Genomic DNA, 57,671 nt, shown 5'->3' with positions numbered 1-57,671 from the left:
TCAACTTCCTGGAATCTGTATATCCGCTCAGCGACTTCATCAAAGCCGACATTTCGTTTCGGAGTGACTTTTACGTCAATCATCGCCGTGACGCCTTCCAAACCGTCGACTTTGCGCCAGTCGATCATCGCCGCATAATCAATGATGACTTTTTCCTTTTCAAGCTTTTCAATGATGCTTTTGACTTCTTCAGCGGGAATGTTTGCCATTTTCGCAATCGTTTCCGCATCAACGCGGCTGTTTTCGTCTAAAATTTCTAATATTTCTGTTTCTTTTTCGGTCAGCTTCATACGTTTCACACCTTTGCATTATCAAAAATCTTCATGACATTATATCACGATTTTCGACAAATGCTAAGAAAAACCCGAAAGAAACCGGAGCTAAAATCTGACAATTAAAAAAGCCTTTACATTACAACAAAGAAAGGAAGGCGAAGGCTCTCATGGAAGCTGTTTCACCGATTAAACGGGCCGCGATAGACGGAGTTGAGCTGTATTACGAGCATTATGAAAATCCCGGCAGACAGACACTCGTCTGCGTACACGGTTTTTTATCTTCGGCATTCAGCTTCAGAAAACTGATCCCGCTGCTCAGAAACCATTATGATATTATCGCCGTTGACCTGCCTCCTTTCGGGCAATCGGAAAAGTCACGGACTTTCGTATATACTTACGCAAACCTCGCCAAGCTTCTGATCGGACTTCTGGAAAAGCTCGGTATCAGCCGGGCCGCACTCATCGGCCATTCAATGGGCGGCCAGATTTCCTTATCCGCGTCTCTTCTCAGACCCGAGCTTTTTTCTAAAATCGTCCTGTTGTGCAGCTCGGGGTATTTAAAGCGCTCGCACCCGTCGATTATATTCGGGACGCATCTCCCTTGTTTTGACCTGTACCTTAAGTATTGGCTTTCAAAAGACGGCGTGCTGAACAACCTGTTAAATGTCGTTCACGACCGGACGCTTATCGATCAGGAAATGATTGACGGTTACGAAAAACCATTTACAGACCGCCAGATTTTCAAAGCGATGACAAGGTTTATCAGACACAGGGAGGGCGATTTAAAGCCCGAAGATTTGAAGAAAGTGCAAAACCCCGCTCTTTTAATCTGGGGAGAAGAAGACCGGGTCGTTCCGGTCTCAGTCGGAAAACGGCTTCATGACGACCTGCCGGATTCCATTCTGTATTCACTGAAGGATACGGGGCACCTCGTACCCGAAGAGCGCCCGGAGTTTGTTTCGGAGCGGATTTTTGAATTTATTCAATAAAAAAACCGGCGGAACCGCCGGTTTTTAAGGGGTGCAGGAGCTGCTTTCTTTTATGGACAGAAGCTGCTCGGCGGCCTTTTGGCAGCCTTCGATCGGAAGCTTTTGCTCAAATGAAGCTTCAAAGATATCCTGAATGGCTGCTGCCAGCTTGTCGGCACGGTCTTCACTGTAGACGGCCTGAACGATGTCGACGGCTTCTGTCTCATAAAAATCTTCTCCATATTTAAACGGGTCCCACTTGGCAATGATTTTCATCATTTCCATGACCGCTTGGCTTTCTTCCATTTTCATCACCGCTTATAATAAAGTTTGCAATTCTATTTTATCATAGATACGCTGTGCAAAATAATGATACTACAGGAGTGACATACATGAACTTTGATCTTCGAGAAAACCGTCTTGGCACACAATCGGTGAAATGGGACAAGGCGGAAGCGTTATTCGGCGTATCGGATGCGCTTCCGATGTGGGTTGCCGATATGGATTTCCGCGCTCCCGAAGCGGTCACTGACGCCTTAAAAGCCCGCCTTGACCACGGCATATTCGGTTATACGTCTCCTGACGAAAACACAAGAGAAGCCGTCGCTTCATGGCTTGAGACGCGGCACGGCTACCGGCCCGATCCCGCAAGCATCGCGTTCAGTCCCGGTGTTGTCACGGCAATCAGCATGGCCGTACAAGCCTTTACCGAACCGGGCGATCCGGTGTTGATTCAATCACCGGTGTATACGCCTTTTTATCAGATGATCAAGGAAAACAAACGGCAGGTTTTACATAACCCATTACGGGAAGAAAACGGCGTCTACTGTATGGATTTTGAGGATCTTGAGAAAAAGCTGAACGATTCTGAGGTCAAGCTGATGATTCTTTGTAACCCCCACAATCCGTCCGGCAGAGCGTGGAGCCGGGATGAGCTTATGAAGCTCGGATCGCTGTGCGCCGCCCATAACGTCACCGTCGTTTCTGACGAGATACATTCCGACTTGATGCTGTACGGAAAGCCGCATACGCCTTTCGCTTCTCTGTCTGAGGAGTTTGCGCGGATTTCCGTTACTTGTGTCGCGCCGAGCAAGACGTTTAATATTGCCGGCATTCAGGCATCCGCCATTATCATTCCCGATCGGTATAAGCGGGCGAAATTCTCCGCCGCATTGCATCAGAACGGGATTTCCAGCCTCAACACATTTGCGGTTGCAGCAATCGAAGCGGCTTATACAAAGGGAGGCCCTTGGCTTGACGCGCTGATTCCTTACATTGAAGGGAATATGAAATTGGCTGAGGACTTTTTAAGACAAGAATTGCCGAAAGTCCGTATGATGAAGCCTGACGCTTCCTATTTGATCTGGATGGATTTCAGCGAGTACGGATTTTCGGATGCCGAGCTCAAAGAAAGAATGCTCAAAAAAGGGAAAATCATATTAGAGCCGGGAACAAAATACGGACCGGGCGGCGAAGGATTTATGAGACTTAATGTCGGCTGTTCAGCCGCCGCCGTAAAAGAAGGGCTTGAGAGAATGAAAGCAGCGCTCGCTTAGCAGCGGAAAGAACGCCTTTATCAGATGAGATAAGGGCGTTCGCTTTAGAGAAATATATACTTTTTTTTCCGGTAAAGATGTTATAATAGATTCATATTTACATAGGAAAGGATTTCGCATAAATGGAGATTGTAAAGGATTACCTGCTTCACTTCTCTTTTATTTTATTCCCTATTTTTCTTTATCAAGTCTTCTGGCTCAGCAAGCCCGATTTGCTTGTGCCGAGAGCGAACCGCCTGCTGGTCGCCGTATTTGCAGCGTCATCTTCCTTATTATGTACGGCTTTTCCCATCCAGGAGCTTCATTCCGTCCGTTACGGTTTGCAGCTGATTCCCATTATCGTCTGCCTGCTTTATTCCGGTACCGGCGCAGGACTTGCCGCAGGGGCGGCATCCGTTTTTTTTCAGCTCATATGGTTTGAACCTTCCGCTCTTTTTTTCTTATCCTTAATTCCTTTTTTAATCATCATCCCTATCCAGCTCCAAACGAAATGGCCTTTTTTTTCAAAGCGGAAGAAACTGCTTTTCGCTCTTCTCATCGGCTGCACTGAAACCGCCTTATTAACCGCATCTGTCTTCATCTATTCCGCGACCAATATTTTCAATTTCCAAAATCTACCTTCCTTTTATTATGAGGCGGCAGTATCTGTTTTTTTTCAAGTCAGCGCCCTTTTGCTGTGCATTTATTTGATTGAGATCATTGATGAGAATGCGTCCATGCGGGCAAGGCTGATTCACTCAGAAAAAATGGCCGTCGTCAGCGAGCTTGCGGCAAGCGTCGCCCATGAAGTCCGCAATCCGCTTACGGTCGTCAGAGGTTTTGTGCAGCTGCTGTTCAGCGGCGAGCAGCTTCAGGACAAATCCCACTCCGGATATCAGAAACTTGTGCTGTCCGAACTCGACCGGGCTCAGACGATCATTACGAATTATCTCGATATGGCGAAGCAGGATGACTATGAAAAAGAAAAGTTTGATATTTCTCTGCTCGTAAAGGAAACAGGTTCCTTAATGGAGTCTTATGCCCATTTTAAATCGGTGACCGTTACGGTTCGAAGCGAGCCTGATTTATATGTGTTCGGCGATGTAAAAAAACTGAAACAGGCCTTCATTAATCTGATTAAAAACAGTATTGAAGCCGTGCCCTCTGAAAACGGCCGAATCGAGGTCTCCGTCCAAAAACAGGAAGAGATGATTCTCATTCAGATTACGGATAACGGAATCGGCATGTCCGATGAAGAACTGCAGAAACTCGGCAAGCCGTATTATACGCTGAAAACGAACGGCACCGGGCTCGGGCTTACCGTAACATTCTCGATTATTCAGCATCATGAAGGCTCCGTCTGTTTCACCAGCGGCGAGCACTCGGGCACAACGGCCTCAGTCAGGCTTCCGGCAGCTGTTCACTAGCCAACCGCGTTGATCTTTTATAGAATAACTAGAGAGAGGTGAACGCTATGAATACGTTTGAAATCGGCACAATCGTAAAAGGATTTTATAAAACAGGAGCATACATAGGGGAAGTGACAGACGTCAGGCCCAATCACTATTTAGTGAAAATTAAAGCCGTTCTGACGCATCCCGCTCAAGGAGATCTTCATCATCCGAAGCAGGCGGATGTTCCGTTTTTTCATGAAAGAAGAGCGCTTGCATTCGGGGAACAGACAAACATACCGCATCAGATGATCAAACCGTTTGATGGCGAGGTGCCTGATTATACGGCTTCCTTACAAGCGGCGTCTGCCCGGCTGAAAGATCAGCTTACAGCGGACGGCTCAGAATGGGCGGAACGTTCGCTCGCCAACTTGGCCGCGTTAGAGCGTGACTATTTTAAAAGAACTTGACCCAGTCGGCATGATTGGGTTTTTTTATGTGGCCCGGCGAAACAGTTCAGTCAGATCGACGCGATCACCGATCGTCGGAGGTTTCGGTTTTTCAAGATATTGTTTATCCCGCTCGACAAGCTTGAATAATTTGTATGTCGTCTGCGCATCATCCAGCGCTTTATGATGCGTGCCCGTCCCTTTATCGCCATACTCTTCTGCCGCTTTCCAAAGGCCGGTCAATGTTCTGTCGCCGAAGAAGTTTTTGTATTCAAGGGACAGATCCCGAAGTTCTCCTTTGAACGGAAAAGGGATGTGGTTAAACATGCAATTTTGCTTTAACACTTTCATATCCATATTGCCCCAGGTGACGATCGTGCAGTTTTTATCAGGATCAAGCTCATTTAATTTGCGGATGAATTCATTAAACGTGATTCCGCCGTCCACGTCTTTTTGGGTGATGTTCAGAAAGGTTTTGCATCGTTTCGTCAGCTTCGGAAATTTTTTCGGTTTGATATAACTCGAAAACGTTTCAGTCACTTCATCATTCACCGTCTTGACAATCCCCGCTTCAATAATCTCGGGAAAGAAATTTTGCGGGCTGTATTTTCCGTCAGGCATTGTAAATTCAAAATCAATAATGAGCAGACTGCGCTGATCCACTTTTTTTACACCTGCCTTTCCTCCGATCAAAAATGATATTTTATGATAGTATATCAGTTTCCCCTCTGAAACTTTCTTCATTTTCTAAAAATAATGAATTTTCCTATATCCGCATCGAAAATACAAATACCGGATTCATTCCTATATACTAATGATTAGATACACGAAAAGTAAAGAAGGTGATGTTATTTCTGTCCGTAAGAAGAACTTCGTCGTCATTTGGATTACAAATTTCTTTATTTCCGCCAGCATGACCATGATTGTTCCGTTTCTTTCGTTATATATCGAAACGATCAGCCCCCATTCGGGCGGGTATGTGCAGAGATGGAGCGGGTATGTGTTCGGCGTCACGTTTTTAATGGCATTTGTGATTTCCCCGTTTTGGGGAAGATTCGGCGATAAGCGCGGCTACAAAAAAATTCTCTTGATTACAGGAACCGGCATTGCCATCAGCATTTTATTGATGGGGTTTGTGACATCCGTTTATCAGCTGTTTGTCCTGCGGCTGCTTATGGGTCTAGTAACAGGCTTTGTTCCGACATCGCTTGCCATGATTTCGGCGCAGACGCCGAAAGAGACTGCCGGGAAGACGCTCGGCACGCTGCAGATGGGTCAGGTGTCAGGAACTTTATTCGGACCGATGCTGGGCGGGCTGCTCGCTGACAGCTTCGGGTTTACGTACACATTTTTTATTACGTCCTTTGTCATTTTCGCATCTGTGCTTCTCGTTTTATTTCAGGTCAATGAGCAGCCGCTCGGCGAGAAACAAAACAAGCGGAAAACCTATTCCAGAAAACAGGTGCTCTCCTATATTTTTCACCAGCCCGCGCTTTGGGCGATGATGGTGCTTACTATGATCGTGCAGACCGGCAATTTCAGCATCCAGCCGCTGCTCGCTTTATATGTCAATGAGCTGCACGGACCTGTTAATTTAGCCTTTTTCTCCGGAATGGCGTTTTCAGCGACCGGACTCGGAAGCTTATTGCTTGCCCGGAAATGGGGGGACTTCGGCGACCGCTTCGGCCACAGCCGGATCTTAATCGTGCTTTTGATTGCCTCAGCGGTGTTTTTCATTCCGCAGGCGCTCGCCTCCTCCCTCTCCATTCTGTTAGTCTTCAGATTTCTGTTCGGCATGGTCATGGGCGGCACGCTCCCCTGCATTACGGCCGCGATCCGCGTCAGGGCGCCGGGCAGCATCCAGGGAGAGGTGCTCGGCTATAACGTCAGCTTTCGTTTTCTCGGAAATGTGCTCGGCCCTCTGCTCGGAGGTGCGGTCTCGAGCGGTTTTTCCATTTCGGCTGCTTTCTACGTCACCGCCTTTCTCTTTTTAATAGGCGCGGGGCTTTTATGGATGGCGGGACATTTGCAAAAGGATACAGCGTCAAATGCGGGCTGACCGGCAGCGATCACGATTTCTTCTAAATTTAACCTTCTCGTATTCTTAAAAGAATGATACGATATGGCTAGAAATCAGGAGAAAAGAGAGTGACCATGGTACGTAAAATAATCGGATGGATTTTGCTGCTCGGCATTATCCCGTTGTTTGCATTTACAGTTATTGCTTCCGGCAAAGAGGTAAAACAAATCAAGCCTTTTGATCAGGTGCTCGATAAACATATTGATTTAAAAGCGATCAACCTGGTTCAAAACAGTTACATGTATGACAGGGACGGAAGCCTTGTTTCTGAGATTGTCAGCGATCATGAGAACCGCGTGATTGTGCCCTTTAATAAAATACCGAATGAGGTAAAACAGCTGTTTTTAACCTCTGAAGACCGTCATTTTTATGAGCATAAAGGGTTTGACTTTATGGGGATGGTCAGGGCGGCCGCCTCCAATTTCAAAGATCATAAAATTGATCAGGGCGCCAGCACCATCACCCAGCAGCTGGCAAGGAATGTGTATTTAAGCCATGAACGCACCTTCAGCCGAAAACTGACGGAGCTGGCCTATTCCTATCAGCTTGAGAAAAAATACAGCAAAGATGAGATTTTAGAAGGCTACTTAAATACGATTTATTTTAATAACGGCGTATACGGCGTCGGTTCGGCGGCACAATTTTATTTCAGCAAGCCGCTGAAATCTCTCACTTTGGGAGAGATGGCCTTTATCTGCGCTATCCCTAATAACCCTACATTATATGATCCTCTCAAGCATTTTGACTACACGAAAAAACGACAAGTCAGATTGCTCAATGGATTAAAAAAAGCAGGTGTTATATCCGGGAAACAGCTGAAAAAAGCCGAAAAGGAAAAAATCAAGCTTGATATAAACGAAAAAACAAATAAATATCCTGACTATGTTTCCTATGTAAATGATGAATTCACACAGCTTGTTTCCTCATCCGAAGGCTATGACAAACGTCTTGAAAAAGCTTCCGGAAAGGCGAAACAAAAAATACAGAGTGAGCTTTCCGACAGGGTCAGCACATTGTTAAAAGACGGCGTGAAGATTTATACGGCGCTGAATCCGTATATGCAAAACCAGGTCGTCGCCCAAGTGAATCAAAATCTGCCGTATGCAGGCGTTCAGGGCGGAGCGGCCGTGATTAATCATCAGACGCATCAGATTATCGCGCTTTCAGGCGGGAAAGATTATCATAAATATGATTTCAACCGCGCCTATCAAGCATACAGACAACCCGGTTCATCCATTAAGCCGCTGCTTGATTACGGACCTTACATTGAAAAGACCGGCGCAACGCCACACAGCAAGATTGACGCAAGCAAATTCTGCAGTGCGGATTACTGCCCGCAGAACTATAATAACCGCACGTACGGCACGGTCACGCTGGAAACGGCGTTTAAATACTCGTACAACACACCGGCCATCAGAATCATGGACCGCGTCGGCGTCAATAAGGCGTTCAGCTACCTTGAACCGTTTCATTTCGCGAAGCTGGTCAGCGCGGATTACCGTCTGCCTGCGGCGCTGGGCGGTTTTACAAACGGCATGACGCCGCTTGAAATGACCAATGCGTACACCACGTTCGGCAACAACGGCGTTTATACGCCGAGTCACGCGATTACAAAAGTGACTGATTTAAAAGGAAAAACGATATTAAAATGGAAAGATGAGCCGACGCAGGTATTCAGCGTGCGGACCAACATGCAGATCAAAGAAATGATGAAAGCCGTCGTCAAAAGCGGTACAGGAAAGAAAGCGAACTTTAAAGCTCCGTACGTCGGCGGAAAATCAGGAACGTCAAATGACTATCACGATATGTGGTTTGTCGGCCTGACGGACGCTTATACGATGGGGGTATGGGTCGGCAAGGATACACCGTCAAGCGTCGAATACCTTCATGACGCAAGCCCTCAGCTTTCGATCTGGAAAAACACGCTGCAGGCAGCTTACTAAAGATAACGGAGGGGATCCGCTTTGAAACCAGCTCAGCTTCCGGACCGCGTGCTTTTGTTTGACGGCGTCTGCAACTTATGCAGCGGCGCCGTTCAATTCATCATTAAACGCGATCCGGCCGGCAAAATCTCATTTGCTTCATTGCAATCAGATACCGCCCGGGAGCTTTTGGCATCAGAAGGACTTCCGACAGAACAATTTGACAGCATGATTTTTATCGAAAACGGGCGGATATACAAAAAATCCGCAGCCGTGTTAAAGGTTTCACGTCATCTCCGCGGAGCCTGGCGGCTGTCAGCGGTTTTTTTCGCAGTGCCCCGCCCCCTCAGGGACAGAGCCTATTCTTTCATCGCCCGGCGCCGTTACAAATGGTTCGGAAAAAGGGAAGCATGCATGCTCCCCTCCCCTGAGATCAAAAACAGATTTCTGTCTTAACAAAAATGGCTAGCTTACACAGGTAAGCTAGCCATTATGCTATTATAAAGCTTGATAAAGATGTACAAAATACCGATAACAAAAGTAAACCAAAACAGAATCTCAAGCAATATAAAACCGATCAGCGAAACGATAGAGAGTGTCGAATAGATTCTGTACACCATGAAAATCAAATAAACGAGCGTAACAACGGCAAATAACGCCGCAATCCAAAAACCATTCTGCACGAGCGCAAAGGAAAGAATTCCTCCGCCTACATAAATTAAAGAGCCTAATCTGATTTTTTTCAGATTGTCCCCCTCAGGGTCATTTGTGAAAAACAAAAGAGACAGCTCTGTCACTGTGTTTGCAATCAGCTTCAAAGCCGAAAAAAGCATAAAATACACAAGGGCGAACGCTGCAAAAAGCGCCAGTCTGATCCCTTTCTCAGAGAAATAATCCAGCATCCCCTGATACATGCCGAGCGTCTGAAGTATCTTCATGACATAAAGCGAGGTAGAAATGGATAATGACGAACTAAAAAGCAGAATCGCAACGAGCGGAAAATAACCCGTCCAATAAGTATTTTTCATATAAAAAGTCCCTTTCTGTAATCTACCTCACTTATTATGGAGGACTTAAAACACATTGACAAGATAAAAAATACCATTTTTCCTCACTTTTACGAAATAAGGGCCTGATCTTCACAAACCGGCTTTTTCGGAGTAAAGTAGAACGCGGGAATGATAAACGTAAGGAAGGCTGTTATGAAAAAAACATTAAAATTGCAAACCCGATTAACGATATTCGTCTGTATTGTCGTCCTTATCGCACTTTGTATCACCTTTTTCACGATCAGCGTCCAAACAGCAGACCGCGTGAAAGAAGAAGAACGGACAACCGCGCTGCGCACCGCAAAGCTGGTCGCGGAAACACCGAGTGTCACGCAGGCATTGCAAACAAGAAAAGGGCTGAAAGAGCTCCGGGATTATACATTAGACGTCCAGCATACGACAGGAACCGAATTTGTCGTGGTGATGGATATGAACAGCATCCGCCTCACCCACCCCGACGCAAATAAAATCGGGAAGAAATTCACCGGCGGAGACGAACAGCCGGCGATGCACGGCCATATCAAAACGAGCACATCAGCGGGAACCCTCGGGAAATCCATGAGAGCCTTCGTACCGATCTATGGAAAAGATAAAAAACAAGTGGGCGTCGTTTCGGTCGGAATTTCGCTTAACAAAATACAGGATGTCGTCAGCCACAGTTTGAGACCGCTTTATTTCATCATCTGCGTAAGTATTTTTGTCGGCGTCATCGGAGCCGTCATTGTCGCCCGCACCGTCAAAAACATTATGTACGGTCTTGAGCCTTATGAAATCGCCACCCTGCTGGAAGAGCGGAGCGCCATGCTCGAATCAACGAAGGAAGGCATCCTGGCGGTTGACGCGCGGGGAAAAATTAAGCTTGCCAATGCGGAAGCGAAACGGCTTTTTATTAAAATGGGTATTCCGACTAATCCGGTCGATCAAGATGTGAACGATATTCTCCCGAAAAGCCGGCTGAAACAGGTGATTGAAACGAAAAAACCGCTTCAGGACAGGGATATCCGCATTAACGGACTTGAGCTGGTCTTTAATGAGGTTCCGATTCATCTGAAAGGACAAACCGTCGGAGCGATCGCCACGTTCAGGGACAAAACGGAGGTCAAACATTTAGCAGAACAGCTGTCCGGTGTTAAAATGTACGCAAACGCATTAAGAGCCCAGTCTCATGAATTCATGAATAAGCTTCATGTCATTTTAGGGCTTGTCCAGTTAAAAGAATACGATGATCTCGGCACTTACATTAAAGACATTGCCATTCAGCAGAAGACGGAAACAAGCGAGATTATAAGTGATGTCAAAAGTCCGGTTCTCGCAGGGTTTCTTCTAGGAAAACAAAGCTACATACGCGAACAGGGTGCTGATCTGGACATTCAGCTCGGCAGCCTGATCCCGAATGCGGCGGATCCGGCCGTCATCCATGAGCTCATTACGATTATCGGAAACCTGTTAAACAACGCGCTCGACGCGGTGGCGCAGATGCCGAAAAAAAACATTACGTGCTCAATGCGGTTTCAGGATCGCCAGCTTGATATAGAGATTACGGACACGGGAGCCGGAATGTCTGCGGCAGACCAAGCCCGTATTTTTGAACAAGGTTATTCCACGAAAGGGACAAACCGGGGGTTCGGCCTCTATTTCACCCAGCAGGCAACAGAAAATTTAAAAGGCCATATGATTGTGACAAGTGAAAAGAATGAAGGAACGACTTTCAGTCTTCGCATTCCGTATGAACCGAAGGAGGAAAATGATGATTAATGTACTCATAGTTGAAGATGACCCCATGGTGGGTGAATTAAATAAACGCTATCTCAGCCAGATTGAAGGATTTCAGCTGAAAGGGATCGCATCATCCTTTCAAAGCGCGCTGCACGTGCTGAGCGAGCATCATATCGATCTCATCCTTCTTGACATTTACATGCCGGGAAAAAACGGGCTTGAGCTTTTAACGGAAATCCGCAAGCAAAATGAATCGGTTGATGTCATCGTCATTTCGGCCGCAAGCGAGCTGGACGTCATCAAAAAAACGCTTCGGTACGGCGCCGTCGATTATTTAATCAAACCATTTGAATTTGACCGCTTTCAAACCGCTCTTTCCGACTACAGACGCAAGCAGAAAGTTTATCAATCACACAGAAGCATGACACAGAAAGAATTGGATGCCGAGCTTTTTCAAAAGAAAGAAGCGGCGGAAAAGGTTCACCTTCCGAAGGGATTGACAAAAAGCACGCTTAAACTCATCTGGGCGAGCATTGAGTCTTTCGGTGACGGCTCTTTTACCACGGAAGATCTCGCCAAGCATACTGAAATCTCGCAAGTCTCCATCCGGAAATACCTTAAATTTCTGGAAGACATACAAGTGCTGAATGTAGAGATGGCGTACGGCACGATCGGCAGACCCGTCTTTCAATATCATATCAACACCGGCAATGTCAGCAGCATCAAACAATATTTATAATGTCAAAAAGCGCCGTTCCGCTGTGAACGGTGCTTTTTTACTGTCATATCCCGTGACAAAAGACTTGAGATTCCTTTTTGATATGCTATATAAGGATAATGACCCGGCTGATCCTCCTCTGTTTTATCCAGATGAGGAAGCCGATTCATAAAATTGATATTTTTTAAAAAATAAGCAAATTTCTATTTATTTATGGCGGGTAAAATGATAAATTATGATTGGTTAGCAGATCTTTTCAGATAAGTCATAAGTCCCGAACCCGGAAGAGACAGCCGCTCAAGGCGGGAAAAAGAGAGACGTCTCATCATTATTATCAGAAAGTTTTTTCGATTCTGCATCCGGTACGGGGACTCAAGTCTGAATTGAACGGCACAGCCATATTTTACAGGGGGGTTATATCTTTGAAAAAACGCAAAATCGGAATGGCGATGGCGCTCATCGCGGCGGCCGGAACCATATTAAGCGCATGCGGTTCAAGTGACAAAGCAAACGGCTCCGGCAGCAAAAACTTTACCGTCGGCATGGTAACGGATATCGGCGGTGTCGATGACAAATCATTTAACCAGTCCGCCTGGGAAGGTATTCAGGCATTCGGAAAAGACAACGGGCTTACAAAAGGCAAAAGCGGTTTTGACTATCTTCAATCAAAATCAGATGCGGATTATACAACGAACTTAAATAAATTAGCGCGGGAACACTTTGACCTGATTTACGGTGTCGGGTATCTGATGCAGGATTCCATCAGCGAAATCGCCGATCAGCGCAAAGACACAAATTTTGCGATCATTGACGCCGTTGTCAAAAAAGACAACGTGGCGAGCCTTACATTTAAAGAGCAGGAAGGTTCATTCCTCGTGGGAGCGGCCGCTGCGCTATCGAGCAAAACGGGAAAAGTCGGATTCGTGGGCGGAATGGAGTCTGAATTGATCAAAAAATTCGAAATCGGCTTCCGCGCGGGTGTACAAGCCGCAAATCCGAAAGCGACCGTCGAAGTGAAATATGCGGGCGGATTTGACAAAGCCGATGTCGGTAAGGCGACGGCTGAAAGCATGTACAAATCAGGCGTTGACGTCATTTATCACGCGGCCGGCGCAACGGGAACGGGCGTCTTCACAGAAGCGAAAAATCTGAAAAAAGAAGATCCGAAGCGGAACGTATGGGTTATCGGTGTTGATAAAGACCAGTACGCGGAAGGTCAAGTCAAAGGCACAAAAGACTATGTCACTCTCACATCAATGGTCAAAAAAGTGGATACAGCCGTAGAGGACTTAACGAAAAAAGCGAGTGACGGTAAATTCCCGGGCGGCAAAACATTAACATACGGTTTGGCGCAAGATGCAGTCGGCATCTCGGATCACAAGGAGAACCTTTCTGACGATGTCATCAAAGCAACAGACGATTGGAAGAAGAAAATCGCGGACGGGCTCGAGATCCCTTCAACTGAAAAAGAATTGAAATCCTTCAAGGCTGAGTAAGAACCAGGGGATAAGGAGACTTCCATGCTTATCCCCTCTCTTTTATGAAAAGAGCGGTGAAGGAAAAGCTGCATCTCTTGCAGCTTTTCTTTTGCCAAGCTCTTTCTCATCAAAATATCTCTGAAAAGGAGCGTCAAATCGGTGGATTATATCATTGAAATGCTTAATATACGCAAGGAGTTTCCCGGAATCGTCGCCAATGATGACGTCACGCTTCAAGTGAAAAAAGGCGAAATACACGCCCTTCTCGGTGAAAACGGCGCCGGAAAATCGACACTCATGAACGTTTTATTCGGCCTGTATCAGCCGGAAAAAGGCGAGATCCGGGTGCGGGGCGAACGCGTTCACATCAACAGCCCGAACAAAGCCAACGATCTTGGCATCGGGATGGTGCACCAGCATTTTATGCTTGTGGATACCTTTACCGTCTCAGAAAATATCATTCTCGGAAAAGAGCCGAAAACTTTCGGCCGGATTGACAGACAGCGCGCCGACCGGGACGTGCGCGATATTTCCGACCGTTACGGCCTGCACATTGATCCTGAAGCCAAAGTTGCCGATATTTCCGTCGGTATGCAGCAGCGGGCGGAAATATTAAAGACCCTCTACCGGGGCGCCGACATTCTCATTTTTGACGAGCCGACCGCGGTGCTGACTCCGCACGAAATTCAAGAACTGATTCAGATTATGAAAAATCTTGTCAATGAAGGAAAATCAATTATCCTCATCACCCACAAATTAAAAGAGATTATGGAAGTCTGCGATCGTGTCACCATCATCCGGAAAGGAAAAGGCATTACAACACTCGATGTCGCACATACGGATCAAGATGAACTGGCAAGCCTGATGGTCGGACGCGAAGTGTCATTCAAGACGGATAAACAAGCGGCCGATCCGAAACAAGAAGTGCTTTCACTTTCTGATGTAACGGTTAAAGACGCGCGCGGCGTTGAGGCGGTCAAGCAGCTCTCCCTCTCAGTCAGAGCCGGTGAAATCGTCGGCATTGCGGGCGTTGACGGAAACGGCCAGTCTGAATTAATTGAAGCCATTACAGGTCTCAGAAAAACAAATGCCGGCACGATCACGTTAAACGGCAAACAGCTGCAAAACATGCCGCCCAGGAAAGTCACTGAAGCCGGAATCGGGCATATACCGCAGGACAGGCATAAACACGGGCTCGTCCTTGATTTTCCGATCGGAGAAAATATCGTGCTGCAAAGTTATTACCAAAAGCCCTACTCTTCTTTCGGCATATTAAATAAACACACGATTTATGACAAAGCGCGAAGCCTGATTGAAGAATACGATGTCAGAACACCGGATGAATATACGCCTGCGCGCGCTCTCTCCGGGGGGAATCAGCAAAAGGCCATTATCGGCCGGGAAGTGGACAGAAATCCGGATCTTTTAATTGCGGCCCAGCCGACGCGGGGACTCGATGTCGGCGCGATTGAATTCGTCCATAAAAAGCTCATTGAGCAGCGTGATGCCGGTAAAGCGGTGCTTCTGTTATCTTTTGAACTTGATGAAATAATGAATCTCAGCGATCGCATCGCCGTCATCTTTGAAGGCAGCATCATCGCAAACGTCAATCCGCTTGAAACAAACGAGCAGGAGCTCGGACTTTTAATGGCGGGAAGTAAGCAAATGGAGGCGGGGAAAACACATGATTAATCGACTTTCTCATCTGGCTGTGCCGCTGATTGCGATCATCCTTGGGTTAGCTGCGGGTGCGGTCATCATGCTCGCCAGCGGCTACAATGTCGTAAGCGGGTATTCGGCTCTTTGGAGCGGCATTTTCGGTGAAGTGTATTACATCGGGGAATCGATCCGGCAGATTACGCCATATATTTTGTCCGGATTGGCCGTGGCATTCGCATTTCGGACCGGCCTGTTTAATATCGGGGTTGAAGGACAGCTCCTTGTCGGCTGGACCGCCGCGGTGTGGGTCGGCGCTTCCTTTGACGCCCCCGCTTATATCCACCTTCCGCTTTCGTTATTGGCGGCCGCGGCTGCGGGCGGCATTTGGGGCCTGATTCCCGGATTTTTAAAAGCCCGTTTTTTTGTCCACGAAGTGATTGTCACGATCATGATGAATTATATCGCTCTTCATTTAACCAATTATCTCATTTCCGATGTCATGACGGACCACCGGGACAAAACAGACAAAATTCATGAAAGCGCGTCGCTCCGCTCGCCGTTTTTAGAGCAGCTGACAGATTACTCCCGCCTTCACTGGGGCATTCTGATCGCTCTGTTTGCGGCAGTTCTCATGTGGTTTATCATTCATAAAACAAAAAGCGGATTTGAATTCCGGGCTGTCGGCTTTAACCAGCACGCCGCACAATACGCCGGAATGAGCGTCAGAAAAAATATGATGTACGCCATGATGATTTCCGGCGCCTTCGCGGGGCTTGCCGGCGCGATGGAAGGACTCGGAACCTTTCAATACGCGGCGGTTAAGGGCGCTTTTACCGGCGTCGGCTTCGACGGCATTGCGGTTGCGCTTCTCGGCGGCAGCACGGCAATCGGCGTTGTCCTGGCGGCATGTCTTCTCGGCGGCCTTAAAGTCGGGGCATTAAATATGCCGATTGAATCCGGGGTGCCTTCTGAAGTCGTTGACATCGTCATCGCCATTATTATTTTGTTTGTGGCATCAAGCTACGCCATCCGTCTCATCCTTGATAAATTGAAGAAAAAGGGGGCGAAGTAAGTGGACTTCCTGCAGATTTTATCCATTATTGTCCCGGCAACACTCGTATATGCGGCTCCGCTTATTTTAACCGCTCTCGGCGGCGTGTTTTCTGAAAGATCGGGAGTTGTCAACATCGGTCTTGAAGGACTGATGATTATCGGCGCCTTTACAAGCGTCATGTTCAACTTATTTTTCGGACGCGAGCTTGGCGCCGCCGCTCCGTGGCTCGCCTTGGCTGCGGCTATGATTGCCGGCGGACTGTTCTCACTGATCCACGCGGCTGCCTCGGTTTCTTTCCGCGCCGATCAGACGGTAACCGGTGTGGCGATCAATATGCTCGCGTTAGGAGCGACACTGTTTATCGTCAAGCTGATCTACGGAAAGGCCCAGACTGATAAAATCCCGGAGCCCTTTTACAAAACGAACATTCCCGGGTTAAGCGATATTCCGGTTTTAGGAAAGATTTTCTTTTCTGACGTATATTATACGTCGATTTTAGCCATCGTACTGGCCTTTGTTTCCTGGTTTATTCTATTCAAAACGCCGTTCGGCCTCCGCATCCGTTCTGTCGGGGAACATCCGATGGCGGCCGATACGATGGGAATCAATGTGTTCGGCATGCGCTATATCGGCGTTATGATCAGCGGGCTGTTCGGCGGGCTCGGCGGCGGTGTATATGCTTCCACGATCGCGCTTGATTTCACCCACTCCACCATTTCCGGGCAAGGCTTTATCGCTCTTGCCGCGCTGGTTTTCGGCAAATGGCATCCGATCGGCGCGCTCGGGGCGGCGCTGTTCTTCGGGTTTGCGCAGAGTTTGAGCATTATCGGCTCGCTTTTGCCCCTGTTCAAAGACATTCCGAATGTATACATGCTGATGGCTCCTTACATTCTGACCATTCTCGCGCTTGCCGGCTTCATCGGCCGCGCGGACGCGCCTAAAGCCAACGGCATCCCTTACATTAAAGGAAAACGCTGATTGCCACACAAAAAGAGTTCCGCACCCTGGTGCCGGAACTCTTTTTATCTATATACGATTCTGATATACTCACGCGGCTGAAACGGCGTTTGCATTGATTCAGCCGCACTCAGCTTGTCTTCTGCGTATTCCGCACCGAGAAAAAAACGCTCCCAATTATCCGCCTCCGTCTGCTGCCTCCCTTTGCAGAAATCGTCCGCTATGAATGTTCCTGCAATAATAGAACAAAATATTCCAATACAGGCCGCCGCCTTTCTCTTCATCTGACCAGCTCCTTTTTTAAAAGCTTGATCTGAAAGATAAATGTATATACAAAGATCAGGATATTTGATAAATTTATTTTGGGTTCAAAAGACCACAAAAACACAGAAAGGAATACATTATGCCGTAGCAGGGTAAAAAAAAGTGCGATATAATTTGTACTGGGTCCTATGACCGTGAATTGATTGATTCACTCTTACATAAAGCAGTTGCTTGATGAAAAACAAGCAAAGGAGGTCTTCTGTTGCAGCTGTTACATTTCGCGATTTTGGCGCCTTTTTTATTTGCATTTATCGTTCCCTTTCTTTATAAACGGGTAAAACAAGTCCATACAGGCTGGTTTGTGCTGATAGTGCCCGTTGTGCTGTTTGTTTACTTTATCAGCAAGCTCCCTGTCACAATGGCTGGGGAAACCGTCCGGTATGCGGCCGAATGGATTCCGTCCCTCGGTATTAACTATACCGTTTATATTGACGGACTCGGGCTGTTATTCGCTTTATTGATTACGGGCATCGGCTCTTTGGTGACGCTTTACAGTATTTTTTACTTATCGAAGGACAAAGAAAAGCTCGGCCCCTTTTATGTGTACCTGCTGATGTTTATGGGCGCGATGCTCGGCGTTGTGCTCGTCGATAACGTCATCGTGCTTTATATGTTCTGGGAGCTGACAAGCCTGTCATCCTTCTTATTAATCGGGTATTGGCATAAGCGGAAGAAATCACGCTACGGTGCGGAAAAGTCACTGCTGATTACCGTCGGCGGCGGACTGTGCATGCTTGGCGGCTTTATCCTGCTGTATCTGATGACGGATTCTTTCAGTATCAGGGAAATGGTCAACCAGGTGCATATTATCGCAGGCCATCCATTCTTTATTCCGGCGATGGTTCTCCTGTTATTGGGGGCCTTTACGAAATCAGCGCAGTTTCCGTTTTATATCTGGCTGCCTGATGCCATGGAGGCGCCGACTCCTGTCAGCGCCTATCTGCACTCGGCTACAATGGTGAAAGCGGGCATTTATGTGATTGCCAGATTCAGTCCGGTTTTTGCATTTTCACCCGTCTGGTTTTGGACGGTTGCCTCAGTCGGTCTGATCACGATGGTATGGGCTTCCTTCAATGCGATTAAACAAACCGATTTAAAAGCGATTCTGGCATTTTCCACAGTCAGTCAGCTCGGTATGATTGTATCGATGCTCGGCGCAGGAGCCGCCGCGCTTCATTACCAGCATTCAGAGTATTTTACGGCGGCTGTCACCGCGGCTGTGTTTCACTTAATTAACCATGCTACTTTTAAAGGAAGTTTATTTATGGCGGTCGGCATTATCGACCATGAAACGGGAACGCGGGATATCCGCAAGCTCGGCGGCCTGATGGCGCTCATGCCGGTAACGTTCACCATTTCATTGATCGGAACATTTTCCATGGCCGGCCTCCCTCCGTTTAACGGCTTTTTAAGTAAAGAAATGTTCTTTACAAGTATGCTGCGGATTGCTCATGCAGATATTTTCAGCTTGGATACGTGGGGCGTGCTGTTCCCCGTTCTCGCATGGATCGGGAGCGTCTTCACTTTCATCTACAGCATGAAGCTGTTTTTCAGAACGTTCAGCGGCGCGCGCAAACCTGATCAGCTTGAAAAGACGCCGCATGAAGCACCGCTCGGCATGCTGATTTCGCCGGTGATCCTTGCCGCTTGCGCCGTCAGTCTGTTTTTTGCACCGAACGTTTTGTCTTACAGCCTGATTGAACCGGCGATGAACTCCATTTATCCGGCTCTGTTAACCGGCGGAGATACATTCCATGTCCATATTTCCCAGTGGCACGGGGTGACGGCTGAGGTAATGATGACCATCGGCATCATCATTGTCGGCACGATCGGTTACGTAACGCTGTCTAAATGGGAGCGTTTGTACGGTCTGTTTCCGAAAAAACTGACGCTGAACAAGCTTTACGATGCGGTGACGGGCAGTATGGAAAAAAGATCTTACCAGCTGACGTCATCGTATATGACCGGATTTTTGCGGGATTATCTGCTGTATATTTTTGCGGCGTTTATCATTCTCATCGGAGCGGCGTTCGTCATGAAAGGCGGCTTTTCCATGACAACGAAAGGCATGGCTGAAATCGGCCTGTATGAAATCGTGCTGTCCCTCGTTATGGTGAGCGCAACGATTGCGACTGTGTTCGCCAAATCGCGGCTGACGGCCATTATCTCACTCGGTGTTGTCGGGTACACACTCGCGCTGTTTTTCGTGATTTTCAGAGCGCCCGATCTGGCGCTCACGCAGCTCGTCATTGAGACGATATCCGTCGCCTTGTTTCTTCTTTGTTTTTACCATCTGCCGAAAATGCGGCGGAAAAAGAAGACAAGAACATTCCGGATGACGAATTTTATCATTTCTCTCGGTGTCGGCGTCATCGTGACAATGCTCGGAATCGCATCTTCCAGCGAAAAAACAAAAGACAGCATCTCCTCCTTTTTCACCGCTTACAGCCATAAGCTCGGGGGAGGAAACAATATCGTCAACGTCATCCTCGTTGATTTCAGGGGATTTGATACGATGTTTGAAATCACGGTGCTGTCGATTGCCGCACTCGGGATTTACGGCATGATCAGAACAAAAGTAAAAGAGGAGGGAGAAGAGCGTTGAGACAGCAAAAAACAAACGACATCATCCTTCAGACGGCAACGAAGCTTGTATCTTTTATCATTCTGCTTTTCTCTTTCTATTTATTTTTATCGGGGCATAACGCTCCCGGCGGAGGATTTGTCGGCGGACTGATTACGTCTTCGGCCATCGTGCTGTTGCTTTTGGCCTTTGATTTAAAAACCGTCAAATCGATTTTGCCCGTCAATTTTATTTATGTGGCGGGCGCGGGTCTGCTTATCGCGATTGCAACGGGTGCAGGTTCGTTCTTATTCGGAGCACCCTTTCTCACCCATACATTCGGCCATTTTCATCTCCCGGTGCTTGGGAATACGGAGCTTGCAACGGCCACTTTGTTTGATTTAGGTGTGTATCTCGTTGTTGTCGGCGTGACGATGACCATTATTCAAACGATTGGAGAGGAAGAATAGTGGAAATCTTAATGTCTGTCATTGCCGGTATTTTGTTTATGGCGGCAACCTACCTGCTGCTTTCTAAAAGTCTGCTGCGCGTGATTATCGGCACCGCGCTTTTAAGCCACGGCGTCCATTTGCTGCTCCTGACCATGGGCGGACTGAAAAAAGGCGCTCCTCCCATACTGGGCGGAAAAAGCACGTCGTTTGTCGATCCGCTGCCGCAGGCACTCATACTGACGGCGATCGTTATTTCGTTCGGCGTCACGTCCTTCCTGCTTGTGATGGCGTTTCGCGCCTATCAGGAACTGAAAACGGACGATATGGATCGAATGAGGGGAAATGATCAACATGAATAACTTTGTGATATTATCTATTCTGGTGCCGCTGCTTGCCGCAGTGCTGCTGATTTTTATGAACAGGCACGTGATGCTGATGCGGATATTCAGCACTGCCGCTTCCTGTGTCTCCATCGCCATCAGCGCCGCTCTCGTTCAGACTGTTTTCACACACGGGATTCAGACGCTGACACTCGGCGGATGGAAAGCGCCGTACGGCATTGTGCTCGCCGCGGATCAGCTCGCCGCACTGCTTGTTTTGACAACCGCCATAATCGGGCTGCTCGTCACCCTGTACTCCTTCCGCTCCATCGGAGAAAAAAGGGAGCGCGCTTTCTATTATTCAGGGGTGCAGTTTCTTCTGGCCGGCGTAAGCGGAGCGTTTTTGACGGGTGACCTGTTCAACATGTATGTCTTTTTTGAGCTTCTGCTTATCGCGTCCTACATGCTGATCGTGCTTGGCGGAACGAAAATTCAATTAAGAGAATCATTGAAATATATCGTGTTTAACATTGTGTCATCAGCGTTTTTTGTCATCGGCGTCGGTTACTTATACGCGGTGACGGGCACGCTGAATATGGCTGATCTAAGCGTAAAAATAAGCGAATCGGGCCAGACCGGGCTGATCACCGTCATCGGCGTCCTTCTTCTCGTCGTTTTCGGTTTAAAGGGCGGGATATTCCCGCTGTATTTCTGGATGCCGGGCTCTTATTATGCCCCGCCGGCTGCAATTTCGGCTTTATTCGGGTCTCTTTTGACGAAAGTCGGCCTGTATGCCATTTTAAGAGTATTCACTCTGATCTTTATTCACGATACGGGCTTTACCCACCAATTGATGATGTGGCTTGCGATGCTGACGGTGCTATTCGGCGTAATCGGATCTATCGCCTTTTCGGATGTCATGAAAATCGTCATCTACAATATTATTACAGCCGTCGGCGTGATTTTGTTCGGCATTGCCATGAACACGCCTGCCTCCATTCAAGGAGCGGTTTATTACTTGATTCACGATATGCTGATTAAAGGAGCGCTGTTTATGCTTGCCGGCACGCTTATCGCATTGACAGGCACTGCCAGCCTGCATAAAATGGGCGGACTGATCACCCGTTATCCCGTTTTAGGATGGATGTTCTTTATTTCAGCCATATCTTTGGCCGGCATCCCGCCGTTCAGCGGATTTGTGGGCAAGCTGAAGATCGCGGAAGGCGGGTTCGATAAGGGGGAAACATTGTTTTCCGTATTGATTCTCTTATCAAGCCTGCTTGTGCTCTATTCCGTGCTGAAGGTTTTTACGACGGCTTTTTGGGGGGAAGAAAAAGAAATCCCCGGCGCAGGCGGTCGGTCCGCAAAAGGACTTCTTTATCCGGCAGCCGCTTTTCTCCTTTTGTCGCTTCTGTTCGGGCTCGGAACCGAATGGGTTTCACCGTATGTTAATCAGACGGCTGAGAATCTGCTGAATCCGGAAAAATACATTGAAGCTGTTTTGAAGGAGTAGATGGCATGGCTTTTCAACTATTATTAAATGTTCTTCTCGCTGTTTGCTGGATGTTTCTCACAAACAGCCTCAGCGCGGCGGGTTTTTTGACCGGATTTATCGCGGGCTTGGCGGCGCTGTTTTTTTTCCGGCGCTTCTTCTCGCGGCCGTTTTACATTTGGAAAATATGGTCGGTCATCAGACTGATGCTGATCTTTATAAAAGAATTATATTTGGCCAATGTCAGCGTGCTGAAAACCGTTATATCGCCGAAACTGAACATCCGCCCGGGCATTTTCGCATTTAAGACGGAATTGACGGAGGATTGGGAGATCACGCTGCTCTCGCTGTTAATCACTTTAACACCTGGTACGCTTGTAATGGATATCTCCGATGACCGGTCGATTCTCTATATACACGCCATGGACATTGAAGATGCGGAGAAAGCAATCCATGACATCCGCGTCTCTTTTGAGAAAGCCATTCAGGAGGTGAGCCGCTGATGTTTACGTTTATTCTGCAATTATCACTCGGCATTATGGCGGTTTCGACTCTTCTGTACGTCATTCGCGTCATAAAAGGGCCTACGGTACCGGACCGGGTTGTCGCGCTTGATGGGATCGGCATTAATCTGATTGCCATGACCGCGCTTGTATCCATTCTCTTAAACACATCGGCCTTTTTGGACATCATACTGCTGCTCGGCATTTTATCGTTTATCGGCACGATTGCCTTCGCTAAGTTTTTAGAGAAAGGAGAGATTATCGAAAATGATCGAAATCGTTAAATGGACCGTCGCCGTTTGTATTCTGATGGGATCGCTGATCTGCCTGGTCGCGTCTTTCGGCACACTCAGGCTTCCTGATGTGTATACGCGCGCCCACGCCTCTTCAAAAGGCTCGACACTCGGCGTTAATTTAGTATTGCTCGGGGTGTTAGGCTACTTGTGGATGCTGACCGGAGAAATTTCTGTAAAAATACTGCTCGGCATCATTTTTATCCTGCTGACGGCGCCGGTCGGAGCGCACCTCATATGCAGGGCCGCGTACAATTCGGGAGCGGCGCTTGATAAAAGAAGCGTTCAGGATGATTACAAAGGGATCAGAAACTTTGTGATCAAACGAAAAGAAGATTCATATTTGTAAAAACAAACAGCCGGACGATTCAGGGTTCCGGCTGTTTGTTTATTTTGTTATAACAGCCAGCGTGCAGCGGGAAACACAGATCAGCCTTTCCCGTTCATCGAAAATGTTAATCTCGTACACAATGGTTGCCCTGCCTGTGTGAACGGGTTTCGCAATCGCTGTGACCGTCCCGCCCTCTTTCACGGATTTTAAATGATTGGCATTAATCTCAAGCCCGACACACGCCTGTTTCGACCTGTCGATAAAATGCTGGGCCCCGACACTTGCAACAGTCTCTGCCAGCGCTGCTGACGCGCCACCATGCAGATATCCGAAAGGCTGCACCGTCCTCTTATCCACCGGCATCACCGCTACGCATCTCTCCGGCGTGTTTTCAGTGATTTCAATACCGAGTGCACCGAGCAATGTATTGTTCAGATTCATAGGTCATTCTCCCTTCAAGATTTATAGTACGTTATCTGACTTGGCGATCAGCACCGCTTCAGTTCGGGAGCCGACATTCAGCTTGTTAAAAATGGATGTCAGGCTGTATTCAATCGACCGCTTGCTTAAGTGAAGCGCATCTGCGATTTCCTGATTGGTCAAACCTTTTTCGACCTCTTGGAGAATATGGCGCTCTCTCTGTGTTAACCGATCCTGCTCACTTTGAGGGGAAGAAGACGTTTTTGTTTTTTGCTGGGTCATCAGCTGTTTGAAATAGGAGAAATCAACTAAAATCTGTCCGTTGAGCACGTGATATATGTATTGCATGATTTTCTCTTTAGATTCGGTTTTGCTGATGGCGCCATGCAGGCCCGCGCGGATGGATTCTTCAAAATAATCTTCAACCTCATAGCCTGTGTAGACAATGATTTTACAGAGAGGATTCTCTTTTAAGATTTTCTTGGAAAGCTCTATGCCGCTGATGTCATCACCCAGATTTAAATCCATTAATATGAGATCGTAAGCTGAAAAATCATGCCGGAGAACGAATTGTTCACTGGCATCAGGACTGAGGCAATCGACAGAAAGATTCGTGTCCGTTTCCAGAATCGTCTTGGTGCCCTCCATGACAGCCGGATGATCATCAATCACTAGTATCTTTTTCATGGTTTCCTCCCTTTTACTCACTCATTTCCATTTTATTAAAAAGACTTGGCTTCTGCCAAGTCGATTTGGTGATAAATTGGTTACAATTCCATTTCAATATCCGCTTTAAAACCGTTTCCTTCACTTGTGTCGATTTTCATCCGTCCGTCAAGCGCCCGGACACGCTCCTTAATACCCGAAAGACCCATGCTCATCGACTGCCCGCCGCCTTCTTCCTGATTGCATCCGACACCGTCGTCTTCATAATGCAGAATCACTTTATTTTGAATGCTGATCAGCATAATCAGCACCTCATTCGCCTGTGAATGCTTCATGGCGTTCGAAAGAAATTCCTGAATGATGCGGTACAAATTCAGCTGTGTATCCAAATCCAGCGCCGCCGTAAACCGGCCCGTATTCAGACGGATATGAAACGGCGCACGCTCCTGCTGCTGCGCGGCAAGCTTGGATACCGCCTTGACCAGACCCAAATCATACAGCAGCTGAGGACGCAGCTCATGGCACGTCTCCCGGGTCATCAAAATGACATCCGACATCTGCTCATTCATCTGATGAAGCTTGTCCTGCACCTCTAACTGGCAAGGCTCCTCTTTCTTAAAATCGGCCAGAAACAGCTCACACTGGCGCTTCAAAGAAATCAAGTCCTGCAGCACTGAATCATGCAGATCACGGGCCAAATCCGAACGCTGCTTTTCCTCGATCGTAAACATCAGCTTTTTGAGCCAGACCGGGTTTGAGCCTTGTTGTTTTAGATCTTGTAAATGGTTCATAAGTTCTTCGATCTGCAATATGTTTTCCATCGAAACACTTGTATAAAAAGACAATGTCTTTAACCAAGATATCTCATCTCTTGTCAGTCTCGGAGTATTAATGCTCGACAAACAAAGCAGAACGTATGAGTTTGCCCCTCTTTCTCCAATCTTCATCAGAAAACCTTGATTTACTTCAATAATCTTGCCAATCTCTGATGTGACTTTATCAAATTCTTTTTTATACGGCTGCCAGTTCGGTTCACTGTTCTGTTTATCAAAATACAGAATGTCTCCGTCAGAATTGATTTCAAATATATAAGCTTTACTAACAGGCAAGACGTCCAAAATAGTCTTTTTCAAATTCATAAACACTTGATTTAAAGCTGATACGCTTTTAAGAAGCTGTGTATATTTATAAATGCTGTCTTGATAATTATATTTTTCTGAAAAACGTTTCAGGCGGAATTTGTAGTCTAATACCTCTTTAGTGTAAAAGACTGCTAAAAAAATCAAAAACACATATAAAGTGATTTGAATGGTGTTAAAGTGATTCCCTTTACTTTCATATAAGATAGAAAGCCATACAACCCCTATTGTAGGAACAATAGACAAAAAACTATAGTATCTAATTCTTCCCAACAAAAAGTCTATATCATAAATCTTGTTGACAACAAATTGATAAACCAATGCCAACGGAATAATGAGCAGAAACGGAGCCGTTACTATAGCTGAATAAATATACTGTCCTAAAATAATTTCAGAAAGAAGATAAAGAACAGTAAATGGTAAAAAAGCTATTGTGTTAGAGATTAGTAACACTTTTAATAGATAAGCATGATCTCTCTTTCTATAAATAATGCCATAATAAATAATGTACATATACACTATTATTATCTCGATAAAAAATGTTAATAAATTCATATCTCTAACAAAGTATAAATCATATCGATATCTAAAAAGTTCTGTAACAACGTTAAGGACAGGTAAACTGTAAAGAATATATACTATACTCTTTGCGGAAAATTTTATTTTTAATTCTTTAAAATATTGATATAAAAAATGAAGGTATAGTACAGGCACATTTAAAAAAGTGAAAAGATTAACATATCTATTTATCTCATATCCTCTTGTTACACCGCCTGCACTTAAATAAGCTATCGATATAAAAATTAAGAAGCAGATTAAAATATAAGCAGAAACTGTATTTTTTATACGATTGACTTTGTATATATAGAAAATACATAATAAGCTTAGTGCAAATAATATACAAGGGACAATATAAATAAAGAAACTGACTGAACTGTTTAAAGACAAATCCTCTGAACCATGCAATTGAATTTCATGATTACCTCTCTCAACCTTTAAGTTATTAGCCTTTGCTAAATACCCATTTTTAACATTTTGAGAAGAAGGCATGTGTCCATTTATCTCTAGAATTTTGTCCCCTTCTTTTAAATTCAAGTATCTCCCATAAGAGGATTTTGTAATCTTAACAACTTTAAGCTCATGTTTTGATGTTTCAACAACATAGGTTCCGACTAAAATTCCATTCTGGGTAAAGTATATAATATGTGCAATATAGAAAAAACTAAATATCAACAGTGCGATTGAAAGGTGCTTATAAAAATAGCTCAATGGATCACAACTCTCTTAAAAATTATTGATCCCAAAATGTAAATTCAGGTTTTTTCTTATAAGTGCTGTTACTGAATATCTCTATAATTGCAGGAATAAGTGAATGCGGAATTCCGATCAAGCAAACTTCCCCCTCTTCCAATTGATGGATCACTCTTGGATTTTCTATAAGATAATTCACAATGTCTTGTTTCTTCATATTACTCCCCCATAATTCTCACCATAGATTAATTCTTATGTTCAACTTTTCTATTTCGTTATTAATTTCATTTTCATATATTTTAATTAACATTAAAACATATTGTCTGACTCCTGCTTTACAAAGCAATTCTTCAAAATAATCTCTGTCCGATATGAGAGAGTAATAGCTGTTTTTAGAATTCATCATATTTAAAACTTTTTTTGAGGCACTATTAAACTGACGATTTAAAAACAAGTTTATCAAAGTTCTTTTCTTCTTCTTTATATCACTGCGGCTTTTATCAAATAAACCATAATAGTCATTTTCGATTTGTTTAATCATGCCAATTTTATAAGAGTAATTCTCAATTGCTTCGTTAAATTCACCACTTGCAAGCATCGCCCCTAAAACAGCAGACATTGCAGTTAACGATCCTGATTTCTGTTTTATCATACGTAGACATTCTTCTTCAGTCTCCGGAAAATTTCTTAAATCATTATGCTGACCTTGCATTGCATTTAAGGCATATTTTATTGCATACTGTGAAAATTCGATGTTTGATTCAAGCTCACAAATGGTTTGCAGGCTTATTGAATACAGAGAAGTCGCCGCATTCAGAGATATAGCATGGTCAGTTTGCATCCATGCCTTATTAGAGTTGTCTTCATCTTCAATATCGTCAAAAATATCAAAAGCTAAAATTAAAAGTTCAATTCCAGCTGCCAGTAGTGTGATTTCCGAGGAATGTGTACCCTTAAAAGCAACATAATGCTGGAAAGCAAGGATACCGAATGAAAAATGCTTCTTTTCATTAATGAAGGTCAAAAGAGTCTCTTCTAAATGAAGATTATCGACTTTCTCCCCAACAATCTCCTTCATCTTCTCTTTAATCGTTTCGGCATCTAAACACATTTGCTCAATAATTGTCTTCACCCTCCCATTCTATTTTACTAAATGCAGGTGATGAAAGACAGCAGGTTTTTCGTTTTTTAACAATCGTATAATACTTTATCCATGAAATGGATAAAAAATGCACAAAAAAAAGACTTGTTTCCAAGTCTTTTTAAGAAATTTTCATTGCATATGAGAATTTATCGAGCTGATCAATGCTTTTGTTAATGTTTCGTAATGAGTCGGTTGTTTCTCTGATATCATTTTCAAGTCGGAATAATAATTGCTTTACTTCTTCTAATTTGTTTTCCACCGTTTCCACACTCCTTTTTTTGAAAGATCAATGAATTGTGTATGGTGAACGAGTCCTAGGTATTTGATCTGTTACTAATAGTGTAAACGTTTTTGCGGGATTTTTCACCGAAAAGTATGTGTAAAAGTATCTGCGTGACACCGCAAACCAGGGTAATCCCATAGTCCCGAACAGAGCATTTAGCGAACAGGACTATATAACTACCAGAAAGGCAGACGTTTAGGATGAAGCAGACCAATCTGGCGGTTCTGCTGTTTTTTTAACGGTTTTCCGACAAACCGGCAAGGACTATAGTCCCTGCCGTCGCAATTTCAAAACAGAATGGGCGAACAGCGTCGCATAACCACCGACAAACACCGAAAAGACCGCAACCCCCGCATTGTGGTCTTTTTGCATGTCATAACTCGTTATCACGCAGCCTATACTCATGTATAACGAATGTTTTCTCAGGAAGGAGGCCGCCGTATGCATTATGTGTATCCATGCTGTCCTGTTTTCGCCGCGCCATACCGGCATCCAGCGCCCAGTGCCCCGGTTCACGCAGATATTTTGACAGCGTCCGCAAAAGAAGCTGCGGGCATGCTGGAGGATGCGCGCCTGCTCCTTGCGCGGCTGTCGGCGTCAAAAGAGCTTGCGCGCCGCATCCTCACCGCAGCGCAATCATCTGACACCGCAGCGGTCAAGCGGCTCATTAAGCAGACCGGCATCAAAAATGACTTTGACGTGACGTATAATCCCGACGGCATCCGTGTCAGTCTGGTCAGAGAGCAAAGCCGGTTTATCATCGCCCTCAGGTGGTCGGCTTAAAGCGGCTCAATCCACGATCAGCTGCCGGCACCATTCGATCGCCTGTAGGTAACATTCATACGCTTCTTCTTTGTTCAGTTCTTTTCCCCACTCGTCACAGTCCCAGTTGTTGCATTCAATGGCTTTGACGAGCGCGAGCATCTTATAATAATCGTTTTCATAACCGAGCAGCGCCTGTCCGACTTCATCGATTAAAGGCAGTTCTTTGATGATATCCTCCAGCTCCCTGTGGAGAAGCGTATCGATGAGCGAAAACATGCCGATCAGCATGTAAGAAGAGGGCTGGGGTCTTCCGGTTCTTTTCGCCAGCAGTTCGCACAGTTTGGCCCTGATTAAGGAAATCTTAATGATTTCTTTTTGGCTTGAGTGGCTTTTCGCCGTTAAATCTCTGAATGAAAGAATGTAAATCAAGCGCTTAATCTCATTCAGCCCGAGCATCATGATGGCCTGCTGGATGCTGTCTATCTTTTTTTTCAGCCTTGTTTGCGATCCGTTTAAAAAACGCAGAATCTGATACGATAAGCTGACGTCCCGCTCTATGTATTCCGTCACGCGCTGTATATTGGGCTGGTCATTGTTTAATTCGCTTAAAAGCTGGTAGTAAGAATGAAAATGAAACGTCAGATCATTTCCGCTGATGACACGCGGTTCACTGAAAAAATATCCTTGAAACAGGTGAAAGCCGTCTATGGCCGCCTGTTTATAATCTTTTCTCGTCTCCACTTTCTCCGCTAAATAAATCAGACTTTTACAGCTGTACGTCTGAATGATTTTTTTGCGCTCCAGACGCGAGGATTGCAAAAAGTCGATTTTTAAAATATCAATATATTTCATCAGCTGTTCCACTAATTCTTCATTTTCCGGATTGATGGCGTAAAAATCATCAAGTGCTAATGTATATCCTAATTTCTTCAGCTGTCTGCATCTTGAGATGAGTGCCGGAGTGATCGGTATGTCCTCAAGAATTTCGATAATAAGCTGGTCAGGATCAAAGGAGGTAGGGAGATCTGAAAACATCAGGCTTTCTGTAAAATTCACAAAGCAGCGTTTCCCCTCAGTCAGCTTTTCGATTCCGATGTTGATAAAGCTGTTAATAATGAGATCCGTCGTAGCTTTATCTCCGTCAGCGGCCGAATAACGGTTCTCTTCGCTCTCCCGGTAAAGAAGTTCATAAGCAACAACCTGTTCGTTTCTGTTGAAGATAGGCTGTCTCGCAACAAACACCTTCATTCATTTACCCCCTTAGATGCGGCCTTCGAACATAAGTATATCAAATAACTTGACGAAATTTGTCTAAATGTGAAAAATATTATCACAACAAAAAGGCCTTTCCAGAGAAAGGAAAGGCCGCTTTGTCTTCTATTCAAGTTCCCGTTTCAGCTCGCTTTTGATTTCATGAATCCGCTGCATCTTGTTGCTCCAGCAGTCTTCGCTTAAATCGACCGGATATTCTTCCGGCTTGCTGATCCGTTTGTATTCCTCCCACAGAAGTTTGAGGTTATCCTGCACGTATTGCTGGATGTCGGTAATTTCGGGATTATCATAGCATAAAACGCCGTTTTCAAAGATCGGCTCATGCAAGTCTTTCGCATAGAAGTCAGTGACGAATTTGCTGACGAACGTGTGGACGGGATGGAACATTTTTAAGCGTTTCTGATCATTTACCCGCTCGTCATAAAGCGCGATATAATCACCTTCCGAGTGGTGATTCAGCTTGTTGATAATCCGGTATACTCTCTTTCTTCCCGGCGTTGTCACTTTTTCAGGGTTTGACGAAATTTTAATGGTGTCAGTCAGCTTGCCGTCCTCTTCAATGGCGACAAGCTTGTAAACCGCGCCGAGGGCCGGCTGATCGTATGCGGTAATCAGCTTCGTGCCGATGCCCCACGTATCGATTTTCGCTCCTTGGGATTTCAGATTTAATATCGTGTGCTCGTCAAGATCGCTTGAAGCAATGACCTTTGCGTCTGTGAAACCCGCTTCATCAAGCATTTCACGCGCTTTTTTTGACAGGTACGCCAAGTCCCCGCTGTCCAAGCGGATGCCGATGAAGTTGATCCGGTCGCCGAATTCCTTTGCGACTTTAATCGCATTCGGCATGCCCGAACGGATCGTATCGTACGTATCTACGAGAAATACGCAGTCTTTGTGGGTCTCCGCATATTTCTTAAATGCCGTATATTCATCGCGGTACGCTTGTACGAGCGCATGAGCGTGCGTGCCGGATACCGGTATATTAAAACGCTTTCCGGCTCTTACATTACTCGTTGCGCTGAAGCCGCCGATCAGAGCCGCTCTCGCTCCCCACATAGCCGCATCCATTTCATGGGCGCGCCGCGTTCCGAATTCGAGGGCGTCTTCGTCACCGACAACGCCTTTAATGCGGGCCGCTTTCGTGGCGATTAATGTTTGGTAATTCACAATGTTAAGCAGAGCCGTCTCAATCAGCTGGGCTTCGATCAGGGGCGCTTCGACCCGCATAATCGGTTCGTTGTTAAAAACGAGCTCGCCTTCTTTCATGCTGTAAAGAGATCCGGTAAAAGAAAGATCCCGTAAATAATCAATGAAATCATCAGCATAGTGCAATTCCGTTTTTAAATAATTCAGATCGCTGTCGGTAAATTTGAAGTTCTCCAAGTATTCGATTGCTTTTTCTAAGCCCGCAAATACCGCATAGCCGTTTTCAAAGGGAAGCTTTCTGAAAAAAAGCTCAAAAATCGCTTTTTTCTCATGAATGCCGTCTCTCCAGTACGTTTCGGCCATATTAATTTGATAAAGATCTGTATGTAAAGACAAACTGTCGTCTTTAAAACCATGCTCCACCAAAATTATTTTCCCCTTCCTTACTCTGCCACTTGCGCTCCGATGCTGTTCTTAAAATGGGACAGGGCCCATTCATGCCCTTCCGGATTAAAGCTGGCCACAGCGTTTTGATGAATGACGATCTGAAAGCCCTTGTTGTAGGCGTCAACCGCCGTGTGAAGAACGCAGATGTCCGTGCACAGGCCCGCAAGATGCAGCTCAGTGATCTGCCGTTCCCGCAGTTTCAGCTCTAAATCCGTTCCCGCAAAAGCAGAATATCTCGTTTTTTCCATATAATTTACGTTTTTTGCGTGTTTATGTTTCTCATAAAGAGGCGATAGCCTTCCGTACAGCTCTTTGCCCTCCGTGCCGTTGATATTATGCGGAGGAAACAGGCGTGTCTCGGGATGAAAGTCATCGTCTGCATCATGCGAATCTACCGCAAAGACAACGTAATCACCGTTTTCTATAAATGCTTGCGTCAAACTGACAATCGTATCTTCAATCTGTCTCGCGGGTTCTCCGCAGGTTAATGCCCCGTTCTCTGCTGCAAAATCATTCGTATAATCAATGCATATAAATGCTTTTTTCATAGCCGGCCTCCCCGCCATTCATATGAAAACCATTATATCCTATCTCCACTTGTAAGTGAATTGGCATTGTAAAATGACAAACGGTGTTTTGCCCTTTTAAGATTTCAGGAGTGAGCGCTGAAAAATGTCATCCTGTACGTAAATGCCGTCAAGGTTCACGGCATAATCGGCGGCAAAAACCAGGCCGAGCGGCGTTTCGAATTGAAGGTCCGATATGACGGAGCTTCGGACACCGGCAAGTGCGGCAAGCTTCATATATGGTGAATAAGCATGATACGGGAGCCTTCCGTTTATATAGAGCACCGCGTCTTTTCGGCTTTTCAGCGCCTGTTTCACTTCTTCATACGGCTGCTTTTGCAGCACCTGTCCCTTCGTCAGGGCAATGATGACTCTTTCACGGAGCGAGCCTAAAAATAAATGGCGTTCATCCGGTTTCGTCTGCAGAGGGCCGTACATCCCCTGCTGTAAATAAAGGTCAACCGTTTTGTCGCTCATCGGCCTGTCCCTCCTCAGCTTGTTTTACAATTATCGCCCCGGACGGGACGCGGTAAACCGCTTCGTTACATTTCAGCCACCCAATGGGAGATCTTTCCGGCGAGCTCTCCGGCGGGCTCTTCTTCAATCAGCTTGCTGAATGATTGTAAAAGCCGCTGCGCCAGCGCCTTTTTCTCTTCCTCATAGGAAATGATCGTGCTCCACTCAAGTTCCGGAACGGCTACAAGGGTATGCTGTTCTTTTTTATTTTCATGCAGATATACATCACCGATCATTCCGGACTGCACGGTAATATTCGCTTTTCTGATTTTCATAAAAATTCCCCTTTTATAAAGACTGATTCTATTATACTACAAAAAAGCGACAGCCTCCTAAAAGGAGGCTGTCACGCGTTAAACCAATCAGGTTCGTCAAACACATCGATGTCTTCAAAGCGCGTTTTGCTGAATTTATTAGTAACTTTGATAAAATCTCCGGAATGAAACGCCCCTGCCCCCGCGCCTGAGTGGTCAACGGCTTTGGGAGAAATGGCAAACACGTCACCGAAGCTCGCCGCAGCGTCTCCGGCTAAACTCATAATATAAATCGGTCCCACAATTGCAGGCATACCCACACCTCCGCTTTTCTTTACAGCATTTTATGCGCTGCATCGGGAGTTGTGCCCGTTTTTATTTCGGCTTGCGGCTGTCTTCGAGCTTTGACCGCTGACGAAGTTTGATAAGCCGGACGATATTTAAGACAAAAGCTTTTAAAACCGCGTAAACCGGCACGGCCAGAATCATTGCGAGAATGCCGCCGAAACTGCCCGCTCCGATAAGCAGAAGAATAATGGTGAGCGGGTGGGTATTCAGCCGTTTCCCGATGACAAGCGGAGAAAGCAGGTTCCCGTCAAGCTGCTGGACGACAACGACAACAATAACGGCAAACAGCGCCTTAGCCGGCGAATCCATAAACGCGATAATCACCGCGGGCGCCGCCCCGAGAAACGGCCCCAGGTACGGAATGATATTGGTGACGGCGATCACCATCCCGAGAATTAACGCATACTGCAGGCCGATGATCCAATATCCGATAAAGCATGCCGTTCCGACAAAGAGACAAATCAGCAGCTGGCCTTGGAAATAGGCGGCCAATGTGACATATAAGTCGTTAAATATTTTCCTGCCTTCCGCCCGGTAGGAAGAAGGCAGGATTTTGACTGCCAAGAGCGGAAACCGCCGGCCGTCCTTCAGCATATAAAACAAAATGAACGGAACGGTGATCACGACAAGCGTGATATTCGTAACGACGCCGAACACGGCCGACAGGCTTGCCGTAATATTTTGCGGAAGGCTTTGTAAAAATCCCGTCAGAGACTGCTGGATTTTTTCTATCGACACATAATCCTGCGTCATCATCCACGTAAACCATTTGGAATGGGATAATTGCGCCGTCAAGACTTGAATCTGATGAATGTAATCAGGGAAATTGTTAATCAGCCCCGTGACCTGGGAAGCCACAATCGGTCCGATGGCGGTGAACATAAAGGCAATCAGGCCGATGAAAACGAGATAAATGAGCAGGATCGCCAATGTCCGGGGGATTTTTTTCTCAAGCAGGCGCACGATCGGATTAAAAATGAAAAACAAAATGCCCGAGATCAAAATCGGAAAAAACAGAGTGGTGATAAAACCGAAAAACGGCTGAAAAATAAACGAGACTTTCGTTGATACGTAAATAATGAGCAAAACGAGCAAAATTTGCAGCGTCCAAAAATGGACCTTTGATTTCAACAAGCGGTTTCCTCCTATTGTCATGTGAACTTGTACTGTGATTGTACCAAAAAAAGCCGCCGTGCATCTATGTATCTCAAAAAGAAGACGCACCGGGGTTCTATAGAGCCGCCTCCGGTTTGCGCCTTATTCGGGCTGTTACACGCGTTCGGTATAATCAGGCATGACGGAAACCACATGGCGGTTTCTGATATAAAATATACGGTCATGCGTTTCTTCAATGGCGATGTGATCCGGAGTGGCATCAATCAGCCGTCCTCTGATAATGCGTCTGACGGTTTGAATAATAAACCTTGAGCCGATAAGCTTATGGATGGTCTGATAAACGTAAGGGTCCACTAACGAGACGATTTGCGGGCTTCCTTGATGGGCCATTTTCGCTGATCCCCTTTACTATGTTTTCCTTCAGCATATGCAGCGGACAAAGGCTTTGACACAGTACGTCTATCGGAGCGGAAAAGGTGTTAGTGAGCATGCGGAGTTATGTAAGCGGAAAAGGCCGCATGAGTGGCCTAGACTGAGCTTCTTATGGGATATTGGGCTTGGTCAATTAACTGATCAAGCTTTTGGATTTGTTTGAGCGCGGCCGTGTGATCCATTTGGCGGTAATGGTGATGTCCGCCGGGTTCTTCATCGAGTTCATCCGCTTGTTTCACGATTTGCTGGAGCGTATTCTTGTCCAGTTCGCCTTCAGGCAGATAGGAATCGGTGTGAAGCAGAATCGCCAGCGCAATGTCCTTCGCCGCTTTCGGTTCTTCACCGAGCCGGATGAGCAGCTTATGCGCCCGTTCCGCGCCTTTAATGGCATGGATATCGTTTCTTCTGTACTTTTCATAATCCCATTTGCCGTCTGTGTACCATTCATAATGGCCGACGTCATGCAGTAAAGCCGCTTTCGCCGCCAGATCCGGGCTGACACCTGCTTTTACGGCAAGACGGTATGCATGAAACGCGCAGGCGATCGCATGGGCGACACCGGAACGCTGTAAATACTTTTGTGCGATTGGATGGGTGAAGACATCCATTAACGTTACATTTCTCATGGAAACCCCTCCTTATTTATATTTTTAGAATCCTAACATAAATCGAGAAGAAACTCAATTCATCTGATACATTTCTTATACCCCTTATACGTTGTTTCATTCATCATATGCCGCCGGACTCCGAAGTGATTGTACAAACAAAAAAGAGCAGCGTGAACGCTGCTCTACAAAAATTCTTTGATATCGTATATCCGTCCGTTTTCCGGCTCGCCCGCGATCAGTGAGTGAATGACGCCGGCGATGTATTCAGGACTTCTGAGGTTTTTCGTTTCTTTCAGATTGCGGAACCGTTCGATGTCATGAAAATCTTCTTTTGACGAAGAACGGATGACAGCCTGCATGTCTGTATCCATCACTCCCGGCGAGAATGAGATCATGCGGACCGGCAGCTCTTCATCCTCCTGTTCAAACCCGAATGTTCTCGTAAACATATCAAGCCCCGCTTTTGAGCTGCAATACGCGCTCCAGCCTTTATAAGGATTTTTCGCCGCGCCCGATGTGATGTTGACAATTGTTTTGCTGCCGCTGAACGCTTCGAAACGCTTTGTGAACATTTGGCTGAGCAAAACGGGCGCCGTCAGATTAAGGGTGTAATGGCGGTTCAATTCTTCGGCGGAAGCCTCTTTCGCCCGCTTGATCGGTTCCACCATTCCGGCATTGTTGATCAGTGTGACGGCGGAGTATCCCTTCTCCTCTGCTTGATCAAGAATCGCCTTCATCTGCCGCCCGGTATCTGCCAGATCGGTTAAATCAACACTGTATTCTGTCAGTCCCTCGCGCTTTTCCCCGCTTATCGTTCTTGAAAGCGCGGCGACTTCGGCTCCTTCTTGAAGCGCCTGTTCCGTAAGCGCCCGGCCCAAGCCTTTTGACGCGCCTGTTATAAGAAAAAACTGCATGAAACTCCTCCTTTTTTTCTTATTTTACGGGCTGTCTTCCCGCAAACACAAGCGATCCGTTTACCGCTTTGCCTTTTCCTGCGCCGTGACTTTCGGGATCAGATAGATCATCGCCGCAATCCCGAGGAGGATCAAGACGGCATAAATGACAGGCAGCAGATAAGAAGTCTTTTTCTCTTCCGTTTCCATATCTGCCGAGGTACGCCTCACCGCCGGCTCGGCAAATGTGATACCCAGTTTTTTCGATTGCGCTTTGATCGTATTCGGCTCCGTGTCTGACGATGTAAACAAATTTGATATCAGTTTGTCATCCGGGTTTTCGGCCGGCTGATCAAACGTGATATCCTTCTGTTCTTTCGGAAGCGCCGTTTTTTCCTCAGAGTAGGCATCGTCGTGCAGGTAATCCGTACGAATTTCAATGTCTTTCTTTTCATATTCATTCGGCTTGACATCAGTATTTTCCTCATTCGCGGCTGCGGCTTGGGGAAGGAAAAGGAAAAAGGAGAGAGCAAACAGCAGCAATCCTTTTTCCATGAATGTGTTACGCCTCATAAGACTGATCACTTTCCTCCGTTTTTTCCGCAAACAGCCGAATGACGAGCGGAAGCGCCGCCGCAATCAGCGTAATGATCGCAAGAACCGTTACCCCCATCGCAAACAGATGGCCCGTTCCGTATTGAATATCGATATAGACTTTCGAAACCGGACTGTCAAAGGTGAAGTTCGGCATAATCAGGTCGATCAAAGGCGCCACATAAAAGAGAATGAGCGCTGATGATGCGATCCATCCGGTAATCGAGCTGAAGACAAAGGCTGCCCGGATAAAAGCTGAACTCGCCGCAAGCAAGAGAATCGTAAAGACTGACCATTTAATCGTCTGATCGTCCGGAAGCGAGTAGATATTCAGACCGAACAGACTGATCATCAATCCGACCATAATGTTTAAAATCCCAAAGAGCGCGCCTTTGACAAGAAGCGGCGCCTGCTGATAATACGAGCTGAAATAGCCGATCAGAAGACTGCTGATCAGGACGATCACCAAAATGACGACCGGCGGAACATTCTGAACCCGGTCTTCCGGCACCTCTCCGCTGATTTTAAGCGGGTTGGCGAGATAATCATAAACGTAGCCGTTTTCCTGTCCGTCAACGAGCGCGTTCCCTAAAATGCCGTACACGTCATTTCTGATCAATTTCGTGGAATCGACGTTTTTGCCCCAGTTGCTGTTCAGGGTGTCCGCTTTTTGCTGGACGTCATTTACGCTTTGCTGCATATTGTCGGTATAGCTGATGATGCCGGACTGGCGTTCTGACAGATGGCCCATCGTGTCAGACATTTGCAGGACTTCGCGGCCGACGGTATCCTGAGCGCCGAGCGCCATCGTTCCGGTTAATCCGTCTCCGCTGAACGCGGCCGCTTCCTGCACAGCGCCTTCAGCCAGCTGATCGGATGCTTTCGCCGCGCTGTCTGAAATGCTGGCGAGCTCATCGAGCACTCCGGCTTGTTCATCTCTGATATACGAGCTGTAGTTATCCGAGAATTCGGTCATGCCTTTAATGAAATTGCTGATGTCTTCATCTGTCTGCATCTTGTTGTTTTTCAGGTTTTCCCAGCTTGCCGTTTCCACCGGTTTGATGGCGAGAACGGTTTGAACTTCGCCTTGCTGGGCTTTCAGCACCCTGTTTTTCACATCAGGCAGCGAGCCCGCGTCAAGAGAGTGATAGAGTGTCGCCTCATACAGGGATAAATCATTATAGTAACTCATTAAATCGGATATTTCTTTTGTATTGATATCAGCGGCAAATATCTGTTCAAGAGCAGATTTGCGGCCGCTATCCAATGACGGGTAGTTCAGAATGTTCTGCTCTGTTCTTACAATCAATCTGTAAATGGTATTGAAGTCTTGTTTTCTTGTTTCCTCTAATTCTTCCAGATTTTTCTTTAATTTTTCTGCGCGTTTTTTGACGTCATCAATCTTGTCTTGAAGGCCTTGGATTTCTTCATCAAGAGCATCGAGACGTTTTTTCAGTTCTTCATTATGAGTCTGCTGTTTCTCTTCCAGCTCTTTTTCAATTTGCTGAATCCGCTCTGCGGCTTGGTTCAGCCTTTCTTTCGCCTCAGATATGTCTGTGCCTCCGTCCCCTTCAGAATCGTTCGGATCGTCCGCCGGCTCATCAGCAGGCGGAGTGACGTTTTTAGCGGCTGTCGCGGTTTGGACGGTTTTTGGCTCCTGATCGCCTGTGTTATCGGAAGCAGGCTGCTCTTCTTTTGTGCCGTCTTCCGTTTTTCCGTCTTCTCCGGGATTCGTTCCGTTATTCGGATCGGTATCGCCGGAGTTTTCACCGTCATCGCCTTGGCCCGGGTTTTCGGGTTCCGGTTTTTCTTTTTCCGGTTCTTTTAATCCGTCAGAAATGTGATTGATTTCAGCGGAGATGCGTTTTAACTCGTCACGCTGATCGTCAAGGTCAATTTTCAGATCGCCGGGTTTTTCTTCTTCCGGTTTTTCTTCTTCTTTCGGTTCATCCGAGCCGTCATCCCCCGGGTCCTTTTCCGGAACGGTTAATGCCTGCCGATCCCTTTTCATAAGGGTTTGGATGCTGTTCAATGTTTCAAATCTTGCTTGAGCTTTATATTGAGTCAAATAATTGTCCAGTAAATTGGATTGAATATTCGCCATCCCGTGTTCCTGATCAGGAACCTGCGCTTCTCTCACCTGTTGGGCGGCAAGAAGGGCCGATCCCGTCTGGTCAAGCTGTGTCTGCGCCCGGTTTATGCCGGAGGACAGCCCGCTCATCATCGTGCTGAACTGGTTGGCGGCCTGCTGCGCTTTAATGGCATTCAGTCCTGTTGTGATTTGCTTTTGATTTTGTTCCTGCGCGGCCATCAGCAGTTTTTTCTGATTTTCTTGATATTGTTTATAGCGCTCGACCGTATCGGCAAAGTCTTTGAGCGTGGTTTTGGCTTCATCTGCCGAGGTCAATTTTTCTTTTGCCGCGCCCTGCGCTTCATTCATTGATTTTTTCAGTTCGTCAATCAGATCTTTTTGCCGTTTGATTTCACCTGCCAAGTCATTGGAGCTCGGCTTGTAAAAGTTGTACATGACGTTTTGAAACTCTGATTCTTTATTGACGATCTTGTCAAAATCGCCTCGGACGTTGTTCACTTTTTGTGAGACGAAATTCCAATATAATGCTGACATTTTTTTATTCATTGATTTTTGGGCGTCTTCTAGCTCACGCTGCACCTTTTCTTTGTTGACGGCGTTCAGGTTGCTTTGAATATTGAATGTCAGCGTGGCTTTTTGCGGACGCTCCTTGTCATAGCTTAAGATGTCTTTTGAAAAATCGGATGGAATGTAAACGACGGCGTCATACTTCTTAGCCGCCAGACCGTTTTCAGCCGCGCTCCTGTTGACAACCGTCCATGAATAATCCGGACGGCCGCCGAGAGCGGCCGCTACTTCTTTGCCGAAATGGACGGATTCCTCTTCCTCATTTTCATCTGTTTGTAAGCCCATGTCTTCATTCACGACTGCGATTTGGCGGGTGGCGTTGATTTTTTGTTTTCCCGGGTCATCGCCGATAAACCGGAAAAACAGCACCGGCAGCAGCAGAATGATGACGACCGCGGCTATTAATTTGATCAGGCTTTTTCGTTGTTCAGTCATCTGACGGCCTCCCTTTCCGCTGAACATAAAGGTATTTGGATTTTTTGCTCCTTCCCGTTTTCAACCAAATAGCCGAAGCCCGGCTGAATGTCCGGTTCCTGCCTTTGGTAAGGCAGCGGAATGACATTTTGTTCGGATTTTTTCACAAGCAGCATTGCGTGGCGGATCTGTTTCATTTCCGTCGTTAAGGAATCATAGCCTTTTGAGAATTCGCTGTGATTGCCCGCCGGGATAAAACTGAAGCCCACATGCGCGTACGATTTCATAAACATCGCCAGTTTGTCCTGAATGGCGGTGTCGATCGTCTGCTGGAATCTTGTAATGCCGTCGGCCATTAACACGACCGGAGAGAAACTGAGTTTGTGCACATCGCCATTTTTGACGGCCTGCGCATACTGAGCTTCGCGCTCCGTGAAAATGGCTTCTGCCGTTTCGATCCACTGCCGGACGTCTTCTTTTGTGTCCAGATAGCTGACCTTTGTTTCCTGCGCATACTGCGACAGTCCGCGGTCAATCGAGTCAAACAGCCCGACCCGTTCCGTACCTTCACGCAGCAGGTGATTCAGCATCACTTTCAGGATGTTTGTTTTTCCACGCTGTGTCTGGCCCAAAATAAGACAATGTTTATTTTTGCCCAGATCAAAGTACACAGGGCTGACCTTTTCCTCATGAAGCCCGACAGGAATGCGGAACGGTTCTTGTTCCGGGCCGAGACGGAGTGAAAATTCGCCGGCCGTCAGCCTATCCGGAAGCATCGGAATCGGGTCTGGGCCGGCTGTTCCGGCGTGGCGTTCAGCTAATGCTTTGACATCGGCTTTCAGCGCCTGGAACATCTCGAGGTCATTTTCCGCTTCAGCCGGAAGAAACATTTGCGCGAAATACAGTTCTTCTTTTTGGATCATGACGCGGCCCGGGATCGGTTCGAGACTGAACGGCGGACGCCCGTAAATGGAGTATCCTTCTGACTGATCCATTAAATAATGGACGACTTTCGTTTTTATGTTGTTTAACAGCGACTGGCGGACGGCGTTTACCCTCGTTGCGGTCAGCAGGAAGTAAATGCCTAAGCTTTGCCCGTCGCGTGAAATCTGGATAAATTCCGTTTCTAATTCATGCATTTCATCTTTTACGATGTCGAAATTGTCAATTGTGATAAATATAAACGGCAGCTCTTCTTCACTGAGCGAATTGTACATTTTGATATGGCTGACTTCTTTTTCTCTGAACAGCCGTTTCCGCCGCTCGATTTCTTCCTTGATGCGGATCATGAATTTTTCGATCTTTCTCATTTGATCCATTAAGAAATAGTCTGCGGTGTGCGGAAGCTTTGCCAATGGCAGAAGCGTGCCGTTTCCGAAGTCAAAGATGTACATATGAAGCTCTTCCGGCGTGTATCCTTCCGCGAAGTTCATCAGGAAGGTGATGGCAGCCACTGACTTGCCGTAGCCGGATGAGCCGAAAATGCCGATGTTGCCGTCATCCATCATCGTATAAGCGAGAGGCGCCTGTCTTTGCTGATCAGGCTCATCCACGCAGGCGATGAAGAAGCGGTCTTTTTCCTGCGCAGGGTAAAGCGTGCGCGGGATACGTTCGGCAAGCGGCGGAAGCCACGGGCTCGGCAGCTTTTCAATGCCCATTTCATTTTGAATCCGCTCGATTTCTTCGACTACGGCTTCTATTTCTGCCGGGGCGTCTTTTTTCGCCGCATCATCCGCGTCCACCTCAGACAGCGGAATTAAGCCGGTGTCGGTAACGATGGCAATGTCATCCTCGGTGCCGTATACATCTTCCATGTAAGGGGCGCCGCTCCAGGCAGACTGGAACTGCTCATACACTTCGTTATTTCCGACTTGCAAGTAGCCGCGTCCGGTGACCGTAATATTCGCCGCATCACTGTTTTTCAGGATTTCTTTACTGTCACTTGCATCCTGCACTTTCAGCGCGACCTTAAAGCGTGAGTTGCTCCATATTTGGTCGTCAATGATGCCGCCCGGCTTTTGCGTGGCGAGAATTAAATGCACACCAAGGCTCCGTCCGATGCGGGCCGCGCTGACAAGCTCCCTGATAAAGTCAGGCTCTTCGCTTTTCAGCTCGGCGAATTCATCTGAAATCAAAAACAGGTGCGGCATCGGAATATCCGTTTCTCCCTGTTTATACAGCTTTGTATAGTCATTGATGTGATTGACGCGATATTGATCAAACAGCCGCTGCCGTTTTTTCAGCTCGCTCTTAATGGATGCAAGCGCCCTGATACTGAAGTTTCTGCTTCCTTCAATATTCGTGATGGTCCCGAGAAGGTGCGGCATCTTGCGAAACGGCTGGGCCATTCCTCCGCCCTTATAGTCAATCAGCAAAAACGCCGCTTCATGCGGGTGGAAGTGAACGGCCAATGACAGGATGTACGTTTGCAGAAATTCACTTTTCCCGGAGCCGGTCGTTCCCGCCAGCAATCCGTGCGGCCCGTGCGCTTTTTCATGCAGGTTTAAATAGACGATGTCGTCTTTTCCTTTATAGCCGATCGGAACAGCCAGCGATTTTGCAGACTCACTTGTCTCCCACTTCTGCCTGATGCCGATTTCTTTTACTTCCTTCGCATGAAACAGCTCCAGAAATGAGACCGTTTCAGGAATGGAATTCGTCATTCCGACCTGATGGTGCAATGTCCGAAGCGTCCGGGAAAACCGCTCGTTGTTTGTCCGTTCGTGCCTGTCCAGCTTAAACGGGATCTGTACCGCTTTTTTCTGCTGAATGAGAATGTCTCCCTCATCTTCATTAATGTAGCGGACGAGGGTGTGAATGTTTTCCGCCAGGCTTTCCTTCGTTTCCGCAGCGATGATTGCCGAGATGCCGAGATGCTCATGCCGGCCTTCGATATATTCTAAAATGACGTGCTCTGCGATCAGCTGCTGATTTGTGATGACAAAGACAAAATGCGGCTGGAAGATCTTCTTTTCTTTATCTTCTTCCAAATCCCGCTCACGCAGCAGCTCGTAAATGGACGATAACAATTGATCGCGGGTCTGTTCATTGTAAATAAATCCTTTCGCATACATATGAGGCAGCTGAAATTGCGGCAGCCACTTCATCCATTCCCATTCCTTATATTCGTCCTCATGAAAGATAAAGACAAACCGCAGGTCATGGTAGCTGTTGAAGAACGCGAGCTGGCCGATCAGCTGGTGAATTTCATTTTTGACGATCTGGGGTTTCCCGACAAGCCCCATCGGCCCTTCTTGTAAATCAACGGTCACGGGCGCATGGCGGATATCTTTATACACACGCTGCATGTGCTGCGACTGCTCCATCAAGTCATCCACATCACGGTTCGCCAGGTCTCCGCCGCTCATTGAAATCTCGTAGCTTGCCGGGACCGTGCCCGTTCCAAGCCGAAGCATCAGAAAATCCCTGCTTTCCAGCGATTTCTCCCAAATGCGGCCGCTGATTTCAGAAGTTAAATATTTCATTTTTTCAAACGGGGGAAAATGATGCGTCAGCACTTGCAGCTGTTTTTCCGACAGCGTCTGAAGCTCTTTTCGTTTGCTTTCCAAATACTGCTTGTACACACGCTCCCGTTTTTCCTCCCGTTTTTTCCGCTGGTTTTTTTCACGGAAATACTGCACGGTGGACGTAATGAGAGTCATCATAAACATCGCCAAAGAGACAAGGATGAATATGCCCCTCGGCTGTATAATGGCGACAACCCCCATTACAATCAGCATGACCAAAGGAGGCAGAATGACGAGCCACAGCCCCCGGTTATTCTGTTCGCTTTCCTGCGAGGGAAAGCTGAATGAAACGCGGTCTTCGGGAAGATCGTAGACCATGCGCGGCGTTCTTCGATATTGCGGGTATTTCTTTTTCATTTCGGTGCTTGGTTTTACCGTTTTGGTTAAACCGGTTTGAAGCTTTTCGTGATGAACGACTTCTAAAAGGTCGTCCTCCATCAGCCTCACACGCAGAAAATTCCACAGCAGCTCATCTCCCGTCCGGAGCCTTTCGGGAGCTTCTGCAAGCTTTCCGTTCACATAAACGTCTTGGCCATCAGGGACGACAGACCAGCATCCTCCCGACTTTCGCAGATAAAAAGCCCCTGTTTGAGCGGAAGACGGCTCTTTGTATATATCCGCTTCCTCTGTTTCTGATGAGAAAACGATCTCATCCTTCCCGCCGATAAAATAAACGGAGGATTCTTCTTTGTCAGGGGTGAGCAGAAGCCGCATCGTCTCTTCTTCAATCTGGCAGGGCATTTCATTTCCTATTGTCAATTCGCCGGCACAGTTATTTCCCAGGAAAACATCATAACGATCTGTTTCTTTTCGATAAAGGGTTGCGGCGTTTTGCCGTAACGGAAGTGTGCCGACCGTGATTGTATCTTTCATATCCGGACCGATCGTAATCGGCTGAGACGGCGGGAGTTCAGACAGCTGAATCTTTTGTACGTGCTCTCGGTAAAAGACCCATAACAGACTCATATGGCGAACCTCCTGACAGCCTGATCGTTACCTGCGGCCATTTGATGTGTGCTGTTATTTTTTTCATCTTTTTTCTCATCTTTCTTGTCGTTCTCTTTGTTATCTTTCGCTTTGTCTTGTTTGCTTTCATCCTGTCCGGCGGAAGCTTCGGCGGTGTCACCGTTTTCCTCCGCTTCTTTATGCTGCTCCTCCGCCTCTTTTTTCGCCTTCGCAAGCTCGCTTTCCACGGCGTCCAGTTCTTTCTGCTTTTCGTCGTCTTTCATACTGTCATCCGCTAATAATTGCTGTTTATATTTTGTAAGTCCGAGCCAGATGTACGGGTTGTACTCAAGATTGCGGCCGATTTTGATGGCTTCTTCATTTTCCCCTCTGCCGATATCAATCCAATAAAGGAAATGCTTCGGGTCTGATTGCAGCGTCACCAGATTCCCGATGTTTTTCCGCTGCTCTTCCCTCAGATTTTCAACTGCCACATAAGAGGAAGCAAGCTCGTACTGGACAGATTCCGGGAGGCTTTCCGCATCGTATTTAGCGAGTGTGTCAATGACTTTGCTGTACTGCTGATTTAAAAAATAGCGGTTGCTTTCCGTAATTGCCTCTTGCTTCGGCTGGGCGAAAAACAGAACGTATAAGGAGTAAAGAAGTGTCGGCACAAGGAGGACGGCAAGCGCCAGACCGGCGTATCTTTGGATTTTCCATTTCTTTTTCGGCAGTTTTATGTATGTCTTGTCCCTTTCTTCGAGGGAATCAATTGCGGTTTGAATGGTTTCTTCCAGTTCTTCAATCGTCTCCGCCTCTAGCACGCTTTTCACCTCAGGAGAGAAGTGAAGCGTCTCCTTGTACTTCAAATATTCATCGAAGGTGTACGCCCCGTCAGCTGCAAGCGCCGCACAGGCTTTGAGCTCTTTTAACACCCTTTCTCTATCTTCCTCATAAGGCGGAAGGCTCTCCTTTACGCCGTAATGAAGAAAGTAAGGCGTCAGCGCTTTATCAAACACGATATTTTCAGGGGCGGCAATCAGATTGAGACGTTTCAGCTTATGCTGTTTCACGGCTTGGACGAGACGGTAGGCAAATTGCCACCTGCTTTTTTTATCTTTTCCTTTTATATAGCGGAAAGCCTGATAAGAAGAAGGAGGTTTGATTGTGATGGTTACTTCGTCTTCTGAAACTGAGACCTCTTTTTGAAAAAAAGGATCAGCATCTTTAATCACATTTGCTTCCAGCCCGTCAAGAAGCTTGATTTTTTCCCGCTGGAAGGTGAACGTGAAGCCTGATTCGGTTTCTTCCCGGACGGCGTCTAATTCTGTTTCTAAATAAGATCTGTTATGACCTGTCATTCCACCATGTCCTTTCATAAAATTTCAAGGCGGTCTCCGTTCGTAATGCCGCAGTCAGATAGCTTTTGTTCTCCGGAAAAAACCGTTTCTTTATTGACCACTCTGATCCAATAGCCTTCACGCGGCGGAACGGATACATGCTGAGCCTGCCGGGCAATATCAATGACTTTTTTCACAGAATGGTAATCTGACAATCTGAGATCGAAGACGCTGCCGTTATAATGTGTTAAATCTATTGTAATATCGATATACATATTCATATCACCCTTACATAGAAAGAGCGCCGTCTTCTTGATTGAATCAGGCGCTCCGTTTCTTCATTCATCTTATTATCCGCGAATTTGGTTAGCGATATCTTGGTCAGTAGACTCAAGCGTATTTGCCGTTTGATCGAGCTGATGATTCACATCTTGCAGCAATTCAGACATTTTAATAAATGAAGGTTTCAGCTGCTCATATTGATCCGCAAATGCTTCACTTGAAGCACCTTCCCACATGCCTTTCAAATCAGAAATCATGCGGTTCAGGCGGTCAACCTGATTCATGACTTCCTGACTTTCAACGCCATATTGCTTAGCCATCGCTCTTAGCTCTTCGGGTGTGACACGAATTAATCCAGACATATTCCTTATACCCTCCTGTGTCATCAGCCTAAATATGGGCTAATTCACTTATTTTTTGAACGTCATTATTATAAAAACAACCATTCGGTACAGTCAAACAAATCTGTTTTAATTTTACAAAATGAGTCTTATGATATATTGGATTTTTCGGTACATTTACACATTTTGTAAATATAGTAGTATGATTTTCTTATTATTTTCGTTTTCATCGAATGATCTTATTGTCCTAGTCCATTTCCCTGCAAAGATGCCTTTCAGTCTGAAAAACAAGATGGTAAGATCAAGATATGAAGCTATGAAAAAGTAGGGATACAGATGACCAATCCAAAGGATCCATTTAAGTACAGTTTCGACAGGCTTGAAGATGTTGCCGACCATATCAGTGAAGTTCTTCAATGCCCCATTACAATAGAAGACGTTAATCATAAACTGCTTGCATACAGCACGCACAGCGATTGTACAGATCCGGCCCGGACGTCGACGATTATCGGGCGGAGGGTGCCGGAAAAAGTCATCAACAAACTGTGGAAAGACGGAACCATTCCGGCCCTTTTAAAAACGGACCAGCCGATCAAAGTGAAAGAAATTGACGAGGTGGGCCTGAGCAACCGCGTGGCGATTTCCATCTGGAAAAACAGTCAGGTTCTCGGATTTATTTGGGCGCTTGAGATCAAAAAAAAGCTCAATGACGAGGATCTGAAGACACTTCAGCTGGCAGCCAAAGCGGTGCGGAACAAACTTTTGCACCTGCAGATCCGCAAAACGAAAATCGAAGAGCGGGGCCAGGAGTTTTTTTGGAAAATGCTGACCGGCCATATTTATCAGGAAGCCGAAATGGCCGAAGGGTTTCATAAGCTCGGGATGGCGCTGCCGTCCGTGTTCAGCGTCATGATCATCCGTTTACATGATGAGCTGACTGAAAAGACAGAACAGCAGCTGCAATATTTGCAGGAAACGACACAGCAGATTCATGTCATGCTGGCGACTGTTGATTCAAATGAATTAATCTTATTAGCCGCGCCGAAAACCGATCAGCCTTTTAAAGATTTAAAGCACTTCGCCCTTCATATTCAAAAACAGCTGAAGGAACGATATAAAATTGAGGATGCGTCGATTGCGGTCGGCGGTATTTACGAATCGATTTCTTATGTTTACCGCTCCTATCAGGAAGCGCTTTCCGTATTAAAAGCGAAAGAGCGGTTTGTGAGAGAAACCAAACACCTTTTCAGCTTTTCGGAACTCGGCATTTATCAGTACCTGGATGTGTTGGATGAAAAACGCAAGCACAGCGGCTATATGAACTATTCCCTCTCAAAGCTTGAGCAGTATGACAGGGAGCACCAAGCCGATATGGTAAAAACGCTCGAACATTTTATTGATGCCGACAGCAACGTCAACACTGCCGCTAAAGCGCTTAACATCCATGTCAATACATTGAATTACAGGCTGAAAAGAATCAGCCAGATCGCAGAAATCGACTTAAAAAATGTGAATGAAAAGTTTACGATTTACCTTGATATCAAACTTCGCAGCATGGGTTCGTGAAATTTCACAAATCCGTGTTTTTTTATTTTCTGTTTCAAACAAAGAATTTTCGCAAAAATCGCGCTACACTTGAAGCATCACACAAACATTGGGGGAAACAGACATGATTATCGGGGTTCCAAAGGAAATCAAAAACAATGAAAATCGAGTGGCATTAACACCTGGAGGCGTTTCACAGCTTATCGGAAACGGCCATCGGGTTCTTGTGGAATCCGGAGCGGGACTCGGAAGCGGCTTTACAAATGAAGATTACGTATCAGCAGGGGCGGAAATTCTGGAGGACAGAAAGCAAGTATGGGATGCGGAAATGGTCATGAAGGTAAAAGAACCGCTGGCTGAAGAGTATGCGTATTTCCGTCAAGGTCTGGTCTTATTCACTTACCTTCATTTAGCTGCAGAGCCGGAATTAGCTAAAGCGCTTACAGAAAAAGGCGTGACAGCTATCGCGTACGAAACGGTAACGGACGGACGTTCCCTTCCGCTGCTTACGCCGATGTCCGAAGTGGCCGGCAGAATGGCCGCTCAAATCGGGGCTCAGTTTCTTGAAAAACCAAAGGGCGGAAAAGGAATTTTATTAGCCGGCGTACCGGGTGTATCCCGCGGAAAAGTCACGATCATCGGAGGGGGCGGCGTCGGAACAAATGCCGCGAAAATGGCTGTCGGACTCGGTGCCGATGTGACAATGATCGATTTGAACGCAGACCGACTGCGTCAGCTTGATGATATTTTCGGGCATCAGATTAAAACATTGATGTCAAACCCTGTAAATATTGCAGATTCCGTCGCGGAAGCGGATCTTCTGATCTGCGCCGTGCTCATCCCGGGAGCCAAAGCGCCGACTCTCGTTACGGAAGAAATGGTTAAACAAATGAAACCGGGTTCCGTCATTGTTGATGTTGCCATCGATCAGGGCGGCATTGTGGAAACCGTTGATCATATTACAACCCACGATAATCCGACTTACGAAAAACACGGCGTCGTTCACTACGCTGTCGCCAATATGCCGGGCGCCGTACCGCGTACGTCTACGCTCGCATTAACGAATGTAACCGTTCCTTACGCGCTTCAAATCGCCAATAAAGGCGCGGCACAAGCCATTGCAGACAGCCCTGCGCTTAAAGCGGGCTTAAATACGGCTAACGGACATGTCACATATGAAGCCGTAGCCAAAGACTTAGGCTATGACTACGTGCCTGCTGAAAAAGCAATGCAAGGTTCGGCTGCAAAAGCTTAATAGATATGAAGAGGACAGCCTGATCAGCGGGCTGTCCTTTTTTCTTTCTCATAAAAGGAAAAACGGCCCCCTGTCTCGAATATCAATTCATATCCCGGAAGAAAAAGGAGGATTCATATGGCTGTTCAGCACTATGGTGTATTAAAAGGCACTGTGTCAGATATGAAAAGGGAAACAGATGATGATTCTCCGCATTTTCAAGTCGAGGTGCTAGGCGAGCCTGATACGCGCTATCGCTGTGCGATCAATGTCATGTCAAGTTCAAAAGAATCAGAGGTTCTGTATGCGGCACGCGATCATTTTGACGCAAGCGCGATCACCCTGCTGCCCAACATTCCGTATGGATATACCCCAATTGATGAAACCAGCCGTGAGCTGGCGCTGGATTATGTCCGCGGCGGATTGTTTGATCCCCGGAACATGGTGCCCCTCCCGCATGAAGTCACCGGTCCGGATAATGACTTAAATGACTTTATTGAGACGCACATGCAAAAAGCCAAATCAGAAAAAGCCACCGTCTATATTTACGGCTCTAAATTCGGGCCGGAGCCGGGCGCTGATAAGATTTTCGGGTTCAAGCCGACAAACGGCATGCATAATATTCATATGAATCAGGGAAACCCAATTGATACACGCTGGAAGAAGGATAACGGAACGTGGCACGACGGCGGTATTTTAATCCAGTTTGCAGACCAGTGGGCCGCGGTCTTTTTGGCTTTTCTGTCTCAGTCATGGTGCACGAATGAAGAAGGCCACCCTTATACATTTTGTGATCATACACAGCTTAACGGCTGATGTCCGCATAAAAAGCCTGCCGAAATAACGGCAGGCTTTTCTTATTACATTTTAGCGGCTTCGGCCTGTTTCAGGCTTTCCGGCCTCATATCACGCCAGTTTGTTTCAATATATTCGAGACAAACGGGGCGGGTTTCATTCGTGAGGCGGGTTTCCCAGCCGTCCGGCACATCCAGATAGGCCGGCCACAGTGAGTACTGGCCTTCAGCATTGACGAGCACATGGTATGAGCCGTCTTCCCGTTCAAATGGATTTGTCATATCATCTCTTTCCTTTCTCTACCGGACTGTACGCCGTCCGTTTAATTTCTCTGCCAGAATCGCGCCGATGTCAGCAAGCGGGCCCGGCTGGCACATATCTTTATGGCGGCAGTCTAAGTCATACCGCTCGATCTTCCCCGTAATATACGGTTTCCAAGTATCCGGCTCAATCGGGTCAAACCACTCCGGAATAATCGTGGATCTGAAGAACAGCACATCTCCGTGGAACGGCTTCGGCTTGTATGTTCCTAACAGCCCGACAGAATTAATGTACGTGTCTTTCAGATTCATCATCACTGACTCGTCCAGGCTGGCTAATGCGCTTCCCTCACGGCGGAGAATGGTCAGCGCGGTGTCAAAATCAAGCGGCTGATCCCCGAGGCTGTCCGGGTCGTATCCTCCCAGGGCAAGCAGCGCAATAACGGCTTCCTCGTCATCAGGCGCATTTTTTATCGGCAGAAAATGATTCGGATACGCGTCAAGCATCACCAATAGCGAAACCTCTTCACCCCGGCTCTGTAATTGTGTCGCCATGGCCTGAATGACATTCCCTCCGAGAGACCAGCCGAGCAGACGGTACGGCCCTTTCGGCTGCACGGTGCGGATTTTTTCAATATAATCCGCCGCCATGTCATCTAAGCTTTGCGGAAGCGGTTCTTTTTTTCCGATGCCTCTCGCCTGTAAGCCGTATATCGGATAATCAGCCTCTAAAGAAGACATCAGCCCGGCATAACACCAGCTGAGACCGCCGGCCGGATGGACACAGAACAACGGTGTTTCTTCTCCTGCCGTTCTGAGCGGAAGAAGAACATCAAGCGCGCTTGTGCCCGTTCCTGACTCAAGTCTTTCAGCAAGGCTTGCCACCGTAGGAGCTTCAAATAATGTTCCGATACTCAGCTCGGCTCCCATCGCTTCCCGAATACGGCTCATTAAATGAACCGCAAGCAAAGAATGGCCGCCTAAATCAAAGAATCTGTCATCAATACCGACACGCGGCAGGTGAAGCACCTCTGCGAACAGCTCACACAGCATTTCTTCCTGCGGCGTTCTCGGTCCCCGGCCGGTGACCTCCGTTTGGAAGTCAGGCGCAGGGAGCGCTTTTCGGTCAAGCTTTCCATTCGGTGTCAGCGGCAGTTCATTCATTTTGACAAAAGCTGACGGAACCATGTAATCCGGCAGGCTTTCTTCGGCAAACCGGCGCATGTCCCCCGTGTCCAAGGTGCTGCCGGCAGATCGGACAAGGTAGGCGGCCAGCCGTTTATCTCCCGGCCGGTCTTCACGGACGACTACGGCAGCATCCTCGACATCCGGATGTTTGACGAGAACCGCTTCGATTTCTCCCAATTCAATCCGGAAGCCGCGGATTTTAATCTGGTGGTCCGCTCTGCCCATATAATCAAGAGAACCGTCCGTCCGCAGACGGGCTAAATCCCCTGTCCGGTACATTCTCGTTCCCGGCGGGCCGTACGGATCAGCCACAAAGCGTTCGGCGGTCAGGCTTTGCCGCCCTAAGTAGCCGCGTGCCACGCCTCCTCCGGCCACATACATTTCGCCCGTGATGCCCGGTGGCACAGGCTCCAGCCGGTCATCAAGCACATATACGTTCAGATCAGGAATGCCGCAGCCGATGAGGCTGTTTGCCTTCAGTTCGGCAATGTTTTTGTCTAATTCAAGGTAACTGACGTGCACCGTCGTTTCCGTAATGCCGTACATATTCACGAGCACCGGCTGATTGTCCGCGTGGCGGCTGTACCAATCCTCAAGCCGGCTCAGCTCAAGCGCCTCGCCGCCGAAGATGATATATCTGAGTGCGAGCTGACGCCCCAGCTCTTTGTGTTCTTTTTCCGCATGCATCAGCTGGTAAAACGCTGACGGCGTTTGGTTAAGTACGGTCACCCGCTCTTTCACGAGGAGATGTAAAAACGCTTCCGGCGATCTGCTGATGTCATGCGGCACGACGACGAGACGTCCGCCGTGAAGCAACGGCCCCCACATTTCCCAGACAGAGAAATCGAAAGCGTAGGAGTGAAACATCGTCCATACATCATCAGAATGAAAGTGATACCAATGCCGCGTCGACTCAAACAGCCTGATAACATTGCTGTGCGGAATGATGACACCTTTCGGCACACCTGTTGATCCCGACGTGTAAATGACATAGGCCGGGTGAAGCGGTGACAGCGGACGAATACGGTCGGCATTCTCAGGGTTCGTGACGGCATATTGCCGAAGTGTTTCCTTGTTCTGCGGATCATCCAAGATGAAGGCCGGCATGCCGCTTTCGATAGAGAGCTTACTTGCGCCTTCACGATTGGTGAGCATAAATACAGGCTTGGCATCATGTAACATAAAAGCGATGCGGTCCGCGGGATAATCAGGATCAAGCGGCAGATACGCTGCCCCCGTCTTCAGGACGGCTAACAGCCCGACAATCATATCTAAAGAACGCGGCAGCGCCAGTGCGACAAACTGCTCCGGGCCGACGCCGCGGGCAATCATCATGTGCGCGAGCTGATTGGCTCTTTCATTCAGCTCTTTATAAGTGAGTCCGCTCTCTTCACATACTGCCGCCGTTTCATCCGATTTTGCGGCGGCCTGTATTTCAAACAATTCAGGCAGTGTCTGCCGAGGCTGAATATGCTGTTTTGCCCGTTTAACCGGCAAAAGCTTCCGGCGCTCTTCATCAGAAAGAATGGTTAAGCTTCCGATCGGTTTATCCGGATGTGATACGGCATCTTCGAGCAGAAGAAGCAGGCGGCCGGCAAGTGCTTCAGCCGTTTCTTTTCTGAATAAGTCCGTACTGAACTCCAGCAGGCCTTCAATACCGGCAGGCGTGCCGTCGTCATGGCGCTGTTCAGCCAATTCCAGCGTCAAATCAAATTTGGACGATCCGACACTGCTGATTTGCAGACTTGTTTCCATATCAGGAAGACTGAGTACAGGATCAGGCGTATTTTGGAATGCGAGCATCACTTGGAACAGCGGATGTCTTGACCGGGAACGAACCGGATTCAATTCTTCCACGAGACGTTCAAACGGCACGTCCTGATGTTCATATGCTGCGAGATTCATTTCCCTGACCCTTTCAAGGAGCTCACAAAAGCTCGGATCGCCAGAGGTATCGGTTCTCAGTACGAGTGTATTAATGAACATACCCACAAGGTCTCCCAATGCGTCATCACTGCGGCCGGCTATCGGACTGCCGATCGGAATATCGGTCCCTGCACCGAGCCGGGTCAGTAACGCGGAAAGCCCTGATTGAAGCACCATAAACAGGCTTACGCGCTGATTTCTGGCAAGTGAGAGAAGACGGGCATGAAGCTCTTGGCCGATGTTGACCGGAATGACGCCGCCCCTGTAGCTTGATTCAGCAGGACGCGGAAAATCAGACGGCAGCTCCAGCTGATCCGGTACATTTTCAAGCGTTTTCTTCCAGAAATCCAGCTGGCGCGCAATTAAGCTCTCAGAATCAGACGCGCTGCCTAAAAGCTGCTGCTGCCAAAGCGCATAATCCGCATATTGAACCGCCAGCGGCGCCCATTCTGCTTTTTCACCTGTTTGCCGGGCGATATAGGCTATGGATAAGTCACGCATGAGCGGATTCAAGGACCAGCCGTCACCTGCGATGTGATGCAGGAGAATCATCAGCGTATACTCGCCGTCACCAAGATCAAACAGCTCAGCCCGGACGGCCGGCTCTTTAGCGAGATCAAACCGATATCGTGCCGCAGCGGCAAGCATGTCTTGGAGCTCGTTTTTGTCCGCACGTGTCACTGTAAACACAGGGCGGGCTTCTTCAGCAGATAAAATGAGCTGATGAGATGATCCCTTATTTTCCGGAAAAACGGTGCGCAGGCTTTCATGACGGCTGACAACATCGTAAAAGGCGTGTTTCAGCGCTGATTGGTCAAGCTTGCCTGACATGCGGACAATCACCGGAATGTTGTAAGTCGGGCTTGGCCCTTCAAGACAGTAGAGAAACCAAAGACGCAGCTGCGCAAATGACAGCGGGATGTGCTCCGGCCGGTCAAACGGCTTGAGCTTAGGCCGCGCACTCTTTGCGGTGTCAAGCTGTGCGGCGAGCCCAGCAACGGTCGGCGTATCAAACAGACGGCCGATGCCAAGCTCTGCGCCCATCGTCTCCCGGACCCGGCTCATCAGGCGTCCGGCTAAGAGCGAATGTCCGCCCAATTCAAAGAACCCGTCATCAATTCCGACCCGCGCGAGACCGAGAACCTCGGCAAACAGATCGCATAATATTTCCTCCTGCGGCGTCCGCGGCCCTCTGTCAGACAGGACAGCGGAAAAATCAGGTGCAGGCAGAGCGCTGCGATCGAGCTTCTTATTCGGCGTCAGCGGCAATTCTTTCAGCTGTACAAACGCGCCCGGCACCATATAATCCGGCAGGCTTTCGCCCATATATGCACGAAGTCCGCCGACATCAAGGGGCTGATCCGCAACAGCGTAAGCCGCCAGCCGCTTATCTCCCGGCTGGTCTTCACGGACAATGACGGCGGCCTGCGAAATACCCGGGTATTTCGACAGCACTGACTCAATTTCTCCTAATTCTATCCGGAACCCGCGGATTTTAATTTGGTGATCGGCTCTGCTGATATAATCAAGCGAGCCGTCCTCACGCCAGCGCACGAGATCTCCCGTCCGGTACATCCTCGCGCCCGCGGGCCCGTACGGATCGGCAATGAATCTTTCAGCTGTTAAATCAGGACGGTTATAATAACCTCTGGCAAGCCCCTCACCCGCGATATAAAGCTCGCCCGCGACTCCCGGCGGGACGGGCTGCAATGCGGCGTCCAGCACGTATACCCGCGTGTTCCAAATCGGCGTTCCGATCGGAGGCGCCCCCGTATGGTCTTTTGCAAGCGGCTGTGCGGCCGACCAGATTGTTGTTTCAGTCGGCCCGTACAGATTCGTCACCGTACAGCCTGATTCAAGCAGAGCATGCATAAGCGCGTTCGGAAGCGCCTCACCTCCGACAAGCACCCGCAGCGCCCGGAGAGAATCCGGTTCATTGGTGACTAATGAATGCCACAATGTCGGCGTTGCCTGCATGATTGAAATACCGTATGAGTGAATCATGTGCGCAAGCGCCCGCGGTTCCTGAATCGTCTCTTTACGTGCGATGACGCACCCCGCCCCGCTGATGAGCGGAAGGAAGAGCTCAAGTCCGGAAATATCAAACGCCGCAGTCGTAACGGCAAGCAGGCGGTCTTGTTCGCCGAGCGGGAACATTTCCCGCATGGATAAGAGGAAATTGCTTACGCTTTTTAATGTGACGACTACGCCTTTCGGTTTGCCCGTTGAGCCCGATGTATAAATGATATAAGCGGGGTGCAAAGGCGAACATTCCGCCTGAGCGGGACAGTCAGCATTTTGAGCGGCAACGGTTTTTACCGTATCCAGGTCATCGAGAATGATCCTTTTTGCATCACTGTCTTCCGGCATGCGGCCGGATAATTCCATCGTTGTAATCAGGCATGCAGGCTGTGCATCTTTGAGCATATATGTGATCCGCTCAGAAGGAAAATCAGGATCAAGCGGCAGGTATGCGGCTCCCGTTTTCAAAACGGCCAGCATGCTCACGGCCAACTCCTGTGACCGCGGAAGCAGCAAAGCGGCAAATTGTTCCGGTCCCAGCCCCTTTTCCTTTAGCATGCCGGCAAGCTGGTTCGCGCGCTTGTTCAATTCGGCATAGCTGAGCTCTTCGTTTTCGGTGATGATTGCCGGCCGGTCCGGTGTTTTTACGGCCTGTTCGTAAAACAGCTCCGGCAGACTTTTCTGCTTCTCGGCCTTGCGCGTGTCATTCCAGCTTTCCAGTACGCGGAGACGTTCACTTTCAAGCAGAAGGTTGAGTGTGCCGATTTTTTGTGTCTGGTCCTTCACAGCGGATTCCAACAGAAGCAGGAATCGTTTTTGATGGTTTTCAATATCTTCGGCGCTGTACACTTCCGGATTCGCATCAAAGTCCACACGCATTCCGCTTCCGTCCGCTCTGTCGTAAACGTTAATTGACAAATCATCAACGGGCCCGGCTGATAAGTTATGAACGGCGCCCGGCGCTCCGGCGAAATCAAGCGCGTAGTCAAACGGCATCACATTGACTTGCGGGCCGAACAGCCTGCGATTTTCTCCGAGCAATTTAAGGTCGCGGCGCATATCTTCATGGCGGTATTTCTGATGGCGCCGGATGTTTCGGATTTCTTTTGCCACTTGGCTGACGGCCTCATGAAAATTCATATCCGGGCGAAGAGAAAGCCGTAAAGGCAGAAGATTCATGACCATACTCGGAATATTCAGTGAAATCGAGCCGATCCGCCCCATCATCGGTAAGCCGAGCACGATATCCCCCGCGTTTGTCATCCGATGGACATATACCGCCGCTGCGGCCGTGACGGCTTCATGCCAGTTCGGAATCGCTTTTACATGCTGTAAAGCCGTTTCAGAAAGATAAGCCGTGCTTCTCCGAAAACGTGTTGACGTTCTCGGCGCTCTTTCCGCCAAACTGACGACATCAGGTTCATCCGCAAATTTCTCCATCCAAAATTCCCGATCTTTCAGGAATTGATCAGACGCGCGGTACTCTTGATCTTCTTTTACCAGATCCTCCAAAGAACCGAAGGAGCGCCCGTTATCCGGACGTCCCTCCCGTATTGCGGTGTACACTTGCGCCGTACGCCGTGCCAGCAGTGAAAAACCGTAGCCGTCTATCGCAATGTGGTGAATGCGCTGATACCAGAAAAAGCGTTCCGGTCCCGCCTGAAATAAAATGTCGCGGAACAGAGGCCCGGCCGCCATATCGACGGGCTCAGCCAAATCTGTCTGCATGAGTCTGAGTGCGGCCTGCTTCGGATCAGCTTCTGAACTCACATCTATGACATCGATCGCAGCCTCAAATGGAGGA

At 47.4% G+C, this 57,671-nt stretch carries 52 protein-coding genes and 1 pseudogene (2 of these 53 running past the window's edge); 24 read left to right on the top strand and 29 right to left on the bottom strand.

The genetic code is table 11. The features are described 5' to 3' along the window. Positions 1-290 carry the 5' portion of an Lrp/AsnC family transcriptional regulator gene (locus tag RUW00_RS12990; protein WP_003152098.1) on the bottom strand. Its footprint begins 211 nt before the window's first position, so 290 of the gene's 501 nt are visible here — the first part of the coding sequence; its start codon is at positions 288-290; its stop codon lies off the left edge, out of view. A gap of 152 nt (positions 291-442) precedes the next feature. Here RUW00_RS12990 and RUW00_RS12985 point away from each other — a divergent pair, with 152 nt between their 5' ends. Then, positions 443-1,264, top strand: coding sequence for an alpha/beta fold hydrolase (locus RUW00_RS12985; protein ID WP_032876825.1), 822 nt, complete (start codon positions 443-445; stop codon positions 1,262-1,264). A 24-nt stretch (positions 1,265-1,288) separates the two neighbouring features. Here the strand turns inward: RUW00_RS12985 and RUW00_RS12980 are convergent, their stop codons facing one another. Then, positions 1,289-1,549, bottom strand: coding sequence for a DUF1871 family protein (locus RUW00_RS12980; protein WP_014418748.1), 261 nt, complete (start codon positions 1,547-1,549; stop codon positions 1,289-1,291). Positions 1,550-1,635: 86 nt separating this feature from the next. On the opposite strand from RUW00_RS12980, the gene RUW00_RS12975 reads away from it, so the two are divergent. From RUW00_RS12975 to kapB, 3 genes are all read left to right on the top strand, one after another. Then, positions 1,636-2,799, top strand: coding sequence for a MalY/PatB family protein (locus RUW00_RS12975; RefSeq protein WP_021495357.1), 1,164 nt, complete (start codon positions 1,636-1,638; stop codon positions 2,797-2,799). A 122-nt stretch (positions 2,800-2,921) separates the two neighbouring features. Continuing rightward, entirely contained in the window at positions 2,922-4,205 is a 1,284-nt protein-coding gene (locus RUW00_RS12970; protein WP_071181948.1) for a sensor histidine kinase, read from the top strand. A gap of 47 nt (positions 4,206-4,252) precedes the next feature. Continuing rightward, positions 4,253-4,639, top strand: a complete 387-nt coding sequence (gene kapB / locus RUW00_RS12965) for a kinase-associated lipoprotein KapB (RefSeq protein WP_280144582.1) — start codon at positions 4,253-4,255, stop codon at positions 4,637-4,639. Between the two features lie 24 nt (positions 4,640-4,663). Here the strand turns inward: kapB and kapD are convergent, their stop codons facing one another. Next, the gene (gene kapD / locus RUW00_RS12960) at positions 4,664-5,281 is read right to left on the bottom strand and encodes a 3'-5' exonuclease KapD (protein ID WP_029575323.1); all 618 of its coding nucleotides are present in this window, start codon (positions 5,279-5,281) and stop codon (positions 4,664-4,666) included. A gap of 151 nt (positions 5,282-5,432) precedes the next feature. On the opposite strand from kapD, the gene RUW00_RS12955 reads away from it, so the two are divergent. The 3 genes from RUW00_RS12955 (at position 5,433) to RUW00_RS12945 (ending at position 9,076) form a co-directional block, all read left to right on the top strand. Continuing rightward, a complete protein-coding gene (locus tag RUW00_RS12955) occupies positions 5,433-6,677 on the top strand; it encodes a multidrug efflux MFS transporter (RefSeq protein WP_014418752.1) in 1,245 nt (414 codons plus the stop codon). A gap of 89 nt (positions 6,678-6,766) precedes the next feature. Further along, the gene (locus RUW00_RS12950) at positions 6,767-8,641 is read left to right on the top strand and encodes a transglycosylase domain-containing protein (RefSeq protein ID WP_014418753.1); all 1,875 of its coding nucleotides are present in this window, start codon (positions 6,767-6,769) and stop codon (positions 8,639-8,641) included. A gap of 21 nt (positions 8,642-8,662) precedes the next feature. After that, complete coding sequence (locus RUW00_RS12945; RefSeq protein WP_014305710.1) at positions 8,663-9,076, top strand: thiol-disulfide oxidoreductase DCC family protein; 414 nt, start codon at positions 8,663-8,665, stop codon at positions 9,074-9,076. A 14-nt stretch (positions 9,077-9,090) separates the two neighbouring features. Here the strand turns inward: RUW00_RS12945 and RUW00_RS12940 are convergent, their stop codons facing one another. Beyond that, positions 9,091-9,648 carry a YufK family protein gene (locus RUW00_RS12940; RefSeq protein WP_007408662.1) on the bottom strand — a complete coding sequence of 186 codons (558 nt, stop codon included), beginning with the start codon at positions 9,646-9,648 and terminating at the stop codon, positions 9,091-9,093. A 174-nt stretch (positions 9,649-9,822) separates the two neighbouring features. Here RUW00_RS12940 and malK point away from each other — a divergent pair, with 174 nt between their 5' ends. The 6 genes from malK (at position 9,823) to nupQ (ending at position 17,272) form a co-directional block, all read left to right on the top strand. Then, positions 9,823-11,424 carry a malate sensor histidine kinase MalK gene (gene malK / locus RUW00_RS12935; protein WP_014418754.1) on the top strand — a complete coding sequence of 534 codons (1,602 nt, stop codon included), beginning with the start codon at positions 9,823-9,825 and terminating at the stop codon, positions 11,422-11,424. Then, a complete protein-coding gene (locus RUW00_RS12930; RefSeq protein WP_003152077.1) occupies positions 11,417-12,124 on the top strand; it encodes a response regulator in 708 nt (235 codons plus the stop codon). Before malK ends, RUW00_RS12930 begins: the two co-directional genes overlap by 8 nt. Before the next feature lie 401 nt (positions 12,125-12,525). Continuing rightward, positions 12,526-13,599 carry a BMP family lipoprotein gene (locus tag RUW00_RS12925; RefSeq protein WP_280144583.1) on the top strand — a complete coding sequence of 358 codons (1,074 nt, stop codon included), beginning with the start codon at positions 12,526-12,528 and terminating at the stop codon, positions 13,597-13,599. Between the two features lie 141 nt (positions 13,600-13,740). Further along, positions 13,741-15,273, top strand: coding sequence for an ABC transporter ATP-binding protein (locus tag RUW00_RS12920; protein ID WP_065180458.1), 1,533 nt, complete (start codon positions 13,741-13,743; stop codon positions 15,271-15,273). Next, entirely contained in the window at positions 15,266-16,312 is a 1,047-nt protein-coding gene (locus RUW00_RS12915; RefSeq protein WP_012118308.1) for an ABC transporter permease, read from the top strand. Before RUW00_RS12920 ends, RUW00_RS12915 begins: the two co-directional genes overlap by 8 nt. Further along, on the top strand, positions 16,313-17,272 hold the full coding sequence (gene nupQ, locus RUW00_RS12910) for a guanosine ABC transporter permease NupQ (protein ID WP_209387543.1): 960 nt from the start codon (positions 16,313-16,315) through the stop codon (positions 17,270-17,272). Positions 17,273-17,316: 44 nt separating this feature from the next. On the opposite strand, the gene RUW00_RS12905 is transcribed toward nupQ, so the two are convergent. Then, entirely contained in the window at positions 17,317-17,535 is a 219-nt protein-coding gene (locus tag RUW00_RS12905) for a hypothetical protein (RefSeq protein ID WP_014721737.1), read from the bottom strand. A 242-nt stretch (positions 17,536-17,777) separates the two neighbouring features. Here RUW00_RS12905 and RUW00_RS12900 point away from each other — a divergent pair, with 242 nt between their 5' ends. The 7 genes from RUW00_RS12900 to mnhG are packed head-to-tail and all read left to right on the top strand — an operon-like array spanning position 17,778 to position 23,547. Further along, positions 17,778-20,180, top strand: coding sequence for a Na+/H+ antiporter subunit A (locus RUW00_RS12900; protein ID WP_280144584.1), 2,403 nt, complete (start codon positions 17,778-17,780; stop codon positions 20,178-20,180). Continuing rightward, on the top strand, positions 20,177-20,608 hold the full coding sequence (locus RUW00_RS12895; protein ID WP_007613424.1) for a Na(+)/H(+) antiporter subunit B: 432 nt from the start codon (positions 20,177-20,179) through the stop codon (positions 20,606-20,608). The genes RUW00_RS12900 and RUW00_RS12895 overlap by 4 nt, the downstream gene beginning before the upstream one ends. Beyond that, entirely contained in the window at positions 20,608-20,949 is a 342-nt protein-coding gene (locus RUW00_RS12890) for a Na(+)/H(+) antiporter subunit C (RefSeq protein WP_003152063.1), read from the top strand. Before RUW00_RS12895 ends, RUW00_RS12890 begins: the two co-directional genes overlap by 1 nt. Beyond that, on the top strand, positions 20,942-22,423 hold the full coding sequence (locus RUW00_RS12885; protein ID WP_280144585.1) for a Na+/H+ antiporter subunit D: 1,482 nt from the start codon (positions 20,942-20,944) through the stop codon (positions 22,421-22,423). The genes RUW00_RS12890 and RUW00_RS12885 overlap by 8 nt, the downstream gene beginning before the upstream one ends. A 5-nt stretch (positions 22,424-22,428) precedes the next feature. Further along, positions 22,429-22,905: a Na+/H+ antiporter subunit E gene (locus RUW00_RS12880; RefSeq protein ID WP_022553708.1), complete on the top strand. Its 477-nt coding sequence runs from the start codon at positions 22,429-22,431 to the stop codon at positions 22,903-22,905. Beyond that, complete coding sequence (locus RUW00_RS12875) at positions 22,905-23,189, top strand: Na(+)/H(+) antiporter subunit F1 (RefSeq protein WP_017419420.1); 285 nt, start codon at positions 22,905-22,907, stop codon at positions 23,187-23,189. Before RUW00_RS12880 ends, RUW00_RS12875 begins: the two co-directional genes overlap by 1 nt. Next, positions 23,173-23,547 carry a monovalent cation/H(+) antiporter subunit G gene (gene mnhG, locus RUW00_RS12870; RefSeq protein WP_095273327.1) on the top strand — a complete coding sequence of 125 codons (375 nt, stop codon included), beginning with the start codon at positions 23,173-23,175 and terminating at the stop codon, positions 23,545-23,547. Before RUW00_RS12875 ends, mnhG begins: the two co-directional genes overlap by 17 nt. 39 nt (positions 23,548-23,586) lie before the next feature. Here the strand turns inward: mnhG and RUW00_RS12865 are convergent, their stop codons facing one another. The 6 genes from RUW00_RS12865 to degQ all read right to left on the bottom strand — a co-directional run bounded on the left by RUW00_RS12865 (position 23,587) and on the right by degQ (position 28,408). Continuing rightward, on the bottom strand, positions 23,587-23,970 hold the full coding sequence (locus tag RUW00_RS12865) for a hotdog fold thioesterase (RefSeq protein ID WP_014418761.1): 384 nt from the start codon (positions 23,968-23,970) through the stop codon (positions 23,587-23,589). A 21-nt stretch (positions 23,971-23,991) separates the two neighbouring features. After that, the gene (comA, locus tag RUW00_RS12860; RefSeq protein WP_014418762.1) at positions 23,992-24,636 is read right to left on the bottom strand and encodes a two-component system response regulator ComA; all 645 of its coding nucleotides are present in this window, start codon (positions 24,634-24,636) and stop codon (positions 23,992-23,994) included. A gap of 80 nt (positions 24,637-24,716) precedes the next feature. Then, a complete protein-coding gene (locus tag RUW00_RS12855) occupies positions 24,717-27,023 on the bottom strand; it encodes a sensor histidine kinase (RefSeq protein WP_095273328.1) in 2,307 nt (768 codons plus the stop codon). A 22-nt stretch (positions 27,024-27,045) separates the two neighbouring features. After that, positions 27,046-27,222 (bottom strand): competence pheromone ComX, encoded by a 177-nt coding sequence (comX, locus tag RUW00_RS12850; RefSeq protein WP_095273329.1) that lies wholly within the window; start codon positions 27,220-27,222, stop codon positions 27,046-27,048. A gap of 18 nt (positions 27,223-27,240) precedes the next feature. Then, positions 27,241-28,116, bottom strand: a complete 876-nt coding sequence (locus RUW00_RS12845; RefSeq protein WP_095273351.1) for a polyprenyl synthetase family protein — start codon at positions 28,114-28,116, stop codon at positions 27,241-27,243. A 151-nt stretch (positions 28,117-28,267) separates the two neighbouring features. Then, positions 28,268-28,408 (bottom strand): degradation enzyme regulation protein DegQ, encoded by a 141-nt coding sequence (gene degQ, locus RUW00_RS12840; RefSeq protein ID WP_003152043.1) that lies wholly within the window; start codon positions 28,406-28,408, stop codon positions 28,268-28,270. A gap of 465 nt (positions 28,409-28,873) precedes the next feature. On the opposite strand from degQ, the gene RUW00_RS12835 reads away from it, so the two are divergent. Beyond that, positions 28,874-29,215, top strand: a complete 342-nt coding sequence (locus RUW00_RS12835) for a YuzC family spore coat inner layer protein (RefSeq protein WP_007613435.1) — start codon at positions 28,874-28,876, stop codon at positions 29,213-29,215. Between the two features lie 6 nt (positions 29,216-29,221). Here RUW00_RS12835 and RUW00_RS12830 read toward each other — a convergent pair whose 3' ends face one another. The 16 genes and pseudogenes from RUW00_RS12830 to RUW00_RS12755 all read right to left on the bottom strand — a co-directional run bounded on the left by RUW00_RS12830 (position 29,222) and on the right by RUW00_RS12755 (position 46,918). Beyond that, positions 29,222-30,445 carry an EAL and HDOD domain-containing protein gene (locus tag RUW00_RS12830; protein ID WP_007613436.1) on the bottom strand — a complete coding sequence of 408 codons (1,224 nt, stop codon included), beginning with the start codon at positions 30,443-30,445 and terminating at the stop codon, positions 29,222-29,224. A gap of 129 nt (positions 30,446-30,574) precedes the next feature. Then, complete coding sequence (locus tag RUW00_RS12825; protein WP_014418767.1) at positions 30,575-32,041, bottom strand: nicotinate phosphoribosyltransferase; 1,467 nt, start codon at positions 32,039-32,041, stop codon at positions 30,575-30,577. 17 nt (positions 32,042-32,058) lie between these two features. Further along, a complete protein-coding gene (locus RUW00_RS12820) occupies positions 32,059-32,610 on the bottom strand; it encodes a cysteine hydrolase family protein (protein ID WP_003152033.1) in 552 nt (183 codons plus the stop codon). 96 nt (positions 32,611-32,706) lie between these two features. After that, entirely contained in the window at positions 32,707-33,105 is a 399-nt protein-coding gene (locus RUW00_RS12815; protein ID WP_003152031.1) for a YueI family protein, read from the bottom strand. A gap of 65 nt (positions 33,106-33,170) precedes the next feature. Beyond that, positions 33,171-33,419 (bottom strand): YueH family protein, encoded by a 249-nt coding sequence (locus RUW00_RS12810; RefSeq protein WP_003152028.1) that lies wholly within the window; start codon positions 33,417-33,419, stop codon positions 33,171-33,173. A gap of 71 nt (positions 33,420-33,490) precedes the next feature. Beyond that, a complete protein-coding gene (locus RUW00_RS12805; RefSeq protein WP_014418768.1) occupies positions 33,491-33,712 on the bottom strand; it encodes a spore germination protein in 222 nt (73 codons plus the stop codon). Positions 33,713-33,773: 61 nt separating this feature from the next. Continuing rightward, entirely contained in the window at positions 33,774-34,880 is a 1,107-nt protein-coding gene (locus tag RUW00_RS12800; RefSeq protein WP_014418769.1) for an AI-2E family transporter, read from the bottom strand. Positions 34,881-35,015: 135 nt separating this feature from the next. After that, entirely contained in the window at positions 35,016-35,252 is a 237-nt protein-coding gene (locus tag RUW00_RS12795; RefSeq protein WP_179156118.1) for a DUF2642 domain-containing protein, read from the bottom strand. 137 nt (positions 35,253-35,389) lie between these two features. Continuing rightward, complete coding sequence (locus RUW00_RS12790) at positions 35,390-35,920, bottom strand: HD domain-containing protein (protein ID WP_007613450.1); 531 nt, start codon at positions 35,918-35,920, stop codon at positions 35,390-35,392. 164 nt (positions 35,921-36,084) lie between these two features. Continuing rightward, positions 36,085-36,816 carry a (S)-benzoin forming benzil reductase gene (locus RUW00_RS12785; RefSeq protein WP_007408685.1) on the bottom strand — a complete coding sequence of 244 codons (732 nt, stop codon included), beginning with the start codon at positions 36,814-36,816 and terminating at the stop codon, positions 36,085-36,087. Between the two features lie 60 nt (positions 36,817-36,876). Further along, a complete protein-coding gene (essA, locus tag RUW00_RS12780) occupies positions 36,877-37,350 on the bottom strand; it encodes a type VII secretion protein EssA (protein WP_014418771.1) in 474 nt (157 codons plus the stop codon). A gap of 7 nt (positions 37,351-37,357) precedes the next feature. After that, complete coding sequence (esaA, locus tag RUW00_RS12775) at positions 37,358-40,483, bottom strand: type VII secretion protein EsaA (RefSeq protein WP_280144586.1); 3,126 nt, start codon at positions 40,481-40,483, stop codon at positions 37,358-37,360. Continuing rightward, complete coding sequence (gene essC / locus RUW00_RS12770; RefSeq protein ID WP_280144587.1) at positions 40,480-44,955, bottom strand: type VII secretion protein EssC; 4,476 nt, start codon at positions 44,953-44,955, stop codon at positions 40,480-40,482. The genes esaA and essC overlap by 4 nt, the downstream gene beginning before the upstream one ends. 59 nt (positions 44,956-45,014) lie before the next feature. Continuing rightward, a pseudogene (essB, locus tag RUW00_RS12765) lies at positions 45,015-46,295 on the bottom strand (type VII secretion protein EssB); the annotation flags it as partial. 14 nt (positions 46,296-46,309) lie between these two features. Then, entirely contained in the window at positions 46,310-46,549 is a 240-nt protein-coding gene (gene yukD / locus RUW00_RS12760) for an ESX secretion system protein YukD (RefSeq protein WP_003152015.1), read from the bottom strand. Between the two features lie 75 nt (positions 46,550-46,624). Further along, positions 46,625-46,918 (bottom strand): WXG100 family type VII secretion target, encoded by a 294-nt coding sequence (locus RUW00_RS12755; protein ID WP_003152013.1) that lies wholly within the window; start codon positions 46,916-46,918, stop codon positions 46,625-46,627. Positions 46,919-47,233: 315 nt separating this feature from the next. Here RUW00_RS12755 and RUW00_RS12750 point away from each other — a divergent pair, with 315 nt between their 5' ends. From RUW00_RS12750 to RUW00_RS12740, 3 genes are all read left to right on the top strand, one after another. Beyond that, a complete protein-coding gene (locus RUW00_RS12750; RefSeq protein ID WP_014418775.1) occupies positions 47,234-48,463 on the top strand; it encodes a sporulation transcriptional activator AdeR in 1,230 nt (409 codons plus the stop codon). 103 nt (positions 48,464-48,566) lie between these two features. Continuing rightward, the gene (gene ald / locus RUW00_RS12745) at positions 48,567-49,697 is read left to right on the top strand and encodes an alanine dehydrogenase (protein WP_003152011.1); all 1,131 of its coding nucleotides are present in this window, start codon (positions 48,567-48,569) and stop codon (positions 49,695-49,697) included. A 117-nt stretch (positions 49,698-49,814) separates the two neighbouring features. Next, positions 49,815-50,492: a YukJ family protein gene (locus RUW00_RS12740; protein WP_127010591.1), complete on the top strand. Its 678-nt coding sequence runs from the start codon at positions 49,815-49,817 to the stop codon at positions 50,490-50,492. Positions 50,493-50,536: 44 nt separating this feature from the next. Here the strand turns inward: RUW00_RS12740 and RUW00_RS12735 are convergent, their stop codons facing one another. Continuing rightward, a complete protein-coding gene (locus RUW00_RS12735) occupies positions 50,537-50,752 on the bottom strand; it encodes an MbtH family protein (protein ID WP_007408694.1) in 216 nt (71 codons plus the stop codon). An 18-nt stretch (positions 50,753-50,770) separates the two neighbouring features. Next, on the bottom strand, positions 50,771-57,671 hold the 3' portion of the coding sequence (locus RUW00_RS12730) for an amino acid adenylation domain-containing protein (protein ID WP_280144588.1). 227 nt of this gene lie beyond the right edge of the window; 6,901 of the gene's 7,128 nt are visible here — the last part of the coding sequence; its start codon lies off the right edge, out of view; it ends in the stop codon at positions 50,771-50,773.

The organism is Bacillus sp. IS1 (genome assembly GCF_032461585.1).
Classification (GTDB): Bacteria; Bacillota; Bacilli; order Bacillales; family Bacillaceae; genus Bacillus; species Bacillus velezensis.
The sequence above is the reverse complement of the archived record's forward strand: the minus strand, read 5'-3'. Positions and strand labels throughout refer to the sequence as shown.

Coding starts and splice junctions, on each gene's coding strand:
- RUW00_RS12985 (WP_032876825.1), top strand. CDS start 443: ATGGAAGCTGTTTCACCGATTAAACGGGCCGCGATAGACGGAGTTGAG.
- RUW00_RS12980 (WP_014418748.1), bottom strand. CDS start 1,549: ATGGAAGAAAGCCAAGCGGTCATGGAAATGATGAAAATCATTGCCAAG.
- RUW00_RS12975 (WP_021495357.1), top strand. CDS start 1,636: ATGAACTTTGATCTTCGAGAAAACCGTCTTGGCACACAATCGGTGAAA.
- RUW00_RS12970 (WP_071181948.1), top strand. CDS start 2,922: ATGGAGATTGTAAAGGATTACCTGCTTCACTTCTCTTTTATTTTATTC.
- kapB (WP_280144582.1), top strand. CDS start 4,253: ATGAATACGTTTGAAATCGGCACAATCGTAAAAGGATTTTATAAAACA.
- RUW00_RS12955 (WP_014418752.1), top strand. CDS start 5,433: ATGATTAGATACACGAAAAGTAAAGAAGGTGATGTTATTTCTGTCCGT.
- RUW00_RS12940 (WP_007408662.1), bottom strand. CDS start 9,648: ATGAAAAATACTTATTGGACGGGTTATTTTCCGCTCGTTGCGATTCTG.
- malK (WP_014418754.1), top strand. CDS start 9,823: ATGAAAAAAACATTAAAATTGCAAACCCGATTAACGATATTCGTCTGT.
- RUW00_RS12930 (WP_003152077.1), top strand. CDS start 11,417: ATGATTAATGTACTCATAGTTGAAGATGACCCCATGGTGGGTGAATTA.
- RUW00_RS12915 (WP_012118308.1), top strand. CDS start 15,266: ATGATTAATCGACTTTCTCATCTGGCTGTGCCGCTGATTGCGATCATC.
- RUW00_RS12905 (WP_014721737.1), bottom strand. CDS start 17,535: ATGAAGAGAAAGGCGGCGGCCTGTATTGGAATATTTTGTTCTATTATT.
- RUW00_RS12885 (WP_280144585.1), top strand. CDS start 20,942: ATGAATAACTTTGTGATATTATCTATTCTGGTGCCGCTGCTTGCCGCA.
- RUW00_RS12880 (WP_022553708.1), top strand. CDS start 22,429: ATGGCTTTTCAACTATTATTAAATGTTCTTCTCGCTGTTTGCTGGATG.
- RUW00_RS12875 (WP_017419420.1), top strand. CDS start 22,905: ATGTTTACGTTTATTCTGCAATTATCACTCGGCATTATGGCGGTTTCG.
- mnhG (WP_095273327.1), top strand. CDS start 23,173: ATGATCGAAATCGTTAAATGGACCGTCGCCGTTTGTATTCTGATGGGA.
- RUW00_RS12865 (WP_014418761.1), bottom strand. CDS start 23,970: ATGAATCTGAACAATACATTGCTCGGTGCACTCGGTATTGAAATCACT.
- comA (WP_014418762.1), bottom strand. CDS start 24,636: ATGAAAAAGATACTAGTGATTGATGATCATCCGGCTGTCATGGAGGGC.
- comX (WP_095273329.1), bottom strand. CDS start 27,222: ATGAAGAAACAAGACATTGTGAATTATCTTATAGAAAATCCAAGAGTG.
- RUW00_RS12845 (WP_095273351.1), bottom strand. CDS start 28,116: ATGTGTTTAGATGCCGAAACGATTAAAGAGAAGATGAAGGAGATTGTT.
- RUW00_RS12835 (WP_007613435.1), top strand. CDS start 28,874: ATGCATTATGTGTATCCATGCTGTCCTGTTTTCGCCGCGCCATACCGG.
- RUW00_RS12830 (WP_007613436.1), bottom strand. CDS start 30,445: ATGAAGGTGTTTGTTGCGAGACAGCCTATCTTCAACAGAAACGAACAG.
- RUW00_RS12820 (WP_003152033.1), bottom strand. CDS start 32,610: ATGAAAAAAGCATTTATATGCATTGATTATACGAATGATTTTGCAGCA.
- RUW00_RS12815 (WP_003152031.1), bottom strand. CDS start 33,105: ATGAGCGACAAAACGGTTGACCTTTATTTACAGCAGGGGATGTACGGC.
- RUW00_RS12810 (WP_003152028.1), bottom strand. CDS start 33,419: ATGAAAATCAGAAAAGCGAATATTACCGTGCAGTCCGGAATGATCGGT.
- RUW00_RS12805 (WP_014418768.1), bottom strand. CDS start 33,712: ATGCCTGCAATTGTGGGACCGATTTATATTATGAGTTTAGCCGGAGAC.
- RUW00_RS12795 (WP_179156118.1), bottom strand. CDS start 35,252: ATGGCCCATCAAGGAAGCCCGCAAATCGTCTCGTTAGTGGACCCTTAC.
- RUW00_RS12790 (WP_007613450.1), bottom strand. CDS start 35,920: ATGAGAAATGTAACGTTAATGGATGTCTTCACCCATCCAATCGCACAA.
- RUW00_RS12785 (WP_007408685.1), bottom strand. CDS start 36,816: ATGCAGTTTTTTCTTATAACAGGCGCGTCAAAAGGCTTGGGCCGGGCG.
- essA (WP_014418771.1), bottom strand. CDS start 37,350: ATGGAAAAAGGATTGCTGCTGTTTGCTCTCTCCTTTTTCCTTTTCCTT.
- esaA (WP_280144586.1), bottom strand. CDS start 40,483: ATGACTGAACAACGAAAAAGCCTGATCAAATTAATAGCCGCGGTCGTC.
- essC (WP_280144587.1), bottom strand. CDS start 44,955: ATGAGTCTGTTATGGGTCTTTTACCGAGAGCACGTACAAAAGATTCAG.
- yukD (WP_003152015.1), bottom strand. CDS start 46,549: ATGTATATCGATATTACAATAGATTTAACACATTATAACGGCAGCGTC.
- RUW00_RS12755 (WP_003152013.1), bottom strand. CDS start 46,918: ATGTCTGGATTAATTCGTGTCACACCCGAAGAGCTAAGAGCGATGGCT.
- RUW00_RS12750 (WP_014418775.1), top strand. CDS start 47,234: ATGACCAATCCAAAGGATCCATTTAAGTACAGTTTCGACAGGCTTGAA.
- ald (WP_003152011.1), top strand. CDS start 48,567: ATGATTATCGGGGTTCCAAAGGAAATCAAAAACAATGAAAATCGAGTG.
- RUW00_RS12740 (WP_127010591.1), top strand. CDS start 49,815: ATGGCTGTTCAGCACTATGGTGTATTAAAAGGCACTGTGTCAGATATG.
- RUW00_RS12735 (WP_007408694.1), bottom strand. CDS start 50,752: ATGACAAATCCATTTGAACGGGAAGACGGCTCATACCATGTGCTCGTC.